This is a genomic window from Cystobacter fuscus (assembly GCF_002305875.1).
Lineage (GTDB): Bacteria > Myxococcota > Myxococcia > Myxococcales > Myxococcaceae > Cystobacter > Cystobacter fuscus_A.
In genome coordinates this window covers 860,492-918,162 of sequence record NZ_CP022098.1, presented here as the reverse complement: position 1 = coordinate 918,162, position 57,671 = coordinate 860,492, and the positions used below count along the sequence as shown (strand labels likewise).

Annotated in this window: 45 protein-coding genes (1 of these 45 cut by a window edge); 14 read left to right on the top strand and 31 right to left on the bottom strand. The window is 69.9% G+C overall.

The genetic code is table 11. From position 1 onward, the window contains the following. Window positions 1–22 precede the first annotated feature (22 nt). On the top strand, window positions 23–676 hold the full coding sequence (locus CYFUS_RS03885; protein ID WP_095984003.1) for a hypothetical protein: 654 nt from the start codon (window positions 23–25) through the stop codon (window positions 674–676). Here CYFUS_RS03885 and CYFUS_RS03880 read toward each other — a convergent pair whose 3' ends face one another. After that, window positions 677–1,966, bottom strand: a complete 1,290-nt coding sequence (locus tag CYFUS_RS03880) for a CapA family protein (RefSeq protein ID WP_095984002.1) — start codon at window positions 1,964–1,966, stop codon at window positions 677–679. It abuts the gene before it with no gap. Between the two features lie 154 nt (window positions 1,967–2,120). On the opposite strand from CYFUS_RS03880, the gene CYFUS_RS03875 reads away from it, so the two are divergent. Both CYFUS_RS03875 and gloA read left to right on the top strand, forming a co-directional pair. Further along, window positions 2,121–2,909: a hypothetical protein gene (locus CYFUS_RS03875; protein ID WP_232537349.1), complete on the top strand. Its 789-nt coding sequence runs from the start codon at window positions 2,121–2,123 to the stop codon at window positions 2,907–2,909. Between the two features lie 5 nt (window positions 2,910–2,914). Further along, window positions 2,915–3,301, top strand: a complete 387-nt coding sequence (gene gloA, locus CYFUS_RS03870) for a lactoylglutathione lyase (RefSeq protein WP_071902819.1) — start codon at window positions 2,915–2,917, stop codon at window positions 3,299–3,301. A 3-nt stretch (window positions 3,302–3,304) separates the two neighbouring features. Here gloA and CYFUS_RS03865 read toward each other — a convergent pair whose 3' ends face one another. From CYFUS_RS03865 to CYFUS_RS03855, 3 genes are all read right to left on the bottom strand, one after another. Then, a complete protein-coding gene (locus CYFUS_RS03865; protein WP_232537348.1) occupies window positions 3,305–4,870 on the bottom strand; it encodes a CotH kinase family protein in 1,566 nt (521 codons plus the stop codon). A gap of 261 nt (window positions 4,871–5,131) precedes the next feature. Further along, window positions 5,132–5,530 (bottom strand): response regulator, encoded by a 399-nt coding sequence (locus CYFUS_RS03860; protein WP_095984000.1) that lies wholly within the window; start codon window positions 5,528–5,530, stop codon window positions 5,132–5,134. 203 nt (window positions 5,531–5,733) lie between these two features. Continuing rightward, the gene (locus CYFUS_RS03855; protein ID WP_095983999.1) at window positions 5,734–7,323 is read right to left on the bottom strand and encodes a glucose-6-phosphate isomerase; all 1,590 of its coding nucleotides are present in this window, start codon (window positions 7,321–7,323) and stop codon (window positions 5,734–5,736) included. Window positions 7,324–7,500: 177 nt separating this feature from the next. Between CYFUS_RS03855 and CYFUS_RS03850 the strand changes: the two genes are divergently transcribed. Beyond that, entirely contained in the window at window positions 7,501–8,307 is an 807-nt protein-coding gene (locus CYFUS_RS03850; protein ID WP_095991780.1) for an alpha/beta hydrolase, read from the top strand. A gap of 10 nt (window positions 8,308–8,317) precedes the next feature. Here CYFUS_RS03850 and kynU read toward each other — a convergent pair whose 3' ends face one another. From kynU to CYFUS_RS52315, 11 genes are all read right to left on the bottom strand, one after another. Next, complete coding sequence (gene kynU / locus CYFUS_RS03845; protein WP_095983998.1) at window positions 8,318–9,589, bottom strand: kynureninase; 1,272 nt, start codon at window positions 9,587–9,589, stop codon at window positions 8,318–8,320. After that, entirely contained in the window at window positions 9,586–10,761 is a 1,176-nt protein-coding gene (locus CYFUS_RS03840) for a hypothetical protein (RefSeq protein ID WP_095983997.1), read from the bottom strand. The genes kynU and CYFUS_RS03840 overlap by 4 nt, the downstream gene beginning before the upstream one ends. Before the next feature lie 17 nt (window positions 10,762–10,778). Further along, window positions 10,779–12,341 carry a sensor histidine kinase gene (locus CYFUS_RS03835; RefSeq protein ID WP_095983996.1) on the bottom strand — a complete coding sequence of 521 codons (1,563 nt, stop codon included), beginning with the start codon at window positions 12,339–12,341 and terminating at the stop codon, window positions 10,779–10,781. 35 nt (window positions 12,342–12,376) lie between these two features. After that, window positions 12,377–17,659 (bottom strand): HAMP domain-containing protein, encoded by a 5,283-nt coding sequence (locus CYFUS_RS03830; RefSeq protein ID WP_095983995.1) that lies wholly within the window; start codon window positions 17,657–17,659, stop codon window positions 12,377–12,379. Between the two features lie 109 nt (window positions 17,660–17,768). Beyond that, window positions 17,769–18,200, bottom strand: coding sequence for a thiol-disulfide oxidoreductase DCC family protein (locus tag CYFUS_RS03825; protein WP_095983994.1), 432 nt, complete (start codon window positions 18,198–18,200; stop codon window positions 17,769–17,771). Between the two features lie 73 nt (window positions 18,201–18,273). Continuing rightward, window positions 18,274–19,620: a hypothetical protein gene (locus CYFUS_RS03820; protein ID WP_095983993.1), complete on the bottom strand. Its 1,347-nt coding sequence runs from the start codon at window positions 19,618–19,620 to the stop codon at window positions 18,274–18,276. Further along, a complete protein-coding gene (locus CYFUS_RS52325) occupies window positions 19,617–21,722 on the bottom strand; it encodes a hypothetical protein (protein ID WP_232537347.1) in 2,106 nt (701 codons plus the stop codon). Before CYFUS_RS52325 ends, CYFUS_RS03820 begins: the two co-directional genes overlap by 4 nt. Before the next feature lie 80 nt (window positions 21,723–21,802). Continuing rightward, window positions 21,803–23,149 carry a hypothetical protein gene (locus CYFUS_RS03810; protein ID WP_095983992.1) on the bottom strand — a complete coding sequence of 449 codons (1,347 nt, stop codon included), beginning with the start codon at window positions 23,147–23,149 and terminating at the stop codon, window positions 21,803–21,805. After that, on the bottom strand, window positions 23,146–25,248 hold the full coding sequence (locus CYFUS_RS52320; RefSeq protein WP_232537346.1) for a hypothetical protein: 2,103 nt from the start codon (window positions 25,246–25,248) through the stop codon (window positions 23,146–23,148). Before CYFUS_RS52320 ends, CYFUS_RS03810 begins: the two co-directional genes overlap by 4 nt. 80 nt (window positions 25,249–25,328) lie before the next feature. Then, complete coding sequence (locus CYFUS_RS03800) at window positions 25,329–26,675, bottom strand: hypothetical protein (protein WP_095983991.1); 1,347 nt, start codon at window positions 26,673–26,675, stop codon at window positions 25,329–25,331. Next, window positions 26,672–28,768, bottom strand: coding sequence for a hypothetical protein (locus tag CYFUS_RS52315; RefSeq protein ID WP_232537345.1), 2,097 nt, complete (start codon window positions 28,766–28,768; stop codon window positions 26,672–26,674). Before CYFUS_RS52315 ends, CYFUS_RS03800 begins: the two co-directional genes overlap by 4 nt. A gap of 158 nt (window positions 28,769–28,926) precedes the next feature. Between CYFUS_RS52315 and CYFUS_RS03790 the strand changes: the two genes are divergently transcribed. Next, a complete protein-coding gene (locus tag CYFUS_RS03790) occupies window positions 28,927–29,427 on the top strand; it encodes an ureidoglycolate lyase (protein ID WP_095983990.1) in 501 nt (166 codons plus the stop codon). A 3-nt stretch (window positions 29,428–29,430) separates the two neighbouring features. On the opposite strand, the gene CYFUS_RS03785 is transcribed toward CYFUS_RS03790, so the two are convergent. Both CYFUS_RS03785 and CYFUS_RS03780 read right to left on the bottom strand, forming a co-directional pair. Beyond that, window positions 29,431–30,186, bottom strand: coding sequence for a hypothetical protein (locus CYFUS_RS03785; RefSeq protein ID WP_095983989.1), 756 nt, complete (start codon window positions 30,184–30,186; stop codon window positions 29,431–29,433). Continuing rightward, on the bottom strand, window positions 30,186–30,788 hold the full coding sequence (locus tag CYFUS_RS03780) for an RNA polymerase sigma factor (protein WP_232537344.1): 603 nt from the start codon (window positions 30,786–30,788) through the stop codon (window positions 30,186–30,188). Before CYFUS_RS03780 ends, CYFUS_RS03785 begins: the two co-directional genes overlap by 1 nt. A 212-nt stretch (window positions 30,789–31,000) precedes the next feature. Here CYFUS_RS03780 and CYFUS_RS03775 point away from each other — a divergent pair, with 212 nt between their 5' ends. From CYFUS_RS03775 to CYFUS_RS03755, 5 genes are all read left to right on the top strand, one after another. Continuing rightward, window positions 31,001–32,260 carry a caspase family protein gene (locus tag CYFUS_RS03775; protein ID WP_095983987.1) on the top strand — a complete coding sequence of 420 codons (1,260 nt, stop codon included), beginning with the start codon at window positions 31,001–31,003 and terminating at the stop codon, window positions 32,258–32,260. Further along, on the top strand, window positions 32,257–33,003 hold the full coding sequence (locus tag CYFUS_RS03770; protein WP_095983986.1) for a hypothetical protein: 747 nt from the start codon (window positions 32,257–32,259) through the stop codon (window positions 33,001–33,003). Before CYFUS_RS03775 ends, CYFUS_RS03770 begins: the two co-directional genes overlap by 4 nt. Continuing rightward, complete coding sequence (locus tag CYFUS_RS03765) at window positions 33,000–34,085, top strand: Ig domain-containing protein (protein WP_095983985.1); 1,086 nt, start codon at window positions 33,000–33,002, stop codon at window positions 34,083–34,085. The genes CYFUS_RS03770 and CYFUS_RS03765 overlap by 4 nt, the downstream gene beginning before the upstream one ends. Window positions 34,086–34,230: 145 nt before the next feature. Further along, window positions 34,231–34,863, top strand: a complete 633-nt coding sequence (locus CYFUS_RS03760; protein ID WP_095983984.1) for a hypothetical protein — start codon at window positions 34,231–34,233, stop codon at window positions 34,861–34,863. Window positions 34,864–35,001: 138 nt separating this feature from the next. Continuing rightward, window positions 35,002–36,393: a cytochrome P450 gene (locus tag CYFUS_RS03755; RefSeq protein WP_095983983.1), complete on the top strand. Its 1,392-nt coding sequence runs from the start codon at window positions 35,002–35,004 to the stop codon at window positions 36,391–36,393. Between the two features lie 53 nt (window positions 36,394–36,446). On the opposite strand, the gene CYFUS_RS03750 is transcribed toward CYFUS_RS03755, so the two are convergent. After that, window positions 36,447–37,331, bottom strand: coding sequence for a hypothetical protein (locus CYFUS_RS03750; RefSeq protein WP_232537343.1), 885 nt, complete (start codon window positions 37,329–37,331; stop codon window positions 36,447–36,449). A 326-nt stretch (window positions 37,332–37,657) separates the two neighbouring features. Next, window positions 37,658–39,289 carry a DUF6895 family protein gene (locus tag CYFUS_RS03745; protein WP_095983982.1) on the bottom strand — a complete coding sequence of 544 codons (1,632 nt, stop codon included), beginning with the start codon at window positions 39,287–39,289 and terminating at the stop codon, window positions 37,658–37,660. Between the two features lie 183 nt (window positions 39,290–39,472). On the opposite strand from CYFUS_RS03745, the gene CYFUS_RS03740 reads away from it, so the two are divergent. Continuing rightward, window positions 39,473–40,126: a sterol desaturase family protein gene (locus CYFUS_RS03740; RefSeq protein ID WP_095983981.1), complete on the top strand. Its 654-nt coding sequence runs from the start codon at window positions 39,473–39,475 to the stop codon at window positions 40,124–40,126. Between the two features lie 48 nt (window positions 40,127–40,174). Here the strand turns inward: CYFUS_RS03740 and upp are convergent, their stop codons facing one another. The 5 genes from upp to CYFUS_RS03715 all read right to left on the bottom strand — a co-directional run bounded on the left by upp (window position 40,175) and on the right by CYFUS_RS03715 (window position 46,240). Further along, the gene (upp, locus tag CYFUS_RS03735) at window positions 40,175–40,813 is read right to left on the bottom strand and encodes a uracil phosphoribosyltransferase (protein ID WP_095983980.1); all 639 of its coding nucleotides are present in this window, start codon (window positions 40,811–40,813) and stop codon (window positions 40,175–40,177) included. 32 nt (window positions 40,814–40,845) lie between these two features. Beyond that, window positions 40,846–42,042 carry a URC4/urg3 family protein gene (locus CYFUS_RS03730; protein ID WP_095983979.1) on the bottom strand — a complete coding sequence of 399 codons (1,197 nt, stop codon included), beginning with the start codon at window positions 42,040–42,042 and terminating at the stop codon, window positions 40,846–40,848. Continuing rightward, on the bottom strand, window positions 42,035–43,288 hold the full coding sequence (locus CYFUS_RS03725; RefSeq protein WP_095983978.1) for a GTP cyclohydrolase II: 1,254 nt from the start codon (window positions 43,286–43,288) through the stop codon (window positions 42,035–42,037). The genes CYFUS_RS03730 and CYFUS_RS03725 overlap by 8 nt, the downstream gene beginning before the upstream one ends. A 42-nt stretch (window positions 43,289–43,330) precedes the next feature. After that, complete coding sequence (gene mmsA, locus CYFUS_RS03720; RefSeq protein ID WP_095983977.1) at window positions 43,331–44,815, bottom strand: CoA-acylating methylmalonate-semialdehyde dehydrogenase; 1,485 nt, start codon at window positions 44,813–44,815, stop codon at window positions 43,331–43,333. A 201-nt stretch (window positions 44,816–45,016) separates the two neighbouring features. Further along, complete coding sequence (locus tag CYFUS_RS03715; protein ID WP_095983976.1) at window positions 45,017–46,240, bottom strand: cytochrome P450; 1,224 nt, start codon at window positions 46,238–46,240, stop codon at window positions 45,017–45,019. 483 nt (window positions 46,241–46,723) lie between these two features. On the opposite strand from CYFUS_RS03715, the gene CYFUS_RS03710 reads away from it, so the two are divergent. Then, the gene (locus CYFUS_RS03710; RefSeq protein WP_095983975.1) at window positions 46,724–47,446 is read left to right on the top strand and encodes a DNA-methyltransferase; all 723 of its coding nucleotides are present in this window, start codon (window positions 46,724–46,726) and stop codon (window positions 47,444–47,446) included. A 13-nt stretch (window positions 47,447–47,459) separates the two neighbouring features. On the opposite strand, the gene CYFUS_RS03705 is transcribed toward CYFUS_RS03710, so the two are convergent. From CYFUS_RS03705 to CYFUS_RS03690, 4 genes are all read right to left on the bottom strand, one after another. Beyond that, window positions 47,460–50,018, bottom strand: coding sequence for an ATP-binding protein (locus CYFUS_RS03705; protein ID WP_095983974.1), 2,559 nt, complete (start codon window positions 50,016–50,018; stop codon window positions 47,460–47,462). Continuing rightward, on the bottom strand, window positions 50,018–50,476 hold the full coding sequence (locus CYFUS_RS03700) for a response regulator (RefSeq protein WP_095983973.1): 459 nt from the start codon (window positions 50,474–50,476) through the stop codon (window positions 50,018–50,020). The genes CYFUS_RS03705 and CYFUS_RS03700 overlap by 1 nt, the downstream gene beginning before the upstream one ends. Further along, window positions 50,473–53,535 (bottom strand): ATP-binding protein, encoded by a 3,063-nt coding sequence (locus CYFUS_RS03695; RefSeq protein ID WP_095983972.1) that lies wholly within the window; start codon window positions 53,533–53,535, stop codon window positions 50,473–50,475. The genes CYFUS_RS03700 and CYFUS_RS03695 overlap by 4 nt, the downstream gene beginning before the upstream one ends. 261 nt (window positions 53,536–53,796) lie before the next feature. Beyond that, on the bottom strand, window positions 53,797–54,327 hold the full coding sequence (locus CYFUS_RS03690) for a DUF2062 domain-containing protein (RefSeq protein ID WP_157758221.1): 531 nt from the start codon (window positions 54,325–54,327) through the stop codon (window positions 53,797–53,799). 259 nt (window positions 54,328–54,586) lie between these two features. Here CYFUS_RS03690 and CYFUS_RS03685 point away from each other — a divergent pair, with 259 nt between their 5' ends. After that, complete coding sequence (locus CYFUS_RS03685) at window positions 54,587–55,105, top strand: hypothetical protein (RefSeq protein ID WP_095983970.1); 519 nt, start codon at window positions 54,587–54,589, stop codon at window positions 55,103–55,105. On the opposite strand, the gene CYFUS_RS03680 is transcribed toward CYFUS_RS03685, so the two are convergent. Further along, window positions 55,102–55,770, bottom strand: coding sequence for a TetR/AcrR family transcriptional regulator (locus tag CYFUS_RS03680; protein WP_095983969.1), 669 nt, complete (start codon window positions 55,768–55,770; stop codon window positions 55,102–55,104). The two genes, CYFUS_RS03685 and CYFUS_RS03680, sit on opposite strands and share 4 nt — an antisense overlap. Before the next feature lie 136 nt (window positions 55,771–55,906). Here CYFUS_RS03680 and CYFUS_RS03675 point away from each other — a divergent pair, with 136 nt between their 5' ends. Further along, window positions 55,907–56,917, top strand: a complete 1,011-nt coding sequence (locus tag CYFUS_RS03675) for an aromatic ring-hydroxylating oxygenase subunit alpha (protein WP_095983968.1) — start codon at window positions 55,907–55,909, stop codon at window positions 56,915–56,917. A 1-nt stretch (window position 56,918) separates the two neighbouring features. On the opposite strand, the gene CYFUS_RS03670 is transcribed toward CYFUS_RS03675, so the two are convergent. Both CYFUS_RS03670 and CYFUS_RS03665 read right to left on the bottom strand, forming a co-directional pair. Further along, on the bottom strand, window positions 56,919–57,419 hold the full coding sequence (locus tag CYFUS_RS03670; protein ID WP_095983967.1) for a hypothetical protein: 501 nt from the start codon (window positions 57,417–57,419) through the stop codon (window positions 56,919–56,921). A gap of 41 nt (window positions 57,420–57,460) precedes the next feature. Continuing rightward, a protein-coding gene (locus CYFUS_RS03665) for a cupin domain-containing protein (protein ID WP_095983966.1) crosses the window boundary here: on the bottom strand, window positions 57,461–57,671 show its 3' portion. 293 nt of this gene lie beyond the right edge of the window; only the last 211 of its 504 coding nucleotides appear in the window; the start codon falls outside the window, past its right edge; it ends in the stop codon at window positions 57,461–57,463.

The following is a 57,671-nucleotide window of genomic DNA, read 5'->3' as shown; positions in this document are numbered from 1 at the left end:
AACACCTCACGGAGACACGACCATGACTGGAAAGAACACCAAGCGGTTCGCCCTGGTGGGAATGCTCGCGGGAGCCATGCTTCTGAGCGCCGGCCAGGCGGGGGCTCAGGCGCAGTCCGGAGCGCAAGGCACCCGGCAAGGAAGCAGCACGACCCAGCCGGGCACGGGCGGCTCCACGACGAATGATCAGAACATCCTGCCCCCCGACATCGTCGACCCCCAGGGCCAGGGCACGGGCGGTTCCGGAGCCACGGGCAACCTGCCCTCGCAGGACGACGTGCTCGATCCCTCCCAGGGAAGTGGCAACACCACGCTGAACCCCGGCACGCAGGAGCCCAACACCGGAACGAGTGGCAGCACGGTCACCCCGGACGCGGAGCGCAACACGACGCTCGATCCGGGTACGGGTGGCTCGGGCACGAGTGGCACCGGCACGGGCTCGGGCAGCCTGGGAACGGGGGGCTCCGGCTCCGACCTGGACACCCGTGACTCGGGCACGGGCGGCTCCGGCTCCGACCCGGGCACGGGCGGCTCGGGCACGGGCAGTACCGGCTCCGACCTCGGCTCGGGCACGAGTGGCTCGGACGACGTGAGCGGCACCGACGTCGGCCAGAACCAGGATCAGGTCAACCCGGACAGCATGTACAAGAGCGGCTCGAGCTCCTCGACCCGGTAGCTAGTTCGCGCCCCTCACGGAGGCAGCGGGCGACACGGACCCCTCGCCCCCGGACGGGGGCAGGGTCATGCGGAGGATGAGCGCGCGCCGGCGCCGGGCCAGGTCGAGCCGGCGCTCGAGTTCCCGGCGCTCCTCGCGGACCTTGCGCGGCGGACCGCTGGCGGAGAACGCCAGGAGTCGGTCGCTCAGGGTCTTCAGCTCCTCGTCGAGGAGCACGGGCTGGATGCGATGCTGTCCCTGGCGCTCGCGCAGCGCCACCACGTAGTTGGTGTCGATCCACACCGGCAGCACGGACGTGCCCGCCAGTTCCACGGGCGCCCCCGGATGGGGACGCGACAGCGACAGCCGGAACAACATGGAGTCTCGCTTGCGGCCCCGCGCCTCCGCGCCCGCCCCATGGACGTAGTACCCATCCTGGTTCGCGATGAGGTTGCCCAGGGAGAAGGCCACCACCGTGTCGCGTCCCGCGCGGGTGCGGTAGGACTCGATGGGTTGCAGCACATGGGGATGGTGGCCGACGACGGCGAGCGCTCCGGCCTCCAGCAGGCTCTGGGCCAGTTGACGGTCCTCGGGCTTGGGGCTGTGGGAGTACTCCGTGCCCCAGTGGATCATGACGATGAGCGCGTCACAGCGCCGGGCGGCGGCGCCCACCAGGGCCGCGGCCGCCTCGGGCGTCAAACCCCGCTGGTTCTTCGCGCGGTAGGGCACGTGGGCGACGTGTGGGGAGCGGTCCGGGTCCTCCGGGTTGCTCGCCCCATTGAGCCAGCGGGTGATCGACAGCAGACCCACGCGCATCCCCTTGCGCTCGAGCACCAGGGGCTCCCACGCCATGGCCTCGGAAGGAGCCGAGCCCACGTGCATCAGACCCGCCGCGTCCAGGTGCGACCAGGTCGCGGGAATGCCCGCGCGGCGCTGATCGAAGGCATGGTTGTTGGCGATCGACACCACGTCCACGCCCGCGGTGACGAGCGCGTGCGCGAGCTGGGGCGGCGCGTCGAAGATGAGGGGAGCGGTGGGCGCGCGGGGATTGCCGCTGATGGGCGTCTCCAGATTCACCACCGCGAGATCCGCGGCACCCAGCTCCCGGGCGATGGGCTCGAGGACGAAGTCCCAGCCCTCGTGGTTGAGCGACTCGGCGCGAGCGGCGTCTCCCGGCTGGCGCAGCGCGTGCGCGGCCGCGGCCTGCTTCACGCCATCATGCGGGATGATGTCGCCACCGAAGACGAGGTCCACACGTTCGGCGGGAGCGGCCCCCACCAGGGACACGACGAGAAGCACTGGAACGAACACGCCCTCACGCTAGCCGAGGAGTCCCACCCCCTCGCAACCCCCTGGCCCACCGAGTGGACCTCACGAGGCGGGGCGTCTCTGGACCGCGCCCTCCAACCTGTCCGGGTTCGTCGCGAGCACTCATTGGAATGGGCATCACCCGTCGGAGGCGTTCATGAGGAAGCTTGAGACACGCGCCTACCGGGTGACAGACTGCCGGCCAGCGCCCCCCATGCGACTCGAGGATGTACAAGCCCTGCTGGATGCTTCCTTCCAGGGTGTGGAGGAAGGCGCCGCTCGGATGAACGAGCCCGGGGACTCCCGGTTCGACGGGCGGCAGAGCGCCGTGTGGCTGGAGTACCGCTGGTACGTGGAGGGCCGAGGACTCGGCGAGGTCTTCGTGAAGTGGAAGCGGGTGGACAAGGAGTCCTGCGCCGATGCACAGGTCGACGTGCTGCGCATCCACCTGCTCGGCCAGTCGGACATGCTCAACGAACGGGCCCGGCGGGTGTTGCACGCGGGAACGCCCTCACCCGGGAGGCTGCTGGAGCTGCTGGACGGGGATGGCGTGCGCCGGGAGAGCAGCAGGGCCGGGCCCACCGGCATCACGCTCGAATACTGGCCCCCTGAGCCGCGAACTCCCCTGCTGCCCACGGAGACCTTCCAGGCGCTCGCCACGGTGTTGGGCGACGCCACCGCCACCTTCGAGGATCGCCACGAGGCGGTGGACCGGCTGTGCCGCGAGCGCAGTCCGCGCGTGGTGGACACGCTGCTGGCCGCGCTGGACGTGGGCACGTCCCTGTCCGCGCTGCGCCGGCTGTCGGAGTGGGGAGAGACGGAGGCGCTTCCCCACCTGGAGCGGGCCCTGGCGAGCCTGGAGCCAGACAATGCGTCCGACCTGTGGACGCTGCTCGCGTTGCAGCGCCGATTGCAGGCGTGGAGCCGCGTCTCCCGGGTTATCTAGGAGGCATGCGAATCCTCCATACGATGCTGCGCGTGGGCGACCTCGAGAAGTCGCTCGATTTCTACACCCGCGTCCTGGGGATGAAGTTGCTGCGACGCAAGGACTACCCGGACGGCAAGTTCACCCTGGCCTTCGTGGGCTACGGCCCCGAGGACACCCACCCCGCGCTGGAGCTGACCCACAACTGGGACACCTCGAAGTACGAGCTGGGCAACGCCTACGGCCACATCGCCCTGGGCGTGCAGGACATCCGCGCCACGTGCGACGCCATCCGCCAGGCCGGCGGCAAGGTGGTGCGCGAGCCGGGCCCCATGAAGCACGGCACCACCGTCATCGCCTTCGTCGAGGACCCGGATGGCTACCGGGTGGAGCTCATCGAGCAGGGCTCCTGAGCCCTACGGCAGCTGGCGCTCCAGCAGCTCCCACCGCTCCTCCACCCACTGGCGCAGGTAGGCCACCTCCTCCGCGTGGGTGGTGAAGTCGGTGCGATCGGCCCAACGCGTGAAGGTGAGGTACTGCTCGCGCCAGCGCGCCTCGTCCCGCGCGGCGGGGATGCTCAACTCCCGCGCGTACCCGTCGATGAGCGCGAGCACCCGCTGTTTGCTCAACGGGCCATGCAGCAGGGAGCGGTAGCGCTCGCGCAGGGGCGTGGCCACCCGCGGATCGGCCAGCATCAGGGCGAAGATGCGGTTGTCGCCGGTGAAGTCGGGCAGGGCCCCGGCATCGATGCGGCGCGTGTCCCAGAGCTGTCCGAAGCTCGCGTCGAGATCCCACGGGATGAAGCGCCAGGGCGCCCGGCTCACCGGATCGAAGTAGTGGTAGGCGTTCTTCGCGCTCGAGTCCGTGCCGAGGATGGCGGTATTGAAGATCCACCAGTCCTCGTAATCGAGCGGGTGGAGCCACTCGCCACGCCGGGCGACGAAGGTCTCCGCGTCCGCGTCGGCCATGAAGGCGGTGAGGGCGTTGACCGTGTCGTAGGCGCCCACCCAGCCATCCTTCGGCTTGCCCTCCTTCTTCACGAGGCCCGCCTGGAGCTCCGTCTTGGCGACGCCGCTCTTGGTCACACGCGAGAAGTTGGCGTCCGCCTCCTCCGACTTGAACAGGTCGCCGTCCTTCGACAACCCGTGGCGCTCCATCAGGTCGTCGTCCACGTGGTCCGCCACGGTGAACACGCCATGGAAGCGGCCGTTCACATAGAGGATGGCGCTGAAGGTCTTGATCTGGATGTGCTCCGGCGACATGCGGTTCCACAGGTCGAAGGCGAGCCGCGGCCGCATGTATGAGTTGTCATTGAAGGACGTGATGAGCACCAGCTTCTGGCGGCCGGTGAAGGTGCCTCCGGCGAGCTCCGGCTCGGAGAACAGGTCGTCCTTCGAGAACTTGAAGGTGTAGTTGCGCTTGGGGAAGACACTGGAAGTCGCGCCCCGGTATTTGACCTCCATGGTGTAGCGGTGCCCCCGGTAGACCACTTGCACGGGCCGGTAGCCGCCCGCCGTGAGCTCGCCCTCGAAGCTCAGGTGGAAGACGGGCAGGCCGTACTCCTCGGTATACGTGACCGGATCCAGCGTCTGGACAGCCCTGGGAGACACGAGCCGGACCGCCACGCCCAGCTTGAGCGCGCCCGTCTCGCCCGTGCTGCGCTCGGTCACGCTCAGGTTCCAGACCGCGGCCTGACCCTTCGCGGGCGTCCAGCGCAGCAGGCCCGCCACCTCGTCCACCGTGGCCCCGGGAGGCAATGGCGACACGGTGAAGCGCAGCCCCGGCGCGGTGTGGCCCGTGCCACACCGGAGCGTGACGGTCAGCGGCTCACCCTCCTGGAGCCAGTAGGGCCCCGCGCCCGTGGGCGCGCACACCGTGGGAGTGGGCGGAGGCGGCTCGGCATCCGGAGCCGGAGGCTGGGGCTGTCCGCCACCCGTGGGCGGAGTCTCCCCCCCGGGCGGCGAGACCGGCGCGGAGGGCACCGGAGACGCGGCGGGATCCTCTCCACTCAGAGAGGGAGACTCCGGTCCCACCGGAGCCCCACAGCCCGCCATCACGACACACAACAACCCCACCCGAACACACCGCGCCCACGCTCGCCCACCCATCCTGACCCCTCCACGAACTGCCCGGAGAGGTAAGCATGGGGCGAGGAAAGTGCCGTCACGCGCGGCGCGTCATGGGGCAATGCCTGTCTCCTTCCCCGAAGGGCAGACAGGCGACCTGGGACGGGCCCACCGGGCTCAAACCCCGAGCGTGTCCGCCTCGCTCAGCGCCAGGTGCCGGCGCGCCACGGCCGCCAGCGCGTCGATGGAGATGGGCTTGCGCACGAACTCGGAGGCGCCCGCCTGCAGGGCCTTGGCCTCCAGGTCCGGGGCCTTGCCTCCGGTGAGCAGCACGATGGGCACCTGCCGCACCCGAGTGAACTCGCTGGCGCGCACCCGGCGCACCAACTCCACCCCATCCATCGAGCCCGGCAGGTTGAAGTCCGCGATCACCAGATCCACCGGCTGGGTGATCAACAACCGCAAGCCATGATCGGCCTTCTCCGCCTCGAGAAAGTCCAATTTGAGGCGCATCAGGTACACCTTGAGGATGTGCCGGATGGTGTTGCTGTCTTCCACGAGTAGCACGCGCTTCACGGGAACCCCCTCCGCCGGGACCAGACCATTGTCAGCCCTGTCCTGTTCTCTCTCGCTATTCGCATTACCCTGGAAGCCCTGGGTACGACGAGCATTGAACAGATTAGCGCGGCGGATGTGCACCATCCAATAGCCCGGGAGTCTCTGGACATCTCCGGGTGGGGGAGGTCGTGTATGTCCCCCTCCCCCACGGACGAGCAGGCTCAGCTCGCGCGGAAGCGGGCGTCGAAGCGGCTGGAGCCCGGCTCACGCCGCACGCCCGCGGGCGCGTTGGCCGCCAGGTGCTCCAGTACCTTGAACACCGTCTCCACCTCGTCCGCGGCCCCCACCGCGCGCGCCAGCTCCTCGGCGGTCTGGGCCTTGGCGGGCTCCGCGCGCAGCCGCGCCAGCACCTTGCGCTGCAACTCCAACACCACACCCGCGGCCTTCTTGCCGGCCTCCACGCCGGGCTGGTGGTAGGCGTTGATGTTCACCAACGTCGCGTAGAGCCCCACCGCGCGCTCGTACAGGGCGACGAGGGCGCCCAGCGTCCGCGCGCTCACGTCCTGCACGGTGATCGTCATCGACTCGCGGCCCTTCTCGAAGAGCGCCCGCCGCGTGCCGAGCAGGAAGCCGAGCAGGTAGTCGCCGCTGGTGATGTCCGACTCCACCTGCATGGACTCGCCCTCGCGGTCCTTGAGCACCTCCACGAAGGTGGCGAAGAAGTTGTTCACCCCCTCGCGCAACTGCTGCACGTAGGCGTGCTGGTCCGTGGAGCCCTTGTTGCCGTAGACGGCGATGCCCTGGTTGACCACCGCGCCCGACACGTCCAGCTCCTTGCCCAACGACTCCATCACCAGCTGCTGGAGGTACTTGGACAGGAGCAGGAGCCGGTCCTTGTACGGCAGGATGACCATGTCCTTCTGGCCCCGGCCCCCACCCGCGTGGAACCACATGAGCGCCAGGAGCGCGGCGGGGTTGCGCACCCCGTCACGCACGCGCGTGGCCACGTCCATGTCCCGCGCGCCCGCGAGCATTCCGTCCGTGTCCAGCCCCTGCAGCCGCGCGGGCAGCAGGCCCACCGCCGACAGCACCGAGGTGCGCCCGCCCACCCAGTCCCACATGGGGAAGGTGCGCAGCCACTTGCCCTGTTTGGCGACACGATCCAGCTCGCTGCCCTCGCCCGTCACCGCCACCGCGTGCGCGCCGAAGTCCAGGCCCTGACGCTTCCAGGCGCGCTCGGCCTCCACCATGCCGTTGCGCGTCTCCTTGGTGCCGCCCGACTTGCTGATGACCACGGCGAGCGTCTCGCGCAGGGAATCGCCCAGCTGCGCGAACACGCGGTCCATGCCGTCCGGGTCCGTGTTGTCGAGGAAGAACACCTGCATCTTGTCCGCGGTCGAGCCGAGCGCGTCCGCCACGAGCTGCGGTCCGAGCGCCGAGCCGCCAATGCCCACCAGCAGCACGCGGGTGAAGCGCGTGGCGCCCGGAGGCTTCACCCGGCCCGCGTGCACGTCCCCGGCGAAGGCGTTGATCGCCGCCACCGTGTCCTGGATGTCCTTGGTCAGCGCGGGCTCGGGCGCGAGTTCGGGAGCGCGCAGCCAGTAGTGGCCCACGCGGCGCTTCTCGTCCGGGTTGGCGATGGCGCCCTTCTCCAGGGCCTCCATCGCGTCGAATGCCTTGTCCAACGGGCCGCGCATGCGCGCGAGGAAGTCATCGGTGAAGTTCATCCGAGACACGTCCAGCGTCAGCCCCACGGACTCCACCCCGCACAGGTGCTTCTGGTAGCGCTCCCACAATTGACGCTCGGTCATCGCAGCTCCTTCGACGGCTGGCCCGGAAGGACCCCGGGTGCGGCCCGTTCCTACCGCCCCGTCGGCGCCCAGAAAACCGTTTTGATCACCGCCGCGATCAGCGTCCGACATCCCGGGCGCGCCCCCCCCGTCCCGGCCTTGCTCCTCCCACCGGCTCCCCCCCATGCTCCACCCTTCATGAACCCCACCTGGATGCTGGAGACCCCCGCGCCGCCCGCCGATCAGCGGATTTCCTACGGCGGCATCACCCACCAGTTCGGCGACCTGCGACTGCCCCCAGGCAAGGGCCCCCACCCCGTGGTGGTGGTGGTGCACGGCGGCTTCTGGCGCGCGCGCTATGACCTGGAGCACGTGGGACACCTGTGCGCGGACCTCACCCGGCGGGGGCTGGCCACCTGGAGCCTCGAGTACCGGCGCGTGGGCCATCCGGACGGTGGCTGGAAGGGTACCTTCGAGGACGTGGCGCTCGGCACCGACTTCCTGCGCACCCTCGCCACACGCCACCCCCTGGATCTCCAGCGCGTGGTCATCATCGGACACTCCGCCGGAGGCCACCTGGCGCTCTGGCTCGCGGCTCGGGGACGGCTCCAGGCCGGACAGCCCCTGCACACGGACAAGCCGCTCAAGCCCCGGGGCGCCGTCTCGCTCGCGGGCGTGGTGGACCTGGAGCGTGCCTTCACCCTGCGCCTGGGCGACGGCATCGTCGAGTCCTTCCTCGGGGGCACCCCCACCCAGGTACCCGAGCGCTACCGGCTCGGCTCTCCCTCGGCGCTGCTGCCCCTGGGCGTCCAGCAGGTGCTCGTCCACGGCACCGAGGACGACACCGTGCCGGTGAGCCTCAGCGAGGGCTACCAGCAGCGGGCCGCCTCGCTCGGGGAGAAGGTGCGGCTGGTGCGCCTGCCCGGGGCGGGACACTTCGAGGTCATCAACCCCAAGGCCCGCGAGTGGCCCCAGATCGTCGAGGCCATCCAGTCCCTGCTGTGAAAAGCGAGGCTCAGCCGCGCGCGTAGCGCTCGAGCACGCTCACGAAGCGGTGGACGTCCAGGAAGCTGTTGTAGAGGGGCACGGGCGCGGCGCGGATGATGTCCGGGTAGCGGAAGTCGCAGTGGATGCCCTCCGCGCGCAGCGTCTCCAGCATGCGCTGGGGATCCTTCGTGAAGCGCAGCGACAGGTGGGCGCCGCGCTGTCCCGGATCCCTGGACGTGAGGCTGCGCACGAAGCCCTCCGGGAGCCGGTCGATGAGGAACTCCAGGTAGCCCGTGAGCTTCTCGCTCTTGGCGCGCAGGGCCGGCATCGTCGCGCGATCGAAGAGCTCCAGCGAGGCGCGCAGGGCCGCCATCTGGATGATGGGCGGATTGGACAGCACCCAGCCCTCGGCGCCCGGCGCGGGCTCGAAGTCCGGCTTCATCTGGAAGCGCGTGCCCCTGTCGTTACCCCACCAGCCCGGCAGCCGGTGCAGGGACGCATCGCGCAGGTGGCGCTCGTGGATGAAGACACCGCCCAGCGCGCCCGGGCCCCCATTGAGGTACTTGTACGAGCACCACACGGCGAAGTCCGGCCCGTCCTCGTGCAGGGACAGCCGCAGGTTGCCCGCGGCGTGCGCCAGATCGAACCCCACCCGGCAGCCCTGCCGGTGCGCCGCGCGGGTGATGGCCGCCATGTCGAAGGCCTGGCCGGTGAGGTAGTTCACGTTGCCCAGCAGCACCAGGGCGATCTCCTTCCCGTGCCGCTCCAGCGTGTCGAGGATGTCCTCGTGGCGCAGCGTCTCCTCCCCCGGGCGGGGCGCGAGCGGAATCACCGTCCGCTCCGGCGCGTACCCGTGGTGGCGCACCTGCGCGGCCACCGCGTACTGGTCCGAGGGAAAGGCGCTCGCCTCCATGAGGATCTTCGAGCGCTCGGGAGTGGGCCGGTAGAAGGACACCATCATCAGGTGCAGGTTCACCGTGAGGGTGTTCATCACCACCACTTCCTCGGGCCGCGCGCCCACCACCCGCGCCATCTGCTCGCCCAGGCCGACGTGGAACTCCATCCACGGCGGCGAGCCCTTGAAGTGGCCGTCCACGCCCAGCCGCGCCCAGTCCTCCATGGCCGCCAGCACGTACTCCCTCGCCTTGCGCGGCTGAAGGCCCAGGGAGTTGCCCAGCAGGTACAGCTCGTGCCCGTCACCATGGACGGGAAAGAGGAACTCCTCGCGGAAGGAGCGCAACGGATCCTCCGCGTCCATGCGCCGGGCGAACGCCTCGCCGGGCTCGAACTCACCACTCATCGGCCTGTCTCCTCGCGTCCATCCGGGGACTTGCCGCCCCCCGGAGTCACCTGCTCGACCTTGCCAGAGTTGCTGACCTTCAGCGACAGGGGCGTGCCCTTCTTCCAGGAGAGGAACTCGGCCTCGGTCTTCGGCTCGAGGACGTGGGTCTTGGTGGCGCCATCCGTGTACTCGACCTGGACGCGGTACTTCGCCTCCCGCTCCAGCCTGTCCAGGGAGCCGGCCTGGAGTTCGGGCCAGCGCGGGGCATCCTCGTGGCCGGACAGCTTGCGCTCATCCACCTGCTTCCATTGGTAGGTGTCATAGGCGCACTTCTGGGCGAAGACGGGCTCGGTGCGGTACTGCGTCTCGTCATGGCAGTCGCGGTATGTCTCGTCGCAGTACTTCGTCACGTCGTGACACGTCTCCTGCGCGTAGCCATTGCCGAGCTTCTTCGTCGTGCACTTCTCCTCGGTCCCGCACGCCACCGAGCGCGTCTTGTTCGAGCACACCTCCCGGGTGCCGATGGCCACCTGGCGGGTGCCGCGCTGCCGGCTGACGCAGTCGCGGATGTTCTCCACCCCCGCCACCTCGCCCTGCCCATTCACGGGCATCCGGGCGGCGGCCGCGCGCAGCTCGTCCCGCCACCCCTCGAGCTTCACCCGCTGGAAGCTCTGGCGCCGCACGGTGTGGGTCCACTCGGTGGACATCACGCGCCCCGGATAGTCATGGGTGATGGAGCCCCAGATCGCCAGCCCCACGCAGCTACCGAAGCAGACGAACACGCCCACGCCCGCGTAGAGCAGCCACCGGGGAAGGGACCGCTTGCGCGCGGCGGGAGGTGGCGCGGCGGCTCGCAGCTCCTCCTCCGACAGGGCGCGCGAGCCACTGGAGCGCTCGGCGCGGCAGTGATGGCACACCGCCGTGTCCCCCCGGTTGGAGGACTGGCAGTAGTCGCAGAACCAATCCGTGCCCGCGCCGGCGGCGGACAGGGCCTTCTCGTCCCGCGTGCCCTCGCGCTTGAGCCTGCCCGAGGCCGCGTCCACCTCTCCGAAATCGAACTCGGATTCCCGGCCGGACTCCTCACGCGGGTTGTTGCACGTGGGGCACTTGCGAAACCGCGCGGGGATGTCGCGGGTGTCGCACGAGGTGCAGTTCCAGGTTCCCTCGATGATGCGGGTGCGCTTCGCCATGCGCCCATCCTACCCGTTCAGGAGGAGAGCTCGCGGTCCGCCTCGCTGGAATGCAGGGGCAGGCGGACCTGGAAGGTGCTGCCCTCGCCCTCGATGCCCGAGGACTCCGCCCAGATGCGTCCGCCGTGCTGCACGACGATGCCCTGCGAAATCGTCAGCCCCAGCCCCAGCCCGCCATAGCGCGCGCCATGGGCCTGACCGAAGCGCTCGAAGATGAACGCCAGCTTCTCCGCGGGAATGCCGACGCCCTCGTCGCTCACCCCCAGCGCCAGCTCCCCCCCTTCCACCCACGCGCGCAACCGCACCGTGCCGCCTTGCGGCGAGTAACGCACGGCGTTGGACACGAGGTTGGTCACCACCTGCTCGATGCGTCCCGGGTCGCCCCACATGGGCAACCACTCGGGGACGTCGAGGAGCAACGAGTGCTCGGAGGTGAGCATCTGCAGGCGCTCGCACGCGGTGCGCAGGAGCGGCACCAGGTCGAACTCCTCCTCCTCCAACGACAGACGGCCGGTGAGCAGCCGGCTCACGTCGAGCAGATCCGACACGAGCTTCGTCATCCGGTCCACCTGCCGGTTGAGCCCCGCGAGCGCCCGGCGCGGCCCCTCGCTCATCTCCTCGCCATATTTACGCTCGGCGAGCTGCACCTGCATCTTCGCCGCCGCCAGGGGAGTGCGCAGCTCGTGCGAGGCCGCCGCCAGGAAGGCATCCTTCGCCGCGTTCGCCCGCGCCAGGGCCTCTCCCGCGCGCTTCGGGTCGTCGATGTCCGTGGCGGTGATGATCCACCCGGTGATGAGCCCCTGGCCATTGCGCTCCGGCACGGCCCGGCCCAGGAACCAGCGGAAGCCACCGTCCTCCTGGCGGCGCATCCGGAACTGCACCTCGAAGGACTCACCGGTGAGCACCGAGTGGCACCAGGCCGCGTGCGCGCCCTCGCGGTCCTCGGAGTGCACGGCCTCCGAGCGCCATAAGTCCTCCACCTCGCTGGCGGACAGACCGGACAACTCGCACCACGCGCGGTTGCCCTGGCGCAGCCGGCCCTCGGCGTCCGCGAAGAACACGCACAGGGGCATGGCATCGGCCAGCAGGCGGTAGCGGTATGCGCTCTCGCGCTCCAGGGTCTCGCGCTCGCGCTGGCGCAGCAGCGCTTCCTGGCGCTTGAGCTGCTGCTCCTTGAGGAACAGCTCCACGAAGACGGCCACCTTCGAGCGGAGGATCTCCGGCGCGAAGGGCTTGAGGACGTAGTCCACCGCGCCCTGGGCGTAGCCCCGGAACACGTGCGAGGCGTCGCGGCTGCGCGCGGTGAGGAAGACGATGGGGATGAAGCGCGAGCGCTCGCGCTCCTTGATGAGCCGGGCCGTCTCGAATCCATCCATGCCGGGCATCTGCACGTCCAGCAGGATGAGGGCGAAGTCCTCGCGCAACAGGCGCAGGAGGGCCTCTTCTCCGGATTGCACCTTCACCACCTCGCCCAGGTCTCCCAGCGTCGCCTCGAGGGCGAGCAGGTTGGGCGAGTGATCATCAACGGCCAGGATGCGGGCCCGGGAAAGGCTCGCGCGCCCCTCCCGAGAGCCGGTCATACGGCCGTCTCCCGTCCAAGTCGTCGCTTCCATCATCAGTTCCCCCCGCGAGGTGACACCCAACGGCAAAGCAGCTCCAGCAGCCGATCGACATCGACCGGTTTCGAAAGATAGTCAGAGGCTCCCGCTTCGAGGCACTTCTCGCGGTCGTCCTTGAGGGCGCGGGCCGTGATGGCGATGACCGGCAGCGACGCCCACCTTGGGTCGGCGCGGATGGCGCGCATCGCCTGGTAGCCATCCATCTCCGGCATCATCACGTCCAGCAGGACCACATCCAGTCCCGGGTTCTTCTCCAGCAGCTCCATGGCGGCACGCCCATCCTGGGCGAACGTCACCCGCATGCCGTGGTTCTCCAGGACGCTGGTGAGGGCGAAGATGTTGCGGGCGTCGTCGTCCACCAGCAGCACCTCCCGGTCCGCGAGCAGGCGGCGCCGGGTTTCACGTGCATCGGCGATGGCTCGAGACTGTTCACCCACGCGGCGCATGAACCGCCCCATCTCGGCGAGCATTCCCTCCGGAGAGCGGGCAAAGGATTCGAGCAGCACGGACTCCGCCGAGCGCCGCAAGCGCCGCTCATCGTCCGGCGGAAGCTGCGCGCCACTGTAGAGCAGCACGGGGGGCAGGCGGCCAGGCCGGCGCACCAGCTCCACGAGCAGCTTCAGCCCCCGTCCGCCCGGAGAGGACAGGTCCAGCGCCACCACGTTCACCGCGCCCCGGTCCAGCGCCTCCACGACGGCGGACGGCTCCAGCACCGTCATGTCCAGGGACTCCCCGCTCGCGGAGAGCTGCCGTACACACTCGCTCAACTCGGAGCGGGGATCCACGAGCCCCAGCTTCCGGGGCCCTCCGTCCGCCGGGAGCACCAGGTGGCTGAAGGCGCCCCGGAGCGCCTCGGGCGAGAAGGGCCGGTCGAGGTAGACGAAGCAGCCGACGCACGAGCCGCCGCGCAGCCGATCCACGCTCACCACCTGCACGGGAATGCTCCGGGTGCGCGGGTCGCGCTTGAGCCGGTCCAGCACGCTCCACCCATCGAGGATGGGCAGATCCAGTTGCAGCACGATCGCCGAGGGCTTGAGCCGCTGGGCCAGCGACAGCGCCACGTCACCGCGGGGGGCCACCAACGCCTTGAGGCCCTCCTGGTGCGCGATGTCCACCAGGCCCCTGGCGAAGTCCCCATCCGCCACCGCCACCAGCATCACCCGATCCTCCGGGCCCACTTCGTTGCGGTCGTCCACCCAGGTGACGGACGACGCCGGGAGGTCGTGCACCTCGCCCCGGGGCAGCAGCTCGCGGAGCATGGGCAGGTAGCCCACGTCCGCCTCGGCCGGCGCCTCCGCGCCCCGCTCGAGGCCGTTGTAGCTGCGCGGCAGGTAGAGGGTGAAGGTGCTGCCCTCGCCCCGGGCGCTCTTCACCCGGATCTCCCCGCCGAGCAGCCGCGCCAGCTCGCGGCTGATGGACAGGCCCAGGCCCGTGCCCCCGTACTTGCGGCTCGTGGTGCCATCGGCCTGCTGGAAGGCCTCGAAGATGAGCTTCTGCTTGTCCTCGGGGATGCCAATGCCCGTGTCGATGACGGAGAAGGCCAGCACCTGCTCGGCGTCCACCAGCTCGGGCGCGGAGAAGCGGTCCTCCGCGTCCGCCCCGCGGATGCGCAGCGTCACCTGGCCCGTGCTGGTGAACTTGAAGGCGTTGGACAGCAGGTTCTTGAGGATCTGCTGCAAACGCTTGGGGTCCGTGAAGACGGTGGCCGCCACGTCCGGGTACACCTCGGTGATGAAGCCCAGGTCCTTCTGCTCGGCCACGGGCCCGAAGGTGCGGCGCGCGAAGTCCACCAGCTCCACCACCGCGGCGTCCCGCGGCTCCACCTGCATCTTGCCCGCCTCCACCTTGGACAGATCGAGGATTTCATTGATGAGCGAGAGCAGGTCTCCCCCCGAGGAGTAGATGGTCTCGGCGTACTCCACCTGCTTGGCGTTGAGCAGACCCTCGGTGTTGTCCGCGAGCAGCTTGGCGAGCACGAGCATGCTGTTGAGCGGCGTGCGCAGCTCGTGGCTCATGTTGGCGAGGAACTCGCTCTTGTACTTGGAGATGAGCGAGAGCTGCTCGGCCTTCTCCTCGAGCGAGGAGCGCGCCTGCTCCACCTCGCGGTTCTTCTCCTCCACCTTGATGTTCTGCTGCACGAGCAGCTTGGCCTTCTCCTCCAGCTCGAGCGCCTGCGCCTCCAGTGCCGAGTTGGAGCGCTTGAGCTCCTGCTGCTGCTGGGTGAGCTCGCGCGACTGGCTCTGCAGCTCGTTGGCGAGGCTCTGCGATTGGCGCAGCAGCTCCTCGGTGCGCATGTTGGCGATGATCATGTTGAGCACCACGCCGATGCTCTCGGTGAGCTGGTCCAGGAAGATCTGATGGATGGTGCTGAAGGGGTGGAAGGAGGCCAGCTCGATGACGGCCTTCACCGCGCCCTCGAAGAGCACGGGCAGGACGATGATGTTGAGCGGCGAGGCCTCGCCCAGGCCCGAGGTGATGCGGATGTAGTCGGCGGGCACGTGCGTGAGCAGGAGCGTCTTCTTCTCCAGGGCGCACTGGCCCACGAGGCTCTCGCCGAGCCGGAAGCGGTTGGCCACCGTCTTGCGCTCGCGGTAGGCGTAGCTGGAGGTGAGCTTGGCCACGGGCACGCCGTCCTCGGTGTCCATGAGGAAGAAGGCGCCGTGGTGGGCGGAGACCAGGGGCGTGAGCTCGGACATGATGAGCTGGGAGACGGCCTCCAGGTTCTTCTGGCCCTGCATCATGCCGGAGAACTTGGCGAGGTTCGTCTTGAGCCAGTCCTGCTCGGTGTTCTTCTGGGTCGTCTCCTTGAGGTTGACGATCATCTGGTTGATGTTGTCCTTCAGGGCGGCCACCTCGCCCTGGGCATCCACCGAGATGGAGCGCGTGAGGTCGCCCTTGGTCACGGCGGTGGCCACCTCGGAGATGGCGCGCACCTGGGTCGTCAGGTTGCCGGCGAGCTGGTTCACGTTGTCGGTGAGCTGCCGCCACGCCCCGCGCGCCCCGGGCACCTTGGCCTGTCCGCCGAGCTTGCCCTCGATGCCCACCTCGCGCGCCACGCTGGACACCTGCTGGGCGAAGATGCCGAGCGTGTCCGTCATGCTGTTGATGGTGTCCGCGAGCGCCGCCACCTCGCCCTTGGCGTCCACCACCAGCTTCTGGGTGAGGTCTCCGTTGGCCACGGCCGTCACCACGCGCACGATGCCGCGCACCTGGGTGGTGAGGTTGCGCGCCATGAGGTTCACGTTGTCCGTGAGATCCTTCCACGTGCCCGCGACCCCGGGCACCCGCGCCTGTCCACCCAGCTTGCCCTCGGTGCCCACCTCGCGCGCCACGCGTGTCACCTCCGAGGCGAACGCGTTGAGCTGATCCACCATCGTGTTGATGGTGTCCTTGAGCTCGAGGATCTCCCCCTTGGCGTCGACGGTGATCTTCTTGCTCAGGTCGCCCATGGCCACGGCGGTGGTCACCTTGGCGATGTTGCGCACCTGGTTGGTCAGGTTGGACGCCATCGAGTTCACGCTGTCCGTCAGGTCCTCCCACACGCCGGACACGCCCTGCACCTCGGCCTGGCCCCCGAGCTTGCCCTCGGTGCCCACTTCCTTCGCGACACGCGTCACCTCGGCGGCGAAGGAGCGCAGCTGGTCCACCATCGTGTTGATGGTGTCCTTGAGCTCGAGGATCTCCCCCTTCACGTCCACGGTGATCTTCCGCGAGAGATCTCCATTGGCCACCGCCGTGGTCACCAGCGCGATGTTGCGCACCTGGCTGGTGAGGTTGCTGGCCATGAAGTTCACGTTGTCCGTGAGGCCCTTCCACGTGCCGGACACGCCGGGCACGTCGGCCTGGCCGCCCAGCTTGCCCTCGGTGCCCACCTCGCGCGCCACGCGCGTCACCTCGCCGGCGAAGGAGCGCAGCTGCTCCACCATGGTGTTGATGGTGTTCTTGAGCTCGAGCACCTCGCCGCGCGCGTCCACGGTGATCTTCTTGGACAGGTCGCCCCGGGCGACGGCGGTGCTCACCTCGGCGATGTTGCGCACCTGGGCGGTGAGGTTGTTGGCCAGCAGGTTCACGTTGTCCGTGAGGTCCTTCCACGTGCCCGCGACCCCCGGGACGTCGGCCTGGGCGCCCAGCTTGCCCTCCACGCCCACCGTCTTGGCGACGCTCGTCACCTGGTCGGCGAAGATGCCCAGCGTCTTCGTCATGCTGTTGAGCGTGTCGGCGAGCGCCGCCACCTCGCCCTTGGCGTCCACCACGAGGCGCTGGGACAGGTCGCCATTGGCCACCGCCGTCACCACCTTCACGATACCGCGCACCTGGGTGGTGAGGTTGGTGGCCATCAGGTTCACGTTGTCCGTGAGGTCCTTCCACACGCCGGACACGCCGGGCACGTCGGCCTGTCCGCCCAGCTTGCCCTCGGTGCCCACTTCCTTGGCGACGCGCGTCACCTCGCCGGCGAAGGAGCGCAGCTGGTCCACCATGGTGTTGACGGTGTTCTTGAGCTCGAGCACCTCGCCGCGCGCGTCCACGGTGATCTTCCGCGAGAGGTCACCCCGCGCCACCGACGTGGTCACCTCGGCGATGTTGCGCACCTGGGCGGTGAGGTTGTTGGCGAGCTGGTTCACGCTGTCGGTGAGGTCCTTCCACGTGCCCGCGACTCCGGGCACGCGGGCCTGTCCGCCCAGCTTGCCCTCGGTGCCCACCTCGCGCGCCACGCGCGTCACCTCGGCGGCGAAGGAGCTGAGCTGATCCACCATGGCGTTCACCGTGGTGCCGATGCGCAGGAACTCGCCCTTCACGGGCTGGCCCGGCAGGTCCAGCGCCATCTTCTGCGTGAGATCTCCCCGGGCCACCGCGTCGAGCACCCTCGCCACCTCGGTGGTGGGCTGCACGAGGTCCGCGATGAGCGAGTTGATGGAGCCGAGGCTCGAGGCCCAGCCACCACTCACGTGGCCGAGCGAGGCGCGCTCGGCCATCTGGCCCTCGCGGCCCACCACGCGCTCCACGCGGACGAGCTCGTCCTGCATGCGCTGGTTCATGGCCACCAGGGCATTGAAGGCGTGGGCGAGTTCCTCCATCGAGCGGGGCTGGGCCTCGGGGGTGAGGCGCACGGAGAAGTCCCCGGCGGTGACGGCACGCAGGGAATCGAGCAGGTCGTCCAGGGCCCGGGCGGAGGCGCTCCGACGGGGACGGGCCCGGGCCTGGCGCGCGGCGGGACTGGCCTTGCGCACCTTCTTCTTTCCGGTCTGTGGGCGAGCGGAGGAACGGGTCCGAGGATTCAACGGCGGCTCCTGTCAGAGGTGGGGCTTGTTCCCAACCCCGTGGAGCCGTGGGTTCGTTCCTGCGCCGTGAGTGCCGGGTGCTCTGCGGACGGACGGCCAGGCGCTCGTCCTACTCCCCGTCGGCCACGAATTTGCGCCGGAGTTCCGGGGGAGGGAGCGCGCATTGTTCGTACTTGCCGACGAGCTGGTAGCGGTTGCGCGCTACCAGCTCATAGAAGAAGTCGCCCACGCGCGCGGGGAGCACGCCCATGAGCACGGACAGCCCCTTCCACACGCCACCGAGTTGACGCAACACGAACCGCACGGCGGCATATTTCCAGAGGAGCCGTTCGTTCGAGGAGCCCCGGTCGGCCAGGAGGTACACGCCATCCAGGGCGGCCGCGTCCTTGCCATGGCGGGCGAGGAGTTCCCGGGCGAGCGCTCCCTGGAGCTGGGCGAAGAGGAAGACGTCCTGGCGGTCGCGCGCGTGGATGAAGTGGACCGTGTGGTTGCACAGCACGCAGACGCCGTCGAAGAACAGCAGGTGCTTCGAGGTGCTCACTCACGCCTCCCGGGGAAACCGGCTCGCCTGGGGCTTGTATGTACACCAGGGCATGCCGCCGCCATGAGAGATGTCACCCGGCGGCGCGGTGCCGCTCGGCGACGCGGTAGAGCTGGGTGAGGGAGAAGTCCAGCAGCGACTGGCAGGTGCGCATGTAGCGCCAGGCCCGGACGAACGGGAGCCAGACCCGGTCTCCCACGCGCACCTGCGCCTCCTCGAGCTTCTGGCGCGGTATCCACTGTCCCCCCAGGTGGCGCACCAGCACCTCGCCCAGGTACGCGCCTATGGCGGGCACCGCGAGCGTGTCGATGTTCTGCCGCTCGAAGACTCGTGGGAATTCCTGATGCCAGAACTGGTAGTCCACGTCCGAGAGCGACTCGGGCGTCGTGTCGAAGACGGAAGGCACCTTCGTGTGCAGCAGCGCCACCAGGTGCTCGGCGAGGTAGCGGTAATGCGCACGGGCTCGCTCCACCTCCTCCACGTCTGGCGGCAAGGCGGAGTCGGCGGGACGCCACTCGTCCGGCTCGGGCGGACGCCAGGCGTTGAACTCGGCGATTTTGCGCGAGCGCACGTGACTGGAGATGCGCTCCACCACGCGCGAGAGGAACGGCTCCACGTCCGGAGGGAAGCGGGGCTCCACGGGAGCGAGCAGGGCGCTGCGCTCGCGCAGGCCGCGCAGCACGGTGTCGAAGTCCAGGTCCGGCCGGAGGTGGACATGGGCACGGGCCTGGGCGAGGCGGGCCTCGTCGCTGGCGAAGTCCGCTGGCGTGGGCCGCGTCACGAGGAAGATGGAGCCATTGGGCAACTCCTCCACCCGCCAGGCCGGCGTGGACAGCATGCGCTCGCGACCCACGGACTCCACCAACTTCGGGCCGAAGACGTTGAGCCAGGATACCTCGTAGATCTTGTCGAATCCGTCTCGAATGGACGTCTGCATCTCTCGACCAAAGAGAGGAGCGCCCGCGACTTCTCCGTCATCAGAACTATGGGCTAGAGCATGGGACACCAGATAACGAGAGGCCCAGGCACGCACCATCTTCATGAATGACTGGCAGCGCTCATCCTCAGTGAAGAGGGAGAGAGGCTTCACCTTGATCGTGCAAGACAGTTCGGGAATCCGCGGCGGAAACCGGAGCCGGAGCGTCATGTCCAGCGCGGGCCATTTCGTACGATAGAAGCCAATTGTCGCGAAGTCTCCGTCACGCTCCTCCTCCAATGCCTTCCAGATGGCGGCGCGGTTGCATTTGCGTTGCCGCTTGCCTTCAACGACGTCCGGCATCCACTCGCCTGCATACTCCTCGAGCGATTGGAGAAAAGGCTCCAGTTCGCTCTCCAACGAGACCCATGAGCCAAAAGCTCCTTTGAAATTGAGCCGAAGGTAGTCCTCCTCCTTCACATCGTAAAACTTCAGTCTCTTCATTGGAACGACACCTCCACTCCCGGAACCTTCCCCTGGATCTCGATCAATGCCTCATTCAAGTCGTCAATACTCATGGGAATGAGGTCACCGCCCTCATAGATGAGGCGGACCCTTTGAACCGGCACCTTGCTACCCCCGCGCAGAAGGGACTGGAGGGAGTGCCGACGGATATCCAATGTCTCACCGTAATAGCGCAGGGCTTCTCTCGCATCCGCCTTCATTTGCGCTTCCATGGTCTTACCTTCCCACCTCTTCATGTCGCGGCTCTTGAAGCTGAGTGTCTCCACGCGAGGGGGCCGTCCAGCACTGGGACCCTCCTCGATGACGAGTACATCCGCGAAGCGCAGGCCGCTGCTCTGCTTCCACACGCCCACCCATCTCTCGATGCGCGGCCGCTCGAAGTCCCCGAGGAATCGGCGCTCGGCCCGGGGCAAGGCCGCGTCGGCGCGCAGCTTGTCCACCATGAGGCTCTCGAAGGCCAGCCCCTGGGCGAACCCCCTCCGCATCCGCTCATAGCCCTCCCAACGCAAAGGCCCTTCGACGGCCTTGCCCTGCTTGAGTTCCCCGAGGCGCTTCTCGCGGTACGCGACGTACTCGCTCCAGAGCGGGTTGCCTTTCGCTCCAGGGGGCGGAGCCTCCAGTGAAGGCCGCTGCCGCTCCAACACCGCTACGTCCCTGGACAGGCGCGGGCCCGCGGTGTCGAGTTCCACCAACGCCAGCCGGGCCTCCACCACCTCCCGGGTGAGACCCTCCGCCTCGTCCACCAACGAAGCCATGCTCCCGGTGCGCTCGGCGGCCAGGGCTCGCGTCGGAGAAGGGCGTCCCGTGCCGTCCACTGCCGAGGCCACGTGCCCGGAGCCGCTCCCCGTTCCTCCGCCCGAGCGCGGAGGTTTCGCCTGGGACAGCCACACCTGCGCCCGCGCCACATCCCCCCGCGCCTCACGCAACGCCAGCGCCGCGTCCGCTCCTCCCATCGCCACGAAGTGCGCCGCTTCCCTCCGCGCCCGAATGTCCCTCAGCAACTCCCGCGCTCCCTCCACCCCCAGCCGCTCCTCCCACTGCCGCCCCAGCTCTCTCAGCAGCGAAAGACGCGCCTCCAGGCTTCCCAGCCCTCGCGCGCCTCGGGCCTCCGCCAGGGCGCGCACGCCCCGCCCTCCCGCGTACAGGCCCACCACCAGCGCCGCCGGTGCCAGCTCGCGTGTAGCCTGCTCGTACTCGCCCCGCGTCAGCGAGGACAGGCCCTCGCCCGTGCCCACCACCAGGTAGAAGAATCCCAGCGGCACTCCAAACGTCGCCGCATCGAAACTCCCCACCGCCACGCTTCCCGGGGCGAAGTGCCTCCATGCCAGCTCCCTCTCCACCTCGTGCAGCGCTTCCTGGTAGGGCGCCGGCAACTGCCCCCGCCGCTCGGCCATCTCCATGTAGCGCACGCCATCGCTCGCCATGCTCGTGGCCAGCGCATCCCTCGCGGCTCGGCCCAGCCCCCGCAGCACGTCACCCGCCTTCTCGCCCCGCTCCTCATAGGCCGACAGCGGCATGCCTCGCCCCGCCAACTCCTCCCGCACCGCGGGCATGTGCCCCAGCGTCCTCCCCAACTGCTTGTCTCGGGCCAACCCCCGCAACACCCCATCCACTTCGTCATCGTGCGCCGTGTGCAGCACGTAGAGGGTGAATACCTCGGCGTGCTCGAGGCCATACCTCTCGGCGGCGGCGAGCAGGAAGGAGACGCGTTTGGCGTTGAGGACTCCCACGGTGTCCGCGCGCACGGGCCCCAGGGCCGCCAGCCGCATGGCGCTCCAGTCATCCAACGCCTCCACCAGCCGGGGCATGTCCACCCGCTGCTGCAACGCCACGTAGTCTCCGGGCGTGGGACACTTCAGCAACGGAGCCAACAGCGCCTCCGCATCACCGGCGGCCACGTCGGGCCAGCCCGCAGGCATGGGCACGCCGCCACATGCGAGCGCCTCCCCCGCTCCTCCCCTCTGGAGGGAGAGTCCCCCCGAGCCTCCCATTCCCCACCCACTCCTCAGTCCGCCGGACGGCTCCCCCGTGACGCACCCCACGAGCAGCACCACCGCCAGGGCCCACCACACCGGCGCCATGCACGGCCTCATGACGTGAATCCCTCCGAGGGCGAGCGAATGGGGGCGTCTCCACATGAGAAGAAGCATCATGCGAGATGTCACCCGGCGGCGCGGTGCTTCTCGGCGACGTGGTAGAGCTGGGTGAGGGAGAAGTCCAGCAGCGACTGGCAGGTGCGCATGTAGCGCCAGGCCCGGACGAACGGGAGCCAGACCCGGTCTCCCACGCGCACCTGCGCCTCCTCGAGCTTCTGGCGCGGTATCCACTGTCCCCCCAGGTGGCGCACCAGCACCTCGCCCAGGTACGCGCCTATGGCGGGCACCGCGAGCGTGTCGAGCTTCTCCCGCTCGAAGACTCGTGGGAATTCCTGATGCCAGAACTCGTAGTCCACGTCCGAGAGGGACTCGGGCGTCGTGTCGAAGACGGAGGGTACCTTCGTGTGCAGCAGCGCCACCAGGTGCTCGGCGAGGTAGCGGTAATGCGCACGCGCTCGCTCCACCTCCTCCACGTCTGGCGGCAAGGCGGAGTCGGCGGGACGCCACTCGTCCGGCTCGGGCGGACGCCAGGCGTTGAACTCGGCGATTTTGCGCGAGCGCACGTGACTGGAGATGCGCTCCACCACGCGCGAGAGGAACGGCTCCACGTCCGGAGGGAAGCGGGGCTCCACGGGGGCGAGCAGGGCGCTGCGCTCGCGCAGGCCGCGCAGCACGGTGTCGAAGTCCAGGTCCGGCCGGAGGTGGACATGGGCACGGGCCTGGGCGAGGCGGGCCTCGTCGCTGGCGAAGTCCGCTGGCGTGGGCCGCGTCACGAGGAAGATGGAGCCATTGGGCAACTCCTCCACCCGCCAGGCCGGCGTGGACAGCATGCGCTCGCGGCCCACGGACTCCACCAACTTCGGGCCGAAGACGTTGAGCCAGGACACCTCGTAGATCTTGTCGAACCCGTCTCGGATGGATGTCTGCATATCCCGGCCAAAGCGAGGAGCGCCCGCGACTTCTCCGTCATCAGAACTACGGGCCACTGCATAGGACACCGGGTAACGAGAGGCCCAGGCGCGAACCATCTCCACGAACGGCCGACAGTGTTCCTCCACAGAGAAGAAGGAGAGCGGTTTCACCTTGATGATGATGTGCAGCTCTGGAATCCGTGGCGGAAGCCAGAGCCATAGGTCCATGTCCAACACGGGCCATTTCGTACGGTAGAACCCAACGGCGGTGCTATCCCCGTCGCGTGCCTCATCCAATCCCTTCCAGATGGCGGCGCGGTTGTATTTGCGCCGTCGCTTGCCTTGAACGACGTCCGGCATCCATCCGCCTGCGTATTTCTCGAGCCCTTGGAGAAAAGGCTCCAGTTCGCTCTCCAATGAGGATCGCGAGCCAAAGGTGCCTTCGAACTTGAGTCGAAGGTAGTCCTCCTCTTTCACACCGTAAAACTCCAGTATCTTCATTGAAAAGACACCTCCACCCCCAGAACCTTTCCCCGTCTCAAGGCATCATCCAAGTCTTCAATCTTCATAGGGTTGAACTCACCGCCCTCGTAGATGAGGCGAACCCTTCGGACTGTAACCTTGCTGCCCTCGCGCAGAAGGGACCGGAGGGAAGGCCGACGGATGTCCAACGTCTCACCGTAATAACCCAGGGCCGCCTTTGCGTCCGCCACTATCTGCGCTCGCAGGGCACCTGCTTTCAATCCCTTCATGCTGCGGCTCTTGAAGCTGAACGTCTCGACGCGAGGCGACCGTCCAGCACTCGGACCCTCTTCGATGACGAGCACATCCGCGAAGCGCAGGCCGCTCTCGTGCTTCCACACGCCCACCCATCTCTCGATGCGCGGCCGCTCGAAGTCCCCGAGGAATCGGCGCTCGGCTCGGGGCAGGGCCGCGTCCGCACGCAGCCTGTCCACCATGAGGCTCTCGAAGGCCAGCCCCTGGGCGAACCCCCTCCGCATCCGCTCATAGCCCTCCCAACGCAGAGGCCCTTCGACGGCCTTGCCCTGCTTGAGTTCCCCGAGGCGCTTCTCTCGGTAGGTGACGTACTCGCTCCAGAGCGGGTTGCCTTCCGCTCCGGGCGGCGGAGCCTCCAGTGAAGGCCGCTGCCGCTCCAACACCGCTACGTCCCTGGACAGGCGCGGGCCCTCGGCGTCGAGTTCCACCAACGCCAGCCGAGCCTCCACCACCTCCCGGGTGAGGCCCTCCGCCTCGTCCACCAGCGAGGCCATGCTCCCGGTGCGCTCGACGGCCAGGGCCCGCGTCGGAGAGGGGCGTCCCGTGCCGTCCACTGCCGAGGCCACGTGCCCGGAGCCGCTCCCCGTTCCGCCGCCAGCGCGCGGAGGTTTCGCCTGGGACAGCCACACCTGTGCCCGCGCCACATCCCCCCTCGCCTCTCGCAACGCCAGCGCCGCGTCCGCTCCTCCCATCGCCACGAAGTGCGCCGCTTCCCTCCGCGCCCGGATGTCCCTCAGCAACTCCCGCGCCCCCTCCACCCCCAGCCGCTCCTCCCACTGCCTCCCCAGCTCTCTCAGCAGCGAAAGACGTGCCTCCAGACGCCCCAACCCCCGGGCCTCCCCCAAGGCGCGCACGCCCCGCCCTCCCGCGTACAACCCCACCACCAGCGCCGCCGGCGCCAGCTCGCGTGTGGCCTGCTCGTACTCGCCTCGCGTCAGCGAGGACAGTCCCTCGCCCGTGCCCACCACCAGGTAGAAGAATCCCAGCGGCACTCCAAACGTCGCCGCGTCGAAACTCCCCACCGCCACGCTTCCCGGGGCGAAGTGCCTCCATGCCAGTTCCCTCTCCACCTCATTCAGCGCGTCCTGGTAGGGCGCCGGCAACTGCCCCCGCCGCTCGGCCATCTCCATGTAGCGCACGCCATCGCTCGCCATGCTCGTGGCCAGCACATCCCTCGCGGCTCGGCCCAGCCCCCGCAGCACGTCACCCGCCTTCTCGCCCCGCTCCTCATAGGCCGACAGCGGCATGCCTCGCCCCGCCAACTCCTCCCGCACCGCGGGCATGTGCCCCAGCGTCCTCCCCAATTGCTTGTCTCGGGCCAACCCCCGCAACACCCCGTCCACTTCGTCATCGTGCGCCGTGTGCAGCACGTAGAGGGTGAATACCTCGGCGTGCTCGAGGCCATACCTCTCGGCGGCGGCGAGCAGGAAGGAGACGCGTTTGGCGTTGAGGACTCCCACGGCGTCCGCGCGCACGGGGCCCAGGGCCGCCAGCCGCATGGCACTCCAGTCATCCAACGCCTCCACCAGCCGGGGCATGTCCACCCGCTGCTGCAACGCCACGTAGTCTCCGGGCGTGGGACACTTCAGCAACGGAGCCAACAGCGCCTCCGCATCGCCGGCGGCCACGTCGGGCCAGCCCGCGGGCATGGGCACGCCTCCACACGCGAGCACCTCCCCCGCTCCTCCCCTCTGCAGGGAGAATCCGCCCGAGCCTCCCATCCCCGCGGACATCCCCCACCCACTCCTCAGTCCGCCGGACGGCTCCCCCGTGGCGCACCCCACCAGCAACACCACCGCCAGGGCCCACCACACCGGCGCCATGCACGGCCTCGTGACGGAAAGCCCGCCGGGAGCGAGCGAATGGGTGCGTCTCCACATGAGAAGAAGCATTACGCGAGATGTCACCCGGCGGCGCGGTGCCGCTCGGCGACGCGGTAGAGCTGGGTGAGGGAGAAGTCCAGCAGCGACTGGCAGGTGCGCATGTAGCGCCAGGCTCGGACGAACGGGAGCCAGACCCGGTCTCCCACGCGCACCTGCGCCTCCTCGAGCTTCTGGCGCGGTATCCACTGTCCCCCCAGGTGGCGCACCAGCACCTCGCCCAGGTACGCGCCTATGGCGGGCACCGCGAGCGTGTCGAGCTTCTCCCGCTCGAAGACTCGTGGGAATTCCTGATGCCAGAACTCGTAGTCCACGTCCGAGAGGGACTCGGGCGTCGTGTCGAAGACGGAGGGTACCTTCGTGTGCAGCAGCGCCACCAGGTGCTCGGCGAGGTAGCGATAATGCGCGCGCGCTCGCTCCACATCCTCCACGTCTGGCGGCAGGGCGGAGTCGGCGGGACGCCACTCGTCCGGCTCGGGCGGACGCCAGGCGTTGAACTCGGCGATTTTGCGCGAGCGCACGTGACTGGAGATGCGCTCCACCACGCGCGAGAGGAACGGTTCCACGTCCGGAGGGAAGCGGGGCTCCACGGGAGCGAGCAGGGCGCTGCGCTCGCGCAGGCCGCGCAGCACGGTGTCGAAGTCCAGGTCCGGCCGGAGGTGGACATGGGCACGGGCCTGGGCGAGGCGGGCCTCGTCGCTGGCGAAGTCCGCTGGCGTGGGCCGCGTCACGAGGAAGATGGAGCCATTGGGCAACTCCTCCACCCACCAGGCGGGCGTGGACAGCATGCGCTCGCGACCCACGGACTCCACCAGCTTCGGACCGAAGACGTTGAGCCAGGACACCTCGTAGATTTTGTCGAATCCATCTCGAATAGACGTCTGCATATCCCGGCCAAAGAGAGGAGCGCCCGCGACTTCTCCGTCATCAGAACTATGGGCTAGAGCATGGGACACCGGGTAACGAGAGGCCCAGACACGCACCATCTCCACGAATGGCCGACAGCGTTCCTCCTCATTGAAGAGGGAAAGCGGTTTTACATCGATCGTGCAGAACAATTCGGGGCTCTGCGGCGGCAAACGGAGCCGGAGCGTCATGTCCAGCGCGGGCCATTTCGTACGATAGAGGCCAATTGTTACGAAGTCCCCGTCACGTGCCTCCTCTAATGCCTTCCAGATGGCGGCGCGGTTGTATTTACGTCGCCGCTTGCCTTCAACGACGTCTGGCATCCACTCGCCTGCGTACTCCTCGAGCGCTTGGAGAAAAGGCTCCAGTTCGCTCCCCGGCGAAGCCCATGAGCCCAAAGCACCTTTGAAATCAAGTCGGAGGTAGTCCTCCTCCTTCACGTCGTGAAACTTCAGTCTCTTCATTGGAACGACACCTCGACCCCGGGAATCTGCTCCTGGGCCTCGCTCATGGCTCTATACAATTTGGCTGTATTCGTGGGATCGAGATGACTGCGCTCGTAGATGAGGCGGACCCTTTGAACCGGCACCTTGCTACCCCCGCGCAGAAGGGATTGGAGGGAGGGCCGACGGATGTCCAACGTCTCACCGTAATAACCCAGGGCCTCCTTCGCGTCCGCCACTATCTGCGCTCGCAGGGAGCTTCCACTCAATCCCTTCATGTCGCGGCTCTTGAAGCTGAACGTCTCGACGCGAGGCGACCGTCCAGCACTCGGACCCTCTTCGATGACGAGCACATCCGCGAAGCGCAGGCCGCTCTCGTGCTTCCACACGCCCACCCATCTCTCGATGCGCGGCCGCTCGAAGTCCCCGAGGAATCGGCGCTCGGCTCGGGGCAGGGCCGCGTCCGCACGCAGCCTGTCCACCATGAGGCTCTCGAAGGCCAGCCCCTGGGCGAACCCCCTCCGCATCCGCTCATAGCCCTCCCAACGCAGAGGCCCTTCGACGGCCTTGCCCTGCTTGAGTTCCCCGAGGCGCTTCTCTCGGTAGGTGACGTACTCGCTCCAGAGCGGGTTGCCTTCCGCTCCGGGCGGCGGAGCCTCCAGTGAAGGCCGCTGCCGCTCCAACACCGCTACGTCCCTGGACAGGCGCGGGCCCTCGGCGTCGAGTTCCACCAACGCCAGCCGAGCCTCCACCACCTCCCGGGTGAGGCCCTCCGCCTCGTCCACCAGCGAGGCCATGCTCCCGGTGCGCTCGACGGCCAGGGCCCGCGTCGGAGAGGGGCGTCCCGTGCCGTCCACTGCCGAGGCCACGTGCCCGGAGCCGCTCCCCGTTCCGCCGCCAGCGCGCGGAGGTTTCGCCTGGGACAGCCACACCTGTGCCCGCGCCACATCCCCCCTCGCCTCTCGCAACGCCAGCGCCGCGTCCGCTCCTCCCATCGCCACGAAGTGCGCCGCTTCCCTCCGCGCCCGGATGTCCCTCAGCAACTCCCGCGCCCCCTCCACCCCCAGCCGCTCCTCCCACTGCCTCCCCAGCTCTCTCAGCAGCGAAAGACGTGCCTCCAGACGCCCCAACCCCCGGGCCTCCCCCAAGGCGCGCACGCCCCGCCCTCCCGCGTACAACCCCACCACCAGCGCCGCCGGCGCCAGCTCGCGTGTGGCCTGCTCGTACTCGCCTCGCGTCAGCGAGGACAGTCCCTCGCCCGTCCCCACCACCAGGTAGAAGAATCCCAGCGGCACTCCAAACGTCGCCGCGTCGAAACTCCCCACCGCCACGCTTCCCGGGGCGAAGTGCCTCCATGCCAGTTCCCTCTCCACCTCATTCAGCGCGTCCTGGTAGGGCGCCGGCAACTGCCCCCGCCGCTCGGCCATCTCCATGTAGCGCACGCCATCGCTCGCCATGCTCGTGGCCAGCGCATCCCTCGCGGCTCGGCCCAGCCCCCGCAGCACGTCACCCGCCTTCTCGCCCCGCTCCTCATAGGCCGACAGCGGCATGCCTCGCCCCGCCAACTCCTCCCGCACCGCGGGCATGTGCCCCAGCGTCCTCCCCAATTGCTTGTCTCGGGCCAACCCCCGCAACACCCCGTCCACTTCGTCATCGTGCGCCGTGTGCAGCACGTAGAGGGTGAATACCTCGGCGTGCTCGAGGCCATACCTCTCGGCGGCGGCGAGCAGGAAGGAGACGCGTTTGGCGTTGAGGACTCCCACGGCGTCCGCGCGCACGGGGCCCAGGGCCGCCAGCCGCATGGCACTCCAGTCATCCAACGCCTCCACCAGCCGGGGCATGTCCACCCGCTGCTGCAACGCCACGTAGTCTCCGGGCGTGGGACACTTCAGCAACGGAGCCAACAGCGCCTCCGCATCGCCGGCGGCCACGTCGGGCCAGCCCGCGGGCATGGGCACGCCTCCACACGCGAGCACCTCCCCCGCTCCTCCCCTCTGCAGGGAGAGTCCCCCCGAACCGCCCATCCCCCAGCCACTCCTCAGTCCGCCGGGCGGCGCCCCCGTGGCACACCCCACCAGCAACACCACCGCCAGGGCCCACCACACCGGCGCCATGCACGGCCTCGTGACGGAAAGCCCGCCGGTAGAGAGTGAATGGATGAGTCTCCGCATGAACACCCCCCATTGGGGAGCATCACCCGAGACGAATCAACCACACCCTCTCGCGGCCCTCCGGCTTGCGCTCCGGGTGGGGCTCATGCACTGTCGGCGTGATGATCCGACCGAAGCGGGAAGCATTGACGGCGGCGGCCTTCGCGGGATTCGGCGAGGTGGTGGAAGTGCCCGAGCAGGGCGGACGCCTCATCAACCATGGCACGGCGTGGCGCTTCGATGATGTGGCGGCCCTCGCGCTCGACAGCAATGGCGGACGCGCGCTGCTGAGCCTCTTCCGCGTCCAACCCGCGCGACTGCCCTTGCGCTGCACCCGGCTGGAACGCCACCCCATGTCCTCCCAGCTCTTCCTCCCCATCGGAGGTCGGCCCTTCCTCGTCGTGGTGGCTCATGGTCATGCGGCCCCAGACCCCGCGACCCTGCGGGTGTTCGTCACCAACGGACAGCAGGGAGTGAACTACGCGCCGGGCACCTGGCATCACCCGGCCATCGCCCTGGACACCGTGACGGACTTCCTCGTGCTGGGCCGCGCGGATGCACGGCCGGACGACAACTGCGACGAGCTACCCTTCCCCGGAGAGGCCGTCGTCGAGATCTCCTGAGCCCTAACGAGGCACGAGCGTGAGGCGCGTCTGGGACAGGACCCGGCCCCGCGCATCCGAGAAGCTCGCGCGCACCTCCAGGGGTCCGGACAGCCAGCCGCCCTGGACCGGGGTGCTGTAGGGCAGCGGCACATCCACCCCCGCGGAGACCTCCTTCGCGCTGCCCTCCGCCGGGAAGAAGCGCAGGGGCTCGCCCGAGGCGGAGAGCGTCTCCACCGTGAGCAGCGCCGCCTCGGGCGCCGTGTAGCTGAACTGCACCGCGCTCCCCTCTCCACACGCCAGCGTCTCGCCGGAGCGCGCCTCCTCGCGCACGTCGCCCTCCGGCCCCACGCAGAAGGCCCGGACGCCCCAGGCGCTCGGCACCGCGCTTCCACGCGCGCTCCATTCGGAGTCCGGAGCGGCGCGCAGGCGGGGCACCACCAGCACCACCGCCACCGAGGCCAGCGCCAGGCCCGCCAGCGACGGCACCCAGAACGAAGGCAGCGAGAAGCGCCGACGCGCGGGCACGGGCGCCCGGACGGGCTGGGGCGCCCCGGACAACCGCGCGAACAACTCCCGCTCCAACAGGGCCTGCCGGTGGGCGGGCAGCGCGCGTTGCTCCAGCGCCGACTCCACGCGCGCCAGCCGCTCATAGGCCTCACGGCACTCGCCACACCCGGCCACGTGCGCGCGCAGCCGGGCGAAGCCCTCCGCGTCCAGCGTCTCCTCGAAGAGCGCCCGCAGCGCCTGCTCCGCCTGTCGGTCTCCACACGTCGTCATCACTGGTCCCGCCGCTTGAGGAAACTCCACCCCTTCACCTCCAACCCCTCCAGGTAGCCACGCGCCTGCAGGAACTCGAGCAGCCGCGTCTTCAACCCCAACTCCCGGCGCCGCACCTGGATGCGCGTCAGGCCCAGACGCTCGGCCGCGCCCTCCTGGGCAACCCCCTCCTCGCCGAAGCGCAGCTCGAAGAGCTGGCGCTCCTCCGCCGACAGCTCCGTCTTGAAGCGCGCGAGCAGTTCCTCCACCTCCCGGTCCTCCCAGGCCCGCGCCGTCCCCTCGTCCTCCTCCGGCACCTCGCCCACCTGCTCGAAGGGCTCCAACCCCACCGCCACCTCGCGCCGCCGCGACTGCTCCAGCAGCACGTTGCGCGCGATCCCCACGAGGAAGTGCCCATAGGGGCGCACCCCGTCATAGGCCCCGCGCGTCCTCGGCTCGAAGGCCCGGGCGAAGGTCTCCAGCACCGTGTTCTCCACCTCCCAGGCCCCACCCTGGCCTCGCGTCCGCCAGACCATCCCCCGCAGCACTCGCGCCAACGCCTCCGCGTGGGCCCGGTACACCCGTCCCATCGTCTCCGGATCCCCGTCCCGAAAGGCCTGCAACGTCCGTGTGTCCCACTCCATCCCTCGGCGACTTACCGTGCCCGGCCTCCCACGTCACCCCTGTCACTCGCTTCCTGTTGCGCGTGGACACCCGGATTGGATCCTTCCCCCCGCGAGAAAAACGCCTGCCCGCTCGCCAGCTCACATCGGTTTGTCTCCATGACACGAGGTCCCTTGCCCCGCCCCCTACCTCCCAGGGACACTCCCGGCGCATGCGATTGCTCCGATGCGCTCTGGTGATGGGGTGGGCGACGCTTCTGGTGGGAACCGCCGCGAGTGCCGCGCCCGAGCGCGTCATCTACGCGCTCATCCTCGCCAACAACATCGGGACCGAGCCCCGACAGGCCCCGCTGCGCTACGCCGACGACGACGGGGCGCGCTACTACGAGCTGCTCTCCCCGCGCGCGAAGGAGACGGTGCTGCTGAGCGTCCTGGACGCCGAGACCCAGGCGTTGCGCCCGGGACTCGCCGCCCGCACGGCACCGCCCACCCGCGCCTCGCTCCAGCAGGCCCTCGGACGGCTCAATGCCCTCATGGCCGAGGACAAGGCGCGGGGCGACATCCCGGTGCTCTACTTCATCTTCACGGGCCACGGTCAGCGGGGCGCCGCCGGCGAGGGCGCGGTGAGCCTGCTGGATGGGGCCTTCACCCGCACGGACCTCTACAACCAGGTGCTCGCGCCGAGCCAGGCGTCGCTCGTCCACCTCATCGTGGACGCGTGTGACTCGTACTTCTTCGTCCACTCGCGCGGCGCCCTGCCCATGGCCCCCGCCCGCATGGAAGCGGTGCGCGAGCGGCTGGCCACGCGCGAGCTGGCGCGCTACCCGCATGTGGGCGCCGTGCTGTCCACCTCGCGCGAGCAGGAGAGCCACGAGTGGAGCGCCATCCGCTCGGGCGTCTTCAGCCACCAGGTGTTGTCGGCGCTCGCGGGCGCCGCGGACGTCAACGCGGACGGACGGGTGGAGTACTCGGAGTTGCAGGCCTTCATCGCCGCGGCCAACCAGGGCGTGGACGACGTGCGCGGCCGGCTGGAGGTGTCCATCCAACCGCCCGCGCTCGACCGGGCCGCGCCGCTGGTGGACCTGAGCCACCGCACGGGCCTGGGCTTCCTCCTCCTGGCGCCAGGACTGGAGGGCCGGGTGTGGGTGGAGGACGCGCGGGGCATCCGCGTGGCGGAGCTGAACAAGGAGCGCGAGCGCTCGCTCGTGCTGGGGCTGCCCCCCGGCCGGGGCTACTTCCTGCGCGCCCCGGGACGCGAGGCCCCCTTCCAGCTCGCTCGCGCGGGCGCGGTGGTGGACGCGAGGAGCCTCACCTGGCGCGAGCAGTCCTTCGCGGCACGCGGTGCCCTGGAGGACACCTTCCGGGACAAGCTCTTCTCCGTGCCCTTCGGGCCCCACTTCTACGAGGGGTACATGGCCAGCCTCGGAGAGTCTCCCGTGGCCCCCGAGCAGCAGGCGGACCTCACCCCATGAGCCTCGTGGCCCTGGCGCTGGCGCTCACGCTGGCCCAGACGCCCTGCCGGGGCGAGCGCGTGGTGCTGGTGCCCTTCCAGCCGGTGGCGCTGTCGACGGCCGAGGCCCGGCGGGCGGAGGACCTCGTGCGCCGCACGGTGGAGGCGCTTCCCGGCGCGTGCCTGGAGTCGCGGGCGGACACGGTGGCGCGGATGCGGGCACGGGGAGGCCGGCTCGCCGGCTGCTCGGACGCGGCGTGCCGGGGGGCGCAGGTGCTGGCGCTCGGCGCGCAGCGGCTCGTGCGCGGCGTGGCGCTCGGAGTGGGCGGAACGCGCAGCGTGGCGCTCACCCTGGTGGACCGCGAGGGCCTGGAGTCCCACGCCACCCTGGAGCTCTCCCCGGCGGAAGCGGTGTCCGGCCCGGACGAGGCCCGGGCCCGCGAGGCCCTCGGAAGCCTGTGGGCGGCGCGGACGGGACGCCGCGTGGACGAGCGTCCGGCGCGGGTGCTGCCCACGGTGCTGGTGACCGCGGGAGGCGTGGCGCTCGCGGTGGGTGTGGGCTTCGGGCTCGCCGCGAGCCAGAGCCAGAAGACCCTGTCCACCGGCGGCGCGGACTGTGGGGGCGAGGGCCAGGCGTTCCGCGAGTGCTTCGCCGCGCGGCTGCGGGAGGGCCGCTCGCGGGCCACCACGGCCAACGTGCTGCTGGGCGCGGGCGCGTTGCTCGGGGCGGGGGGAACCGTCCTCTTCCTCTGGGAGTGGCCATGAGCCGGTGGGTGCCAGGACCGACGTCGCGCCTCCCGTTGCTCCTCCCGTTGCTCTTCTCCATGTCCGCGTGCGTCTTCGTGCCGGACCTCTCGCGCTTTCCCTCCTGCGATGACCAGGGGGGGTGTCCGGCGGGCTTCTCGTGCCTCCCCCCCGAGCGCATCTGCCTGCCGGACTGCGGCGCGCGGGGACCGTGCCTTCCCGACGTACCGGCGGGAGACGACGGAGGCACACCTCCCCCGGCGCAGCAGGGCGACGCGGGAGTCGACCCCCTCCTGCTCGAGGAGGAGACCCTGGGCGATGGCGTGGAGGGGGTAGACTACCCCTTCCAGTTCCGGGCCCGGGGCGGCACGCCGCCCTACACCTTCTCGCTCCGTGGCGAGCCACCACCCGGCCTGCGACTCGATGAGGCACGGGGCAGCCTGTCCGGCAAGCCGACGACGCCGGGCGAGTTCCAGTTCACCCTCGGGCTGGTGGACCAGGAAGCACGCTCTACCGAGCGCACGTTCTCCGTGCGCATCCATGCGCCGCTGATCCTGGCCGGGCCGGGCGTGCTCGCGGACTTCCCCAAGGGCGACCCCTACACGGAACAGTTGTCGGCCCTGGGAGGCAGGCCGCCCTACCGCTTCGAGCTCGTCCAGCCCAACTCGCTCCCCGCGGGCCTCGTGCTGACCGCCAACGGCTACGTCCAGGGAACCTCGAGCGCCGCGGGCACCTCCTTCGAGGTCCGGGTGACGGATGACGCCAGGCCCGCCCAGACGGCCACCCTCCTGCTGCAACTCACCACCACTTCCTGCTCGTCACTGGTGGACACCTGCATGCGCACCCGCTCCGTGCCCGCGGGGAAGGAGGGCGTGAGCTACGCCTACTCCATGCAGGCCACCTCCCTTAGCGGCACCTCCGGCACCTGGAAGGTGGACGCCAACGGCGTGCTCCCTCCGGGCATCGGGCTCGACCCGTCCACGGGACGGCTCTCCGGCACGCCCACCGCCGCCGCGAAGGGCAGCAGCTACGACTTCACCCTCACCCGCACGGACATCTTCGGCTCCGTGAAGACCCCGCCCCTGCGGCTCCAGGTCCACTGAGCGGAAACCGCCCGGAAAACACTTTTTAAATCCGCGCGATCCAATCCTGGGGGGATTTCCCAATTAATCCATGAAGACGCGATGGCGCGGCGGGGAACTCCCTCCCCGGCCCAGAGCGGCTCTTCCCTCGACCCGGAGAAAGACCATGATCGCTTCCCTCAAGCGTTTCCTCGTTGGCGCGGCGTTCACCAGCATGGCCCTGCCGAGCATGGCGATGGCCGGCACCACGTGCGTGTACGTGCTGGGCCACACGCCGGGTGGCACGGTCACCACGCCCGCGGTACCCATCGTCGTCCCCGCCAGCCAGGCGCTGACGGAGCCCGTGCGCGTGCACCTGGACGAGACGGCGCAGAACATCCTCGGCTACTCGCTGAACCTGCCCGGCCTGGACCTGGGCACCGAGGGCACGCCGCTGTTCTCCCTCCCGGAGATCAACGAGGAAATCCCCAGCTTCAGCCTCACCATTCCGCAGGTGGACCTCACGCGCTACCGCTGCGTGGATGTCTCGGGCGTGACCGTGCCGGCCATCCCCTACTACATCCCCGCGTCGGCGATCCTCCTGCCGGGCGGCTTCGTGGACGTGGGCGCCATCTACTTCAACATCACGGGCCATGAGCTGACGGTGCCGGGCAAGCTGCTCACCTTCGACGGCAAGCAGATCATCTTCCCCGAGCAGAGTGGCAGCACGCCCAGCATCCCGGTGACCACGCCGGACATGAGCGTCACGTTCAACGTGAACGCCGCCACCGTGGTGGTGCGCTACCTGCAGCCCCTCTGAGTCCGGGCCGCGCTCCCACGCCCGTGGCTCGTGCTACGGGCCGCTTCACGCCCGTGCTCCCGGGGCGCCCCTGGCGATGGCACGCCGCGTCGTCCACAATGTGGGCCGCAGCTCTCCCGACCCCCGTGGTGGACCCCCATGAACAACTCCGCACCCCTGCCTCCCATGCCCCCAGGCCATTGGCTCTGGGGCCACCTCCCCGAGCGCGAGAGTGATCCGCTCGGCCTCTATCTGCGCGGCCGTGCGCTCCTGGGAGACGTGGTGCGCTTCCGCATGGGGCCCATCTACGTGGAGCAGCTCACGCACCCGGATCACGTCAAGTACGTGCTCGCGGACGCGCCGGCGCGCTACACCAAGGGCCCCATCTTCCACAAGACGCGCCCCCTGGTGGGCAACGGCCTGGTGACGGCCGAGGGCGACTTCTGGAAGCGCCAGCGCCGGCTCGCCCAGCCCTCCTTCCACCGCGAGCGCCTGGCGGGGCTCGCGGGCGTGATGACGGAGACGGCCGCCGAGGTGCTCGCGCAGTGGGAGCCTCGGGTGAGGGCGGGTGAGCCCGTGCCCGTCTTCCCGGAGATGATGCGGCTCACCTTGCTGGTGGTGGTGCGCGCGCTCTTCGGCGTGGACGTGGCCGAGCACACCCGGGAGCTGGGTGAGTCCTTCACCACGGCGCTGGAAGTCACCAACGAGCGCATCATCTCCCCGCTGCCCTACAAGCCGTGGCTCTACCGGATTCCCACCGCGAAGAACCTCGCCTTCCAGCGGGCCATGGTGCCGCTCAACCGCATCGTCGAGGGCATCATCGCCCAGCGCCGGGCGAGGGGGCCCGCGGACGAGTCGCAGGATCTGCTCGGCATGCTGATGGCCGCGCGCGACGCGGACACGGGAGACACCTTCGACGACGTGCAGTTGCGCGACGAGGTGATGACGCTGCTGCTCGCGGGCCACGAGACGACGGCCACCTCGCTCGCGTGGGCGTTCCACCTGCTGGAGAAGAACCCGGAGCAGGAGGCGCTGCTGCACGAGGAGGTGGACCGCGTGCTCGACGGGCGCATCCCCACGCTCGAGGACGTGCCGAAGCTGCGCTACACGAGCTGCGTGTTCGAGGAGGCGCTGCGCCTCTATCCGCCCATCTGGGCCATTCCGCGCGTGGCGGAGGAGGAGGACGTGGTGAGCGGCTACCGGATTCCCAAGGGGGACCTGGTGCTGCTGGTGCCCTACGTCACCCACCGCCACCCGGACTTCTGGCCCGACCCGGAGCGCTTCGAGCCCACGCGCTTCCTGCCGGAGAACAGCAAGCAGCGCCCGCGGTGGGCCTACCTGCCCTTCGGAGGCGGGCAGCGCCAGTGCATCGGCAACAACTTCGCGATGATGGAGGCGCAGTTCATCCTCGCCATGGTGGCCCAGCGCTTCCGCCTGCGAGGCACCGGAGCCCCCGTCACCGCGGAGGCCCACGTCACCCTGCGGCCGCACGGAACCATGCCCATGCACGCCACGCGCCGCGAGAAGCAGCCCCAGCTCCAGAGCGCGTGAAACCGGAAGCGCGGCCTCCCCTCCGGGCCGCGCCTTCCTCTCTCCCCAGCGGCTCAGCTCCCGCAGTCGATGCCGCAGCTGTCGGCGGTGTAACCCGTGCCCTTGCTCTCACCCACCTGGCACACGCCATCGCCGCAGACATTCACGTCCGAGGGGCGGATGCGGGTGGTGAGCGGCCTGTACGTCACGCCGTTGTAGGTGCACTCGCTGTAGAAGTAGCCATTGGGCTCCAACCGGCAGTGGTCCAGGCACTGACCGATGCGCTGCATCTGGGTGCAGGCCGGGTTGCTCATCATCCCCAGGCCGAGCAGGCCGCATGGCCGAGGGGTGCTCTGTTCGGGCGACAGCGCGTCCATGTGGTTGCCGGCGAAGAGCGTGCCACCCGGGACGAAGACGTTGCCGAAGAAGCACGCCTCGCGCTGGGCGAAGGTCATGAGTTCCACACGCGAGTAGGGGACGATGCCCCCCATCGAGTCCTTGCCCAGCACGGAGATGGGGACATGCACCCCATGGTTGTTGACGTGGGCCGCCAGACACGCGGAGATGACCTGCTGCTCCGCCAGGGTCGCCGGAGTGCCGCCCGACCAGAGGGGAGCCAATCCCATGCCGCCTTCCCAGACATAGCGTACGCCCGTGGTCGGATTGACGAAGACACGGACCTCTCCCTCGGGCACCGCGCAGCGCACCATGTACTTCATCAGCGTTTCATGACCCGCCAGGTTGCCGCCATCGGCGCTGTTGAACCAGGTAATGAAGTCCTCGCTGTTCAAGCCATTGAGCGACAGCCCATTGAGCGACAGCCCATTGAGCGACAACCCATTGAGCGACAGCCCATTGAGCGACAACCCATTGTCTTCCTGAAACGTTTGCGACTCCGACACCAGGACCTGCATCTCGTCGGGCGGTTGCTCCACGCCACACGCCACGACACCAATCATCAATGACAGCACCAACGACAATCGACACGTCACCCCCCGTGACGCAGCCCCACGCCCGGCCATCCCGCTCCAAAAACTCCTGAAAGACGTGAACCCCATGGCGCAACCTCCGGCTCACGGCCATCTGGGTCTCACCAGGGGGCCGTAACCGCAGAATGCGGATGTACGGCCTTCCTTGCATCCACCGGAACTCAAGAAAAGCCTTTGCGGTGCGAGGTTTGACATCCAGCCCGTGTAGCGCCAGACGTTCGCGAGAGGGCGCGTCGGGTCTTCAACAGACAGGCACGGCCGCCTGTCTGATGAATCCGAATGCCATACAGGGCGTCTCAGGGAACGGAGACGGTGCGTTCAAGCGCGCCAGCGAACGCGAGCAGGGCCGCCGCGGTGGAATGCGCATCACCCACGGCGCCATCGGGCCGCTGCTCCGCGGCGAGCAACGCCAGGAGGGACTCATGCGCGCCTCCTCCGGACTCCCCCACACACTGAAGGCAGAAGACCACTTCGGCCGCCAGGTCCAGGTCCATGCCCTCGATGAGCTCGGGCGTGGCCGCCAGCAATTCCTCCGTCCACGCGCTGGCGTCCGGGGCTCGCAGCGGGGAGCGCAGGTAGCGCGTGTCCAACAAGAACAGGTGGGTGAGCCAGTAGAGGTCCGCCCGGCGCGACACCCCACGAAACGCCCGCTCGGGGACGGACCAGCGCACGTCCACCCCCCGCGTGGCGGCGATTTCACCCAGCAGCCACCCATGAAGCCCATACCCCTCGTCATCGAGGTGCAGCAGGTAGTCACGCAGTGCCCCGGGTGCCAGGGGAGCGGTCGACAAACCGCGCTCGCCCCTCACGTACCAGGCATCCACCCGGGACATGCCCACATCCGGGGACAGCCCGGCGGGAAACTCCAGGGCCACCCCCGTGAGTGCCTCCACCGCCTCCTCCACACGGGCGCCCAGCCCCCAGCGCGCGAAGACCCCCGGGGCGTGACCTTCCAGCATGTGCAGCGTCAGCGCGCGCAGCGCCCGGGACGCGTCGTCCTCCCCCGCCGTCAGCGCGAGGAACGCATCCAGGGCGAGCTCCGCCTCCCGCGCCCGCGCCGGAGGCGGGACCGCGGGAGGTCCTGGCAGCCGCAGGAGGGCCAGCGCTTCCGGGGTGAAGACGAAGGAGCCCGAGCCCGCCCCGGGCAGCACCCGGCCCGCTTCCGCCATGGCCCGCCGGGCGTGGGTATAGCGCTCCCGGAAGGTACGGCCCGACACCTCCACGCGGTACGCATCCAGCCGGCGGGCGCCGGTGCGCTCGGCGAGCGTCGCCTGGTGGGCGCTCTTGAAGCAGAGCACGAGCGGAGCGTCCGGAAGCGGCGCCTGGTCCTGGCCGGGCCGGGCCGCCACGCGCCGCAGCTCCTCGAGGACCTCCTCGGGAGCGCGCGACACGGCCCGCTCGGTGGACACGGCGGTCTTGGTGCACACATAGCCCACCCGCCCCTCCAGCCCCGCCCGCAGCACGTCGTCCCCCGAGACGAACACGGCGGGCACCCCCGCCTCCGCCGCCAGCGCCAGCACGAGCTCCGCCTCGGACAGCGTCCGGCCCGCGCACGTCCAGACGCACAGCGGCCCCCCGGTATGCGCGCCAAAGCCCCCCGTCCCGGCCGCCGCGTGCATGCCCACACACGCCACCCCCTGGACGTCCTCGAGCCACACGGGCGCCAGGGGGTCCTCCCCGGAGCACGGCTCGGCCCCGGGGTGGAGTGCCTCCCCGCCCGTGAAGGGAGCGGCGGAGCACGAAGCATCGCTCACCCGCACGCGCGTGAAGCCCGCCGACAACAGGCCCTCCACGGCGGCGTTCACCTCGGCGATCATCCAGGCCCGGGCCTGGGCGGCCCCTGGAGCCCCCGGAAGGAGCGCCCCGAGGGTGTCCACCCCCGCCACGCCCACCACGTCCACGACGAGCCACGCCCCGCGTCCGGTCATCCCTGCCTCCTGGACACCAGGATGCCGTGGCCCGATGCTCGGTGGGAGACACCTTCCGGCCAGGCTTCTCCCCCCCTCCTTTCGTCACGAGCCCTCTTGACCCCGGGCCTTATAAGGAGGATGGCGGTGTCCTGGCCGGGGGCCGACCGCCTCCGACCTTCCATCCTCCCTGCTGGTACGCCCATGAAGACCGAGTACGAGCGCCACGCCTCCGCACGGATGTTCGAGAACGACTTCCTCGAAGCCGCCTCGAAGATCCATCCCGCCACCCCCTTCGCCTTCTACATCCCGCTCATCACGGGCCTGCTGGCCTGGGCCCTGTGGAGCGGGACGACCCAGGTGAAACAGGTCGTCCTGTTCGCGCCCCTGGGCTACCTCACGTGGTGCTTCATGGAGTACACGCTGCACCGCCACCTCTTCCACTGGGAGGGCAACGGTCCGCTCACCCGGCGCTTCCACGCCATCATCCATGGCTACCACCACACGTACCCGGATGACCCGCAGCGGTTGGTGATGCCGCTGGGCGCGAGCATCCCGCTGGCCATCGTCATCGCCGGGCTGTTGTGGCTGGTGGGCCGGCCGGACGCCACCATTCCCTACTTCTTCGGCATCGTCGCGGGCTACCTCGCGTACGACTACCTGCACTGGGCGGTGCACTACAAGAAGCCGTGGACGGCCTGGGGCAAGGCCCTGCGGGCGCATCACATGGCGCACCACTTCGCCTGCCCGGACAAGAACTACGGCATCAGCCACCGGTGGATCGACTCGCTGGTGGGCTCGCTGCGCGTGCGCGAGCAGGCCGCCAGGCCCGAGGCCTCCTCCAGCACGGCGGAGTAGTCCCGGCGGAGTGAGCGGGCGGGAGCCAGGCTCCGCCCGCCCCGGCGGCTAGCGGGTGCCGAAGAGCCGGTCGCCCGCGTCGCCCAGGCCCGGCACGATGTAGCCGTGCTCGTTGAGCTTCTCGTCCACCGCCGCGGTGATGACGTGCACGTCCGGATGGTGCTCACGCAGGTTGGCCAGACCCTCGGGACAGGCCAGCAGACACATGAAGCGCAGACTGCCCGGCTTGCTGCGCTTGATGCGGGTGAGCGCCGCCACCGCCGAGTTGCCCGTGGCGAGCATCGGATCGCACACGATGACGTCGCGGTCCGCGAGCTGGTTGGGCACCTTGTAGTAGTACTCCACCGCCGAGAGCGTCTTCGGGTCGCGGTACAGGCCGATGTGGCCCACGCGGGCGCTCGGCACCAGTTGCAGCATGCCATCCAGGATGCCCTGGCCCGCGCGCAGGATGGCCACCAGCACCAGCTTCTTGCCCTCGAGCACTGGCGCGTTCATCTGCGCCATCGGCGTCTCGATGGGCTCCTCCGTCAGCTTCAAGTCCCTCGTCGCCTCGTAGGCGAGCAGCAGGGAGATCTCCTGGAGGAGCGCACGGAAGGACGCCGTGCTCGTGTCCTTGCGGCGCATCAGCGTCAGCTTGTGCTTCACCAGTGGATGGTCCACCACGGTGCAGTTGTCCGAGTATTTCATCGCGATCTCCCCTTCCCATTTTTCGTTGAAACTCAGAACACGGTTCCGTCGCTCTCGATGCGGATGGGTGGCGGACCACCCGGGCGTTTCTGGGCGGCCAGCTTCCGGCCCGCGCTCCACGTGCCCCCCTGGAGCACCTTGGCCAGCGGGAGCTGCTCGGCCGTCATCCCGAGCCGCTCGCGCACGCGCTGGCCCACCTCGTCCAGCAGCGCCACCGTCAGCGCCCGCCACTCCACGATGGGCTCCGAGCCCGGCTTGTACGTGTCCGTGAACAGCCGCTCGTCCCGGGGCACCAGCACGCCTCCGTCCACCAGCAGCCCGCCGTTGCGGTACTCGGGCAGTCCGGTGAGCGCCTCCAGTCCCGTCACCCGGAGGCCCCCTTCCGCCAGCGGCTCCAGCAGCGAGTAGGTGAGCCACTGCGACAGCTTGTGGAAGGGCACCAGGGAGTCGGGATGATCCAGGGCGCCCAGCGCCGAGTGCGGCCACACGTCGCCCAGGTTCACCCCATCCAGGGTGATGCGGCCCGGCCAGATGGGCCCCAGCGACTGGAGCACCTGCCCCAGCACCTGCGTCGCCGTCACCTCCCGCCGGCCATGGGCCGCGAGGCGATCAAAGAGCGACCCGGGCCTGGGCAACACCCGGCCCAGGCCGTGCAGCAGCTCGAGCCGTCCCTCCAGGCCCGCGAGCGGGTTGTCCTCCGTCACCTGGAAGCCCTCCGCGAGCGCCTCGAGGCTCAGGTTGCGCAAGCCCTCGGCGTCGGCGCGCAGGGGCTGGGAGGCATCCGAGGAGAACGCGCCCGCGAGGAACATGCGGAAGCTGGCCACGGCCAGGCCCTCGGAGCGCGCGTAGGTGCCGCCACCGGGCTCCTGGTACTTCCACGTGGGCCCGCTGCCCGCGTCCAGCAGCACGCTGGTGACCACCAGGTCCAACTTCGCCCGGGCACGCTCGGCGGGAGGCAGCGGGGCCAGCCGCGCCTCCAGCTCCGCGTTGCGCTGGACGCCGCCCACGTCGAAGTGGCCCCAGCGGCTGTGCACCGGGATGTCGAGCGAGGGATAGGCCTCGCGTGTCACCTCCAACACGTAGTCCGCCACGGCGGGCAGCCGCGCCGGGTCCACGCGGAAGTGCTCGAGCCGGCCCGCGAGCCCCAGCTCCAGCAGGGCCTGGCACCGCTCGCGGATGGCGCGCGGGCCGAGCAGATAGGAGACGGCGGCCGCGGGCGCCTCAGGCATCGAGCGCCCTGCCCTTCACCGCCTGCAGCTCCGACTCGGTGGCCACCTTGCCGGTGGTGAAGTAGCCGGCGGCCTTCTTCGCCTCCATCTCCACCTTGGCGTCCGCGGGGATGAGCTCCTCCGGAATGGGCACGCGCTCGAGGATCTCGATACCGGAGTTGACGATGGCGTCGTGCTTCATGTCGCTCATGGACACGAAGCGGTGGATGCGGGTGATGCCCAGCCAGTGCAGCGCGTCCGGCATCAGTTCCTGGAAGCGCATGTCCTGCACGCCCGCCACGCACTCGGTGCGATGGAAGTAGGTGGCGGCCGAGTCACCGCCCTCCTGGCGCTTGCGCGCGTTGTACACGAGGAACTTCGTCACCTCGCCGAGCGCGCGGCCCTCCTTGCGCGAGTAGGCGATGACGCCCGCGCCACCCTCCTGCGCCGTCTGGATGCAGACTTCGATGCCATGCGTGAGGTAGGGCCGGCAGGTGCAGATGTCGCTGCCGAACACGTCCGAGCCGTTGCACTCGTCGTGCACGCGCACCGCGAGCGGGACGTCGGGGTTGGGAATGGTGTCCATGTCCCCGAAGAAGTAGAGCGTCTGGCCGCCGATGGGCGGCAGGAACACGTCCAGGTCCGAGCGGGTGATGAGCTCGGGGAACATGCCGCCCGTCTGCTCGAAGAGGCCACGGCGCAGCGCCGCCTCGGTCAGCCCGAAGCGCCTGGCGATTCCCGGCAGGTACCACACCGGCTCGAGGGCCGCCTTCACCACCGTCACGTCGCCGTTGGCGCAGAGGATCTTCCCATCCGGCTTGAGGCGGCCCGCGGTGATGGCGTCACGCAGCTCCGGCATGTTGATGTGCGCGCGAGTGATGGCGATGGAGGGCCGGATGTCCATGCCCTGCTGCACGTAGTTCTGGAAGACCTGCGGCGCCACGGCGCCCCACGGGTCCAGGGACACGATGCGGTTGGGATCGCCCCAGGACTTGTAGGGGCCCACCTGCACGGCGGGCGCCGTGTTGGTGAGGTCCGCGCGGTGGTCCTGCGTGAGCTGGCCCGCGGCCACGGCGATGGCGCGGTAGATGGCGTAGGAGCCCGAGTGCGTGCCGACGACGTTGCGGTGCGCGGGCTCGGTCAGCGTGGCGATGACGGGGCCCCGGCGCAGGGGGTCCGGGTCTCCCCAGCGGATGGGGAGGACCTGCGTGTCGCTGTCGGGGTGGGACGTGAGACGAATGTGGTTGCTGACCTTCTTGTCGGGCATGACTCGCCCTCCTTGGAACTCGAGATGCGAAAGGCGTGTGCGTCAGCTCATCCAGCTGCCGTCGGTGCGGGTGCTCCACTTCCGGGTGACCTTCTTGAGGTCCGTCCAGAAGCCGAGGCTCGCGACACCCGTGATGTCGCCATGACCGAACTTGGACTCGCCAGTACCGCCGAAGGAGAAGGGCTCGCGGGGCACGGGCACGCCCACGTTGACGCCGACCATGCCCACGCGTGCTCCCTCGACCACCGCCTGCGCCACCGCGCCGTTGGTGGTGAAGATGGAGGCCGCGTTGCCATAGGGCGAGGCGTTCTCCACCTCGAGCGCCGCGGACAGGGTGGGCACGCGCACGATGGACAGCACCGGGCCGAACAGCTCGCGCTGCGCCGCCTCCATGTCCGGGCGCACCCCGTCGAGGATGGTCGGACCGAGCCAGTGGCCCCCCGCCCAGGACTCGCCCGCGGGACGCTTGCCGCGTCCGTCCAGCACCACCCGCGCGCCGGCCTTCTCCGCCGTGGCAATGGCCGTCTCCAGCCGCGTGAGGCTCGCCCGGTCGATGATGGCGCCCATGCCAGGGCCACACTCCAGCCGCGAGGCGCGCTCGCGCACCTGCTCGAGGATGTGATCCACGTTCCCCACCGCGAGCATCACGCTCGCCGCCATGCAGCGCTGGCCCGCGCACCCGGTGAAGGAGTCCACCACGGCCTGCGAGGTGAGGGCCTCGTCCGCGTCCGGCGCGACGATGAGGTGGTTCTTCGCGCCACCGAGCGCCAGCACGCGCTTGCCCCGCGCGCTGCCTTCCGCGTACACGCGCCGCGCCACCGCGGACGAGCCCACGAAGGCCACCGCGCGCACGTCCGGATGGGCCACCAGGGCCTCCACCGCCTCGCGTCCGCCGTGCACCACGGAGAACACGCCACGCGGCAGGCCCGCCTCCACCAGCAGCTCCCCGAGCGCGCACGCCGTGAGCGGCACCTTCTCCGAGGGCTTGAGGATGAAGCAGTTGCCCACCGTGAGCGCGATGGGAATCATCCACATCGGCACCATGGCGGGGAAGTTGAACGGGGTGATGCCCGCCACCACGCCCAGGGGCTCGCGGCGGAACTCGCAGGTGATGCCGCGGCTCACCTCCATGGCGCCGCCGGCATCCAGGTTCTGCAGCGACAGCGCGAAGTCACACACCTCCAGGCCCTTGAGCAGGCCCGCGCGCGCCTCGGCCACCGTCTTGCCCGCCTCGCTGGCGGCCAGATGGGACAGGCGATCCAACTGGGACTCGAGCAGCGAGCGGAAGCGCGCCATGAGCGTGGTGCGCTCGCGCAGGGGCGTGGCGCGCCAGCCAGGCACCGCCGCCCGCGCCGCTTCCACCGCCTGGGCCACGCCCGCCTCGGACGTCATCGGCACCCGGCCGATGATGCCTCCGGTATAGGGGCTGATCACCTCGGCGAGCGGGACGTCTCGTGGAACGAGCCACTCGCCCCCCACGAGGTTGCGGCAGCTAACGGGGCTCTCGGGCAACTGGACGAAGGACACGCACTCCCCCACGGCGACGAGGATGTCTGGAAATCGCAGCCTAGCAGGAGGTCCGGCCCGATCTGAAATCCACCCCGGATCCGGGCCCCTGGGAGATATTTTAACCGACAGCCTCTCATCCCGTGGGGCACGCCCGGCATCGGCCGGTGCACGCTCCCCCTGCCTGCCGCCAGACAAGGGCCCCGTCTCCCTGGAGGTCCTTCACCACCGCACGGGCAGGGTCTCGAAGCCTCGCACCAGCGGACCGTGACGCTTGAGCCGGGGCGGGCGATCCTCGTCCAGGCGCAGGCCGGGGAACTCCTCCAACAGCACCTCGAGGACGCACTCCAGCTGGTGACGGATGAGCCCCGCGTCCAGACGGTGGTGCAGTCCGAAACCAAACGTCATGTGCTTCTGCCGGGTGGCGTCCCGCTGGAGATCGAAGCGTTCCGGCGTGGTGAAGACCTGGGGATCCCGGTTGGCGGTGGCCACGTCCAGGAACACCGCCTCGCCCGGTCGCAGGGTGCGCCCGCGCAGCGTGAGGGTCTCCCCGACGACGCGGGACAGCAGGGGCCGCGCGGGCTGGAAGCGCAGCGCCTCCTCCACGGCCGGCCGGATCCTCGAGCGATCCACCCGGAGCATGCGCCAGAGCTCGGGACGCGCGAGCACCTCATGCAACACATTGCCGAGCTGATCCGTCACGAACCCGAGCTCGCAGACGAGCAGCAGGGCGAGCGTGGACACCCGCTGCACCGCGGTGCGCGCTCCCGGCTGCTCGATCTGGAGCATCCGACTGAGCAGATCCTCGCCGGGTGCCCGGCGCCGCTCCTCGAGCAGGGGGGTGAGCCAGGAGAGCAAGCCACGCGTCGCCCCCAGGGCCGCCCGCGCCAGGGCGCCCCGATCCGCGTCCGCGGCCAGTGAGTGGAAGTCCGCGAGCTGCCATGCCCAGGCGAGGAAGGGCTCCCGGTCCCGCTCGGGAAGGGCGAACACCTCGGCGAGCACGAGCGCGGGCAGGGGCGCGCACACCGCCCGTACCGCGTCCATCCGGTCCTGCCCACCCCGCCGCACCAGCCGCGTCGCGAGGCCGCGGATGATCGGACGACAGTCGTCGAGCACCTGGGGCGTGAAGCCCGGAGCGGCCTGACGGCGCAGCGGCGCGGCCTCGCGTCCATCCCACGGATGCGCGGCGAACGTCTCGCGCAGGGCCCCGGCCAGCTCGGGGCTCAGCCCCCGCAGCCGCACGTCGAGCAGCTCCTCATACGAGGCGCCCAGCCGCGAGTCGCGCAGGCAGCCCAGCACGTCCTCGTGCCCACGGATGATCCAGCCCCGCGACGCCTCCGACCAGTACACCGGCCCTTCTTCCCCCAACGCCCGGCGCGGCGTCGGATCGAACAAGGTCTCGCTCTCGAGCGAACGGGGGTGGGACTGACGGGCCGCAATCGACATGGTCTTCCTCGCTGGCATCCATCGGGTTTCCACAGAACTCACCTGCTATCCTGCTAATCCTCGAATGTATTGATTTGCTTGCATGGCCCGGGCCATGAGGGGAAATCCCCTCCAGGAAAGCAAGGGGACGGTAAAGCGATGAGCCTGGCTGTAACCGGGGAGCTCCGGACGTAGGTCCGTGAACAGCCGCCCCTCCCGGCGGGGCAGCTTGAGGTGGAGTGGAGGAGGACCCAGCGGGTCATATGTCACCCCGAAAGTGGGCTCTCGGAGGAGGACATGGCGGGTGGTGGACGGAGAAGGGCGTTGGGAGGGGGGATTGCGCGAGGAATCCCGTGGGCGGGGCTCCGCGGGTGTCGGCGCGGGGACAGTCGCCTCCCCGTGGGAGGCGGGTGTCGCGCAACCCATGCCCCGTCGCGGGGGTGGTGTCAGAGGCAGGGGCCATAGTCCCGGCCTGCTAGTGCCCTCGGGCCAGACGAGACCACCATGTCCCACTATCGCCTCGCGCACGGTGACGCCGTCGAATGGCTCCGGACCCTCCCGGCGGCCTCGGTCGATCTCGTCATCACGGATCCCGCCTACGAGTCCCTGGAGAAGCACCGCGCGGTGGGCACCACGACACGCCTCAAGCGGGGCAAGGGCTCGACCAACGCCTGGTTCCCCATCTTCCCGAACGCGCGCTTCCCGGAGCTGTTCCAGGGGCTGTGGCGGGTGATGAAGCGCGACTCGCACTTCTATCTCTTCTGTGACGCGGAGACGATGTTCATCGCCCGGCCGCTCGCGGAAGCCGCGGGCTTCCGGTTCTGGAAGCCACTGGTGTGGGACAAGCAGCACATTGGAATGGGCTACCACTACCGGGCCCGCTACGAGTTCATCCTCTTCTTCGAGAAGGGCCGGCGGCGCTTGAGCGACCTGGGCGTGGCGGACGTGCTGAGCGTGCCGCGCATCCACCGGGGCTACCCGACGGAGAAGCCCGCCGGCTTGAGCGAGGTGCTCATCCGCCAGAGCAGCGAGCCCGGGGACGTGGTGGTGGACCCGTTCATGGGCTCGGGCTCGGTGGGCGTGGCGGCGGCGCGGCTCGGCCGGGACTTCCTCGGCACGGACCTCTGTGTCGAGGCGCGGGTGCTCACCGAGGCGCGCCTGCACGCGGAAGGAGCGCGGCCCCGGGAGCACGCCGAGCCCCCGCGGTTCATGCTCCAGAGCGGCTGAGGGGCCCCGAGGCTCACCGCGCGCCGCCCCGGGCGCCCCGTCCGGAGAGGGAGGCCAGGACGGCGAACAACTCGAGCGGATCCACGGGCTTGGGCACGTGGCTGTTGAAGCCGGCGCGCAGCACCCGCGTGCGCTCCTCGGTGCGAGCGAAGGCGGTGAGGGCCGCCGCGGGGATGCCGCCTCCGGCTTCCACGGGCAGGGAGCGCACCCACCGGATGAGGGCCTCGCCCTCGCCTTCCGGCCCCCCGAGGTCGGACAGCAGGACGTCGGGGGACAGGCGCGCGAGCGCCTCGAGGGCCTCGCGGGCGGAGGCGGCCACCGAGACACGGGCCTGACAGGACTCCAGCCACGTGCGCAGCAGCTCCCGGGTGTCCGCGTCCTCCTCCACCACGAGCACGTGCAGGCCGATGAGTTCGGGAGGGCAGGCGTCGGAGGCAAGCGCTCCCGCCCGCCGCGGATCGCCGGGGAGCGGGGTGTTCGCCCGGCGAGAGGACGAGGCCTCGGGCAGGTCCACCGTGAAGGTGGCCCCGCGGCCCACGCCTTCGCTCGCGACGGCCACCGTGCCCCCATGCATCTCCACCAGGTGGCGCACGATGGACAGGCCCAGTCCGAGTCCGCCGAACCTGCGCGTGGTGCTGCCATCGGCCTGACGGAAGCGCTCGAAGACATGCGGCAGGAAGTCCGGGGAGATGCCCTCGCCGGTGTCCGTCACGGTGAGGTGCACGAGCGCGCCGCGCCGGGCCATCTCCACCCGCACCTGGCCCGACTGGGGCGTGAACTTCACCGCGTTGGCGAGCAGGTTCCACGCCACCTGTTGCAGCCGCTGCGCGTCCCCCATCACCCGGCACGAGGCGTCGAGCACGAGCCGCACCTGGATGTTCTTCGCATCCGCGGCGGGGCGCACCACCTCGAGCGCCTGCGCCACCACGGACGAGAGCTCCACCGGCACCACGTCCAGCTTGAGCTTGCCCACCATGATGCGGCTCACATCGAGCAGATCCTCGATGAGCTGGGCCTGGGCGCGCGCGTTGCGCTCCACGGTCTCCAGGGCGCGCTCGCGCTTGTCCTCGGACAGGCCGCCCATGCGCAACAGGCGCACCCAGCCGAGCATGGCGGTGAGGGGCGTGCGCAGCTCATGGCTCACCGTGGCGAGGAACTCGTCCTTGAGGCGGCTGGCCTCCTCGGCGGCGGTGCGCGCGGCCTTCTCGCCTTCGAGCAGGCGCGCGACGTCCTCCTCCGCGCGCAGCCGCTCCAGCCCCAGGGCGATGCTGTCCGCGGCGTGCTGGAGGGTGTCGAGGCAGCCCTGGGTGAAGGGCGCTCGCGCCACCACCACCACCACGCCCAGCGTCTTGTCCCCCACGCGCAGCGGATGGCCCACCAGGCCCCCCAGGCCCTCGCGCGCCACCCACTCCAGCTCCGCCTCCCGCGCGTCCGCCCCAGGAGGAGTGGGCACGGCGGGCGTGCGCGTCCGGGCCAGACGACCCACCAGCAGCGGCGAGCCGAGCGGCACCTGGCCGAACAGCTCCTCGGGTGGAGCGGACGTGCCCGCGCTGGCCTCGGGCACGAGCAACGCCACGGCCTCCTCGAGCAACCACACCCGGGCAAACGCCGCGTCCAGGTGCCGCACCATGGCCTCGACACACCGCCCCAGCATGTCCCGCCGGTGCGAGCCCCGGGTGAGCGCCAGCCCCACGTCCGCCATCAACTGGCTGAGGCGGGCCTGGCGCGACAGCACCGCCTCCACCTCCTTCTGCGCGGAGACGTCCTGCATCACGCCCACCATGCGCACCGGCCGGCCCGAGGCGTCATGGGAGACGTGGCCCCGGTCCACCACGTGGGTGTAGCGGCCATCCTTGCGGCGGAAGCGGAACTGCTCCTGCCAGCGCCGCGCCCCCGTGGAGACGGCGGTCTGGATGCCCCGCTTCACGCGCTCGCGATCCTCGGGGTGGATGGCCCTTTCCCACCAGGAGGCATCCTGGCGGATCTCCTCCCTCGAGTAGCCGAAGAGCGTCTCCACGGCGTCGTTCCACTGCACCACGTGGGTGAGCAGGTCCCAATCCCAGACGGCATCCGAGGTGGCCAGGGTGGCCAGGCGGTAGCGCTCCTCGGACTGACGCAGCGCCACCTCGGCGCGCTCGCGCTCGGCGGCGCCCTGGGCCTCGCGCAGGGCGCGCTCGACGCTGGGCACCAGGCGCTCGAGCCGATCCTTGAGGACGTAGTCCGTGGCGCCGCTCTTGAGCAGCTCGATGGCCCGGTCCTCGCCCAGCGCGCCCGAGACGAAGAGGAAGGGCGTGTCGGGACAGGCCTGGCGCGCCGTGGCGAGCGCGGCGGTGCCGCCAAAGCCCGGGACGCTGTAGTCGCAGAGGATGACATCGAAGCGCTCACGGCCGAGCGCGGCGGTGAACGCCTCCTGGGTGTCCACCCGCACCACGTGCGCCGTCAGGCCACCGTCCTGCAGGCGGGCGTGGATGAGCTCGGCGTCCAGCGCGCTGTCCTCCAGCATCAGCACGGAGAGCGGGCGCCCCGTGCTGGACGGAGCCACCTCGGAGGCCAGCGGATCCGGGATGCGCATCAGCGGCTGTCCTTGCGCACCGTGCCTGGAGGAGGCTCGTTGAGGATGGCCCAGAACAGCCCCAGCTCCTTGAGCGCGGAGGTGAAGGCGTTGAACCCCACCGGCTTCACCACGTAGGCGTTGACGCCCAGCCCATAGGCGCGCTTGAGGTCCGGCTCCTCCCGGGACGAGGTGAGCATCACCACGGGAATCGTCTTGAGCTCGGAATCGCCCTTGAGCCGGGCGAGCACCTCGAGGCCATTCAACTTGGGCAGCTTCAGGTCCAGCAGCACCACCGCCGGGTGCTCCTCGCCACGAGCCACGAAGGGCCCACGGCGGAAGAGGTAGTCGAGCGCCTGCTGGCCGTCCTTGACCACGTCCACCTCGTTGGCCAGGTGCGTCTCCTCGAGGGCGGCGAGGGTCAATTGCACGTCGTTGTCACTGTCCTCGACGAGAAGGATGCGCTTGAGGGTACTCATGTCGTGGAGGTCTCCGCTTCGGGCGGGCTCGCCTTGGGCAGGGTGAAGTGGAAGGTGGCTCCCTCGTCCACGGCCCCTTCGGCCCAGACGCGGCCGCCGTGTCGGGAGATGATGCGTCGCACGTTCGCCAGGCCGATTCCCGTTCCCTCGAACTGCTCGGACGTGTGCAGGCGTTGGAAGACGCCGAAGAGCTTGTCCACGTACTGCATCTCGAAGCCCACGCCGTTGTCACGCACGTGGATGACCACCTCGCGGGGGGACTCCTCGGAGGACAGCTCGATGAGGGCCTCGCTCCGGGGCCGCGTGTACTTGAGGCAGTTGGACAGCAGGTTCTTGAGGACCAGCCGCAGGAGCGCGGGGTCGCCCAGCACCAGGGGCAGGGGCGCCACGTGCCAGAGCACCCGACGCCCCTCGGCCTCGGGAGCCAGCTCCGCGCGGAGGTCGTCCACCAGAGGTACCAGATCCACCCGGGTGCGCTTGAGCTCGCCCCGCCCCAGGCGGCTGAAGGCGAGCAGATCATCCACGAGCTGGCCGCCCTTCTGGGCCGACTCCATGATGGTGCGCAGGTAGCGCCGCGACTTGTCGTCGAGGCTCCCCCCGGCGCTCTTGCCGAGCAGCTCGGCGAAGCCCAGGATGTGACGCAGCGGCGCGCGCAGGTCGTGGCTCACCGAGTAGCTGAAGCTCTCCAACTCCTGGTTGGACTCCTGGAGCTGGGCGGTGCGCTCGAGCACCTTGAGCTCGAGCTGCGCGTTGAGCTGACGGATCTGCTCCTCGGTGGCGCGGCGCAGCCGGGAGATCTCCAGCCGGGCGCCCACGCGCGCCAGCAGCTCGCGCGCGGAGAAGGGCTTGATGAGGTAGTCATCGGCGCCCGCCTCCAGGCCCTCGACGTGCGCCTCCTCGCCGGCGCGGGCGGACAACATGATGACGGGCACCGACCGCGTGCGCTCCTCGGCCCGGAGCGCGCGCAGCAGCCCGAAGCCATCCAGTCCCGGCATCATCACATCCGTGAGGACCAGCTCGGGCGGCTCGCGCAGCGCGGCTTCCAGGGCCCGCCGACCATCCGCCACCGCCTCCACCCGCCAGCGCTCGCCCAGCAGTCGGGAGACGTACTCGCGCATGTCCGCGTTGTCGTCGGCGAGCAGGATGCGCGCGCCCTCACCGGGCAGGGGCTGGGCACGCTCCCCGGGGGAAGCCTTGACCGGCACGGAGGACGGCCCGCCCTCGGCGCCCACCCAGCGCAGCGCCTCCTCGACATAGGCGTCGGCCCGGGAGGCCGTCGAGGCGAGCGCCCGGGGAGTCCCGAGGCGCTCGGGCGGCAGGTGCGCGTGCCCGGTGGGCAGCGAGACGAAGAAGGTGGTGCCCTCGCCCAGGGTGCTCTCGGCCCGGACGGAGCCACCATGCTGCGCCACGAGCTCGCGCACCAGCGCCAGGCCGATGCCGCTGCCCTCGTGGGTGCGCGAGCGCGCGCCCTGCACGCGATGGAAGCGCTCGAAGAGCCTGGGCATCGCCTCGGGCGGGATGCCGGTGCCCGTGTCGCGGACGGTGAGCTCCACGTGCGAGCCCCGGGCCTCCAGGCGCACGGAGATCTCCCCGGCGAACGTGAACTTGAGCGCGTTGGAGAGGAGATTGAGCACGATCTTCTCCCACATGTCGCGGTCGACGTAGACGGGCACGGGCAGCGGCGCGCACTCCACGCGCAGGCGCAGTCCGGCGCGCTCCACCGCCGAGCGGAAGGTACTCGCCAGCTCGCGCGTCAGCTCCGCCAGGTCCATGGGGACGAAGGAGGCCTCGATGCGGCCCGCCTCGATGCGGCTGAAGTCGAGCAGCGTGTTGACCAGCTTCAACAACCGCAGCTCGTTGCGGTGGACCATCTCCAGCGCCGGGCCGCGCAGCACCGGGTCCGGCGACGCGAGCGCGTCCTCGGTGGGACCGAGCATCAGCGTGAGCGGCGTGCGGAACTCGTGGCTCACGTTGGAGAAGAAGACCGTCTTGGCGCGATCGAGTTCCGCGAGCGCCTCGGCCCGCTTGCGCTCGACCTCGAACGCCGTGGCGGTCGACACGGCGCGGGCCACGAGCGCCGCCGCGCGCTCGGCGAACTGGAGGTAGTCCTCGTCGATGGCCCGGCGGGGGCTGGCCCCCATGATGAGAAACCCCGACGCCTCGCCCGCTCCAGCCGGCAGGAAGGGCGCCACCAGCGCCGCGTGAGTGGGCTCCGGCCAGTTGCCGCCGGGGGGCGCGAAGCCGAGCCGCTCGGGCAGTCCCCTCACCTCCTGCACACGGCCCGAGCTCCGAGCCTCGGCCAGGGGCCAGGAAGCGTGTGGCCCGGCCTCCAGCGGGAGCCCCGCCGGGAAGGCGCCCGCGGAAAGTCCCGCCTCCGCGACGAGCCGCGCATCGGAGTGCCCATCCTCCACGAGGTAGAGCGCGCAGAAGGTCACGTCCGCGATGGACGAGCCCAGCGTGCTCGCGGCCAGGGTGCAGGCGTCCCGGGCCGAGCGAGCCAGGACCACCCGCTCTCCCAGCTCGCGCAGCACCTGGTTGCGCCGCGCGTTGATGACCCGGTAGGTCGTCTCCATCACCGCGTTGAAGATGCCCTCGACCCGGCCGCTCTCGCCCCGGATGGGGCTGAGGGTGTAGTTGAAGTAGCACTCCTCGGTGTAGCCATGGCGGTGCATGAGCAGGAGGCTGTCCTCGAGGTACGTCGCCTCGCCGGTCGCTAACACCCGCGCGAACGATTCCCCGATGGAGTCCCAGAGCTCGGGCCACACCTCGCGCGCGCCCCTGCCGAGCGCCCATGGGTGCTTGCCTCCGGCGATGGGGGCATAGCCATCGTTGTACAGCATCACGTATTCCGGGCCCCAGTAGAGGTTGATGGGGAAGCCCGAGCCCAGGCAGATGCTGATGGCCGAGCGCAAGCTCTGGGGCCAGGACTCGACGGGACCCAGGGGAGTCTTCGACCAGTCCAGGGCACGCATCAGAGCCCCCGTGTCGCCTCCTCCCGAGAGGACCTCCTCGGCGGAGGTGCGATCGCGAGAGGAGTCCTCGACAACGGACGTCTTCATCGGGACACCGCCCGCCGGCCGGGAAGCTGCTCGGTCCACGCCATCACGCATTTCCTTTCCGGACACACCGGGGTGTGTCCGTCGGCGCATCCGCGCACCACTCCCGTGCCTCGCATCATCCCCGTGTCGGGTCACGAAGAGAACGTGGAGAGCAACGAGAACCGAGCATTGAATGCCCGGGAGGACACATTCCCCTCCCGGAAAATGCGCGTTGCTGGCGGCTCGTGGGGCAGGCGGCCACGGCCCTCGCCCCGTGGGCGGCTACGCCCTGGCGACCAACCCCGGGGCGCGGGTCCTGCGGGCACGGCGCTGCTCACGCAGGGCGCGCTGCCGAGACACCATGCCGTAGGTGATGCGGTAGCCGAGCCAGGCGGTGGGCACACCCAGCATCAGACTGCCGAGCACGAGGCCCAGCACCACCTCCAGCGCATCGGGGCCGGAGAACGACAACGTGGACAACTCGAGCGCCGCGGGCTCGGTGTTCGCGGACCGCACCGAGGCGGGCAGCAGGTAGTGCGCCAGGGGACGGCCGACGACGTAGCACAGGCCGTAGAGCGGCGCGGCGGTGAGCGGGTTGGTGAGCCACACGCCCGCGAGGGCGGCGACTCGTGACACGTGGATATGCGCCAGGCGGCGCAGCAGCTCGGCGATGAGGACGACCAGCGGCAATTGCAGACCCAGCAGGGGCAGCATCGCCACGAACAGGCCGAGTGCCATGCCTCCGGCGATCTGTTCCGGTTGACCCGCGCTTCGCAGCAGCCGCACCCGAGCCCGGCGCAGCTTCCTCTTCACGTGCTTCCACCACGACGACACGGTGCACCACTTTTCGCAGGCCGAACGGCTTCGGCGGCGTCGCCACATTAACGTGGAGCGCGCGCGTGCGCAGTCCCTCCCCGCTCGGTGTGTCCGGCCGCCTGCCAGAGCACGACATTTGGAGAACGAAGAATATGTCGCGCGGCGTTACACCCCCCGCCGGGCACGGCTCACGCCGCCTCCTTATCCTTCCGACATGAAAGCCTCGAACAGGAAGAGAAGGGGCCAGGTTCTCGGGGTGGCCGCCGCCGCGCTCGCGTGGGGGACGGCCGCCACGGCCCAGCCGCCGCGGGAGCAGTACCTCACCTTGCGCACGCCCCAGAGCGCCATCACCGCCCGGATAACGGAGGACAGCATCACCAGTCCCGACATCCAGCTCACCCGCCAGGGCCAGGAGCTGCGGGGCAGGATGTTCGACCGGGTGGTGTTCCTCGACCTCGAGGCCGACGAGGTGGGGGGCACGGTGGGAGGCCAGCTCACCCGGTTGCACCTCCAGGAGCAGGACGGCGTCACCCAGGCGCGCGGCAACTTCCTCGGCACGCTCATGAACCTCAGCCTGGGGCCCCAGGCGCTCACGGGCAGCGTGGGCCGCTGTGGGTACGACCTGAAGGTCACCCCGGAGGGGACGTACCAGGGCTCGCGCAGTTGTGGGGGCATGCCCCAGCGGCCCGTGGTCCTCTCCCTGCCACCGGCCCTCACCCAGCAGGGGCCCGCGATGACCCTGACCACCCTCGCGATCCTGCTGGGCAACGCCTAGGCCCGGCGGCCCGCTCCGGAGCGCGGGGGAGCGGGAGGCTCCGCGGCCACGGCATGGGCCCGGAGGAAGGTGTCCAGGTGGTCCTCCAGGAAGCGCTCCACGTCGAGCGGGCGGCAGCTCGCCCCCGACAACTGCAACTGGTGCAGCAGGCCGAGCACCACCGGGCACACCAGCTCCAGCGCGGCATGGCGCACGTCACAGCGGCGCAGCTCCCCATCGGCGATGTGGCGGGCCAGACGGGCCTCGGCGGCCTGGAGCGTGGGCTCGAGCAACTCCTTCACGTACGCCGGCCCCAGCGTCGCATGGCCCAGACCCGCGGACAGGCCAAAGGCGTGCACCGCGCCCACGCCCAGACGCCAGCCGGCGAGCAGGGTCTGGAGGAACCACTGGAGCGACTCGCGCACCGGGCCATGCGGCTCGGTGGCCGAGGCGAGCAGGTAGGGCAGTCCCCGCCGGTGCATGTCCGCCATCACCTCCAGCACCAGCGCCTCGCGAGAGCCGAAGTAGTGGCGCAGCGTGGCCACGCTCACCTCGGCCGCCTCGGCGAGTTCCCGGAAGCTCGCCTGGGCTCCGTCCGGCGCGAGCAGCCGCAGGCGCGAGGCTTCCAGCAGGCGCGCCCGCTCCTTCTCGTAGTCCGCGTTGCGGCTTCCCTTCACCCGGGCCATGGCCCTTTGAATAAGCCGGATGTCGTACGGAATCCAACCTTCCTCCACTCGTGACGCACGCCCCCTTCATGTCCGGCTTGAAATTGAATAAATCACTCGTGATATTCTATCCAGAGAGACTGGCGCGGGAGGAACGATGTTGGACGGATTCGCCCAGGAGGGCCTCGCGGAGGTGTGGACGCCCGTGGCGATGGCACGCGAGGTGGGAAGCAAGCCCCTGGGGTTGACGCTGGCCGGGGAGCGCATCGCCCTGTTCCGGGATGGGCGGGGCACGCTGGCGGCGCTGAAGGACCAGTGCCCGCACCGGGGGGTGAAGCTGTCGCTGGGCAAGGTGGGGGCGGACGGGTGCCTGGAGTGTCCCTTCCACGGATGGCGCTTCAACACGAGCGGCTCGTGCACGCACATCCCCCTCAACGCGCTGTCCGAGGAGAAGCGCCAGCGCTACGCCGTCACGGCCTTTCCGGTGCGCGAGCGCGGGGGGCTCATCTGGCTCTACACGCGCCCGGGCGGCGAGGCCCCCGACGAGCCCTACGTCCCCGAGGCCCTGGAGAAGCCGGGGGTGCACGTGGGGTTCTACGCGGAGACGTGGAACGCGCACTGGACGCGGGCGATGGAGAACATGCTGGACTCGCCCCACCTGCCCTTCGTGCACCAGAGCACCATCGGCCGGGCGCTGCGCCGGAGGATGAAACCGGAGTCGACGATGGAGGTGGAGGTCGAGCCCACGCCCACGGGGTTTCGAACCCACTCCAGCATGGATGGAGTCCCGCCCCAGGGCTCGCTGGACTGGCTGCGCCCCAATGGCATGCGGCTGAACATCCCCATTCCCGGACGCCTCATGCAGTTGCACATGTGGTGCATCCCGGTGGACGCGAGCCACACGCGGATGCTGCTGGCGGGTGCGCGCGACTTCGTGCGCATGCAGCCGCTGGCGGCCCTGGTGGACCGCTACAACACGCGCATCCTCCACGAGGACCGGGCCATCGTGGAGTCGAGCCACCCAGTCGAGGCCCCTCCGGTCTCCGAGGAGCGCAGCGTGGCGACGGACCGGGCCACCCTCGCCTTCCGCCGCTGGTACCACGAGCGCAAGAAGCAGCTCGCGCGTGCGGCCCAGGACGAGCCGGCGACCACGCCGCTCGCGGTCTGAGTCAGCGCCGCGGGACGAGGCGCTCCAGGACATCCCGGTTGCGCGGGGCGAAGAAGGGCTCGCGCAGGAGCCGAGGCAGGGAGGACCTGCTCACGCACAGCAGGTGGAGCGCATCGTTCCACTCCCCGAGCACGGCGATGGCGCGCACGTCCGGAGCCTCCCGGTAGAGGTCGTTGAGGTTGTGCACGAGCGCGGCGAGGTCCTCCACCTCCCAGCGCTCGGACACGTCTCCGGCGAGGATGTGGAGCTCCAGGAAGGGGCGCTCGCGCACGTCGATGACCTTGAAGCGCCGGGCGGCACCACCCATGGCGAGCGTGAGGGGCGCGATGAGCTCCTCGGGCCGCACTCCGAACGACACGGCGAGCCCACCGGCGAGCAGGCCCGCGTCCGACAGCCGCAAGAGGGTGAGGTGGGGCGGTTCGTCGGAGCGGAGCACGTCGCGCGCCGCCTCGCGATCCTTGAGGAGGCGCGCACGGTCGAGCGAATCCAGGAGTGAGGCCATGAGCCGTGCCAGCCTACCTCACCGCTCCCCTGGACGCGGCGTCAGTCGGTGGACTCTCCGTCCCAGTACCCCACCTTGGCGGCCAGGGGGAGGTAGGCCTCCAGGGTGCGGGCGGCCTTGGCGCCTCCCGGCGCGGAGCCGGCGAGCACTCCGATCTTCTGGGAGTCCGGGTAGACGAGGACATCGGGCTCGAGCTGGGTGGAGAAGGCGAGGTAGCGCAGCGGCTGGGTGCCCTCGTTGAGGAGCTGGTGC

Bases quoted from the DNA above. Each gene is read 5' to 3' on its own strand.
- CYFUS_RS03740 (WP_095983981.1), top strand. From the start codon at position 39,473: ATGAAGACCGAGTACGAGCGCCACGCCTCCGCACGGATGTTCGAGAAC.
- CYFUS_RS03790 (WP_095983990.1), top strand. From the start codon at position 28,927: ATGATCCGACCGAAGCGGGAAGCATTGACGGCGGCGGCCTTCGCGGGA.
- CYFUS_RS03770 (WP_095983986.1), top strand. From the start codon at position 32,257: ATGAGCCTCGTGGCCCTGGCGCTGGCGCTCACGCTGGCCCAGACGCCC.
- CYFUS_RS03705 (WP_095983974.1), bottom strand. From the start codon at position 50,018: ATGCGCATCCCGGATCCGCTGGCCTCCGAGGTGGCTCCGTCCAGCACG.
- CYFUS_RS03675 (WP_095983968.1), top strand. From the start codon at position 55,907: ATGTTGGACGGATTCGCCCAGGAGGGCCTCGCGGAGGTGTGGACGCCC.
- CYFUS_RS03760 (WP_095983984.1), top strand. From the start codon at position 34,231: ATGATCGCTTCCCTCAAGCGTTTCCTCGTTGGCGCGGCGTTCACCAGC.
- CYFUS_RS03875 (WP_232537349.1), top strand. From the start codon at position 2,121: ATGAGGAAGCTTGAGACACGCGCCTACCGGGTGACAGACTGCCGGCCA.
- CYFUS_RS52315 (WP_232537345.1), bottom strand. From the start codon at position 28,768: ATGGCGCCGGTGTGGTGGGCCCTGGCGGTGGTGTTGCTGGTGGGGTGT.
- CYFUS_RS52325 (WP_232537347.1), bottom strand. From the start codon at position 21,722: ATGGCGCCGGTGTGGTGGGCCCTGGCGGTGGTGCTGCTCGTGGGGTGC.
- CYFUS_RS03840 (WP_095983997.1), bottom strand. From the start codon at position 10,761: ATGGCGAAGCGCACCCGCATCATCGAGGGAACCTGGAACTGCACCTCG.
- CYFUS_RS03810 (WP_095983992.1), bottom strand. From the start codon at position 23,149: ATGAAGATACTGGAGTTTTACGGTGTGAAAGAGGAGGACTACCTTCGA.
- CYFUS_RS03695 (WP_095983972.1), bottom strand. From the start codon at position 53,535: ATGAAGACGTCCGTTGTCGAGGACTCCTCTCGCGATCGCACCTCCGCC.
- CYFUS_RS03750 (WP_232537343.1), bottom strand. From the start codon at position 37,331: ATGATTGGTGTCGTGGCGTGTGGCGTGGAGCAACCGCCCGACGAGATG.
- CYFUS_RS03680 (WP_095983969.1), bottom strand. From the start codon at position 55,770: ATGGCCCGGGTGAAGGGAAGCCGCAACGCGGACTACGAGAAGGAGCGG.
- CYFUS_RS03820 (WP_095983993.1), bottom strand. From the start codon at position 19,620: ATGAAGAGACTGAAGTTTTACGATGTGAAGGAGGAGGACTACCTTCGG.
- CYFUS_RS03835 (WP_095983996.1), bottom strand. From the start codon at position 12,341: ATGACCGGCTCTCGGGAGGGGCGCGCGAGCCTTTCCCGGGCCCGCATC.
- CYFUS_RS03755 (WP_095983983.1), top strand. From the start codon at position 35,002: ATGAACAACTCCGCACCCCTGCCTCCCATGCCCCCAGGCCATTGGCTC.
- CYFUS_RS03730 (WP_095983979.1), bottom strand. From the start codon at position 42,042: ATGCCTGAGGCGCCCGCGGCCGCCGTCTCCTATCTGCTCGGCCCGCGC.
- CYFUS_RS03700 (WP_095983973.1), bottom strand. From the start codon at position 50,476: ATGAGTACCCTCAAGCGCATCCTTCTCGTCGAGGACAGTGACAACGAC.
- CYFUS_RS03765 (WP_095983985.1), top strand. From the start codon at position 33,000: ATGAGCCGGTGGGTGCCAGGACCGACGTCGCGCCTCCCGTTGCTCCTC.
- CYFUS_RS03715 (WP_095983976.1), bottom strand. From the start codon at position 46,240: ATGTCGATTGCGGCCCGTCAGTCCCACCCCCGTTCGCTCGAGAGCGAG.
- CYFUS_RS03855 (WP_095983999.1), bottom strand. From the start codon at position 7,323: ATGACCGAGCGTCAATTGTGGGAGCGCTACCAGAAGCACCTGTGCGGG.
- CYFUS_RS03885 (WP_095984003.1), top strand. From the start codon at position 23: ATGACTGGAAAGAACACCAAGCGGTTCGCCCTGGTGGGAATGCTCGCG.
- upp (WP_095983980.1), bottom strand. From the start codon at position 40,813: ATGAAATACTCGGACAACTGCACCGTGGTGGACCATCCACTGGTGAAG.
- CYFUS_RS03670 (WP_095983967.1), bottom strand. From the start codon at position 57,419: ATGGCCTCACTCCTGGATTCGCTCGACCGTGCGCGCCTCCTCAAGGAT.
- CYFUS_RS03725 (WP_095983978.1), bottom strand. From the start codon at position 43,288: ATGCCCGACAAGAAGGTCAGCAACCACATTCGTCTCACGTCCCACCCC.
- gloA (WP_071902819.1), top strand. From the start codon at position 2,915: ATGCGAATCCTCCATACGATGCTGCGCGTGGGCGACCTCGAGAAGTCG.
- kynU (WP_095983998.1), bottom strand. From the start codon at position 9,589: ATGAGTGGTGAGTTCGAGCCCGGCGAGGCGTTCGCCCGGCGCATGGAC.
- CYFUS_RS03745 (WP_095983982.1), bottom strand. From the start codon at position 39,289: ATGACCGGACGCGGGGCGTGGCTCGTCGTGGACGTGGTGGGCGTGGCG.
- CYFUS_RS03710 (WP_095983975.1), top strand. From the start codon at position 46,724: ATGTCCCACTATCGCCTCGCGCACGGTGACGCCGTCGAATGGCTCCGG.
- CYFUS_RS03800 (WP_095983991.1), bottom strand. From the start codon at position 26,675: ATGAAGAGACTGAAGTTTCACGACGTGAAGGAGGAGGACTACCTCCGA.
- CYFUS_RS03850 (WP_095991780.1), top strand. From the start codon at position 7,501: ATGAACCCCACCTGGATGCTGGAGACCCCCGCGCCGCCCGCCGATCAG.
- CYFUS_RS52320 (WP_232537346.1), bottom strand. From the start codon at position 25,248: ATGGCGCCGGTGTGGTGGGCCCTGGCGGTGGTGTTGCTGGTGGGGTGC.
- CYFUS_RS03785 (WP_095983989.1), bottom strand. From the start codon at position 30,186: ATGACGACGTGTGGAGACCGACAGGCGGAGCAGGCGCTGCGGGCGCTC.
- CYFUS_RS03775 (WP_095983987.1), top strand. From the start codon at position 31,001: ATGCGATTGCTCCGATGCGCTCTGGTGATGGGGTGGGCGACGCTTCTG.